The sequence below is a fragment of the Wolbachia endosymbiont (group A) of Brachyopa scutellaris genome, from assembly GCF_964026995.1.
Taxonomy (GTDB): Bacteria; Pseudomonadota; Alphaproteobacteria; order Rickettsiales; family Anaplasmataceae; genus Wolbachia; species Wolbachia pipientis.
In genome coordinates, this window is record NZ_OZ034720.1 from 1,093,791 (window position 1) to 1,151,461 (window position 57,671).

Genomic DNA, 57,671 nt, shown 5'->3' on the forward strand with positions numbered 1-57,671 from the left:
TCGGTGTCAAAAATTGCTCAAACCATCCATTAAAAACATCCATATTACAGTGGCCTTCAAAGGTTAACGGAACAACTATCTTTCTTCCACTTAAGGCTGCAACCATACTGATTCGTTGAGTTTTCTTTCCAGATTTTAAGGCATAAAACCGCTGTCCTTTCTGGCAATATCCGTAGGGGTAGTCTTCGGTGTTATCAATGCCAGACTCATCTATATACACTAAGTTTTTAGGTTCTTTTGTCGCTATAATTTTCAAAAATTCAGCACGTTTTTCTTCGTTTCTTTCCTTGTATCCATATGTCTTTTTTTGCGCGTAAATCCAATTTTTTTAAGGGCTCGATAGATCGTTTGGATACTAACGTTGTTCCAAAGTTTAGCCATTTCCGATAGAGTCTTTCCTCCGTGTTCTCTGGCAAATTTGGCAAAGGTATCCCAGTCGGTAATTTTGTGATTGTAACCCCCATTTCCAAGTTTTTTTGATTGAAAGTCTCCTGTTTCTTTTCTTCTTTGCTGCCACTCCCATAAAGTAGTTCGTCCAATCTTAAATCTTGCTGCCACTGTTTCTCTGCTTTCTCCTTCGTCTAGCACTTCCATTGCTTTTTTTCTTAAATCATAACTATATGCTGCTGGCATTCAACCTCCTTATCATCATCTATCCTTATCCTATCACATCCGGACTTTTATGAAAAGAGCTATAATTGAATAAATAACCTCCTTATTTTCAGAAATCATTGGCAAACAAATGTGATGCCATATGTTTTTTGGCTTAGATAAGAGGTGCCCAGTTAAGTCTTCCAGGTGAAGCCTATGCATCACAAGCACAATTACTCCTTTTTTTCTATCGTTGAGTCTCGTTACTAAAGTCTGATCGAACCAGTTTGTGGCACGTTTTCTAAATGTTTCACTCAAAGCTTGAGCAGGGTTAAGCGGATCATCCACAATAATAAAGTCACCACCTTCACCGGTTAATGTTCCTCCAACTGATGTTGCGATTCTGTATCCTCTCTGCACTGTTTGGAATTTATATTTAGTGTTCTGGTCTTTGGATAGTTCTACCTCTGGAAATAGCTTTTTATACCAATCAGATTGCATTATGCACCTCGTATCGAGCGAATGTTTTTCGCTAAGCAACTTAGAATAACTTGCAACTACTATTCTTGCAGTTGGCTGATTTCCCAGTATCCATGCGGGCCACGCAACACTCATACATATGGACTTCATTGAACGCGGAGGCATATTGAATATTATGCGCCTTACTTCGCCAGCATTCGCTGCTTCCAGCCTGTCTGCTATGACTTTTATGTACTGATAATCATTATACTCACATCCCGGCACCACTGTTTGAAAGCACAGTTCAATGAATTTTAGAAAGTTCATGTTAGACCTCCTATAGTATCACCCAAGTAACCCCTATGGTGTCATCCAAGTAGCCGACACTGGTTCCTTTATGACGGCGTCATGCAAGTAGCTGACACTGGAATCCAGTTTTTATTATACAGCTGCTCAATGTGCTCATTACAGTGAAGTTTCCAGTGTCTGGGCACTGGGATGACATCCTTTGGTTTTTTATATGGTTATGCAAGAAATCTAGTGTAGATTTTTATTTATTTTATAAGATTGAAGTGTTACAGTAGCGAGCTTACAACACTACTGTTTTGTAAATTTAGTGAATAAAATTACTTCTTCAACTTTATCGAAGTAAAGAATTGATTTCCATTGCGGTAAATGAGCAACATTATTGAATCTTTACCGTTTTTCTTTACTGCTGAATCAACTTGTTTTTGAAAATCATTAGTATTTTCTATATCGGTTCCATCTAATTGGATAATAATGTCTCCTTTTTTAATACCACGCAACGTGGCATTACTGTTACTATCTATATTGGTAACTATCACACCTTTTGTAGGATTACTTTCTTTTGATTCTTTTGGCAGGTTTGAAACAGTTAAACCAGTTATGTAATCGGATGTTGATTTATTTTCTTCTTGATTATTACCTTGACCATCATTTGCAGATTCTTCAATCACAACCTTAATATTGACCTCTTTGCTCTTTCTAAGTAACTTAATTTGTACTTTTTTTCCAGGTTCAGTTCTTGAAACCATTTGAGGCAGTTGTGTCATTCTATCAATTTTTTTATCATCAAATTCTAATAATATGTCACCCACCTTAATTCCACCTTTTTCTGCAGGACTATCCTTTACTATACTTGCAACCAGTGCACCTTTTGTATCTTTTAAACCCAAGGACTTAGCGAATTCTTTCGTTATAGGCTGAACTTGCACACCAAGCCAACCATGTTTTATTTTTTTGCCACTTTTTAATGTGTCAATAATTGACATAGCTAAATTAGATGGTATAGCAAAGCCTATACCCACATTGCCGCCAGACTCAGATGGGGAATAGATAGCGGTGTTAATGCCTATAACTTTTCCATTTAGATGAAATAATGGCCCTCCAGAGTTGCCTCTATTAATTGCAGCGTCGGTTTGAATAAATTCATTCATAGTGCCGATACTAATGTCTCTGGACCTTGCAGATATAATTCCTGTACTTACAGAGCCACCCAAACCAAATGGGTTACCTATTGCAATAACTGTATCGCCAACCCTTGTTGTATCAGAATTACCGAATGCAACAAAAGGAAGATCTTTATCAGAATGAATCTTAAGCACAGCAAGATCAGTTCTTGCGTCATAGCCTAAAACTTCTGCTTTAAAATGAGTATTATCATTCATAGTAACTGTGATATCTTGGGCGTTTTTAATAACGTGATAATTGGTTACTATGGTTCCATCTTTATCTATAATAAACCCAGAACCAAGCAACACCACCTCTCTGTTAACACTAGGGCCCCTATCCATAAAAAACTGATCAAAGTGCTCAAAAAACTCTCTAAAATCATCAAAGAAATTATTTCTTGGCATAAAGGGGGTTTTAGTTCTATTATTACTTTCTTGTTTGATTATTTGTTCGCTTGAAATATTTACAACTGCAGGAATGAGTTCTTCCACTAAATCGGCAAGTCCTTGACCACAGCTGCATGCAGGAGTGTTAGCATCAACAACTTTTTTTGCGTTCCAGTCGAACACATTAGCGTATGAAGAAAACGCAATTAAAAAACATGCAAATATAGATAAAATAATTTTCATAAACTATTTCCATCCTTTATTTAAAATATCTAAAAAGTTATTGTTTGGTGAAAGTACAAATTTAGTATTATTTTCGGCAAATGATTTACTGTAAGCGCTCATAGAGCGATAAAAGTTAAAGAACTCTTCATCGACCTTAAATGCCTCATTATAAATTCTAGTTGCTTCAGCATAACCACGGCCCCTTATTTCGTACGATTCTTTTACTGCACTAGAGATAATTTCCCTTTTTAATTTATCAGCTTTTGATCTAACTTCCTGCCCAGCTTGCTCTCCTTCTGCTCTAATTTCTTTTGCTTCTTTTTCCCTTTCAGTTTGCATACGGCGAAATATTGCAGAACTATTTTCTTCTGGTAAATCTGCTCTCTTAATTCTTACATCTATTATTTCTATGCCAAATTTTTCAGCTTCAGAATAAACTCCACGCTGAATCAATTGCATAACCTCTGATCTTTTTTCATTCAACAAGCTAATCAACGAAAATCTGCCTATATTTTCTCTTATGTGTGCTTCTATAACCGGATATAATCTTCTAACCAGCCCTGATTCATTCCTCACAGCCTGGTAAAAAATAACAGGATTTGTTATTTTATATTTTGCATATGCATCTACTATAATACGTTTTTGATCCGCTGTTATCACTTCCCTTGGGATCTTATCAGGACTTAAATCTAAAACTCTTTTATCAAGAAACTCTACACTATTTATGAATGGTAACTTAAAATATAAGCCACTTTCCCTAACATCTCTTACAACTTTACCGAGTTGTATAACTATCGCTTGCTTTGTTTCTTGCACAACAAATATTGAATTAAATAAAACAATCAATAAAACAACAAATACAGAAACAAAAACAATTTTAATATTACTACTCATGGTTATTTCCCTAAATTTGTAAGAGGTAAATAAGAAAACATACCTTTCAGATCATCAGTTACAACAACTTTGTCTACCTTACTGAAAATATTTTCCATAGTTTCAAGATAAATACGATTCTTAACGAGAGAAGGATTCTGTCTATATTCCTCATAAAGAGATAAAAAGCGATTTGCATTACCTTTTGCTTCATTTATTACTTCATTTTCATATGCTTGTGCATCTAATTTTATCTTTATCGCTTCACCCTTTGCTCGAGGTATAATATCATTATTATAAGCATATGCTTCGTTTATAGTACGCTCTTTGTCTGCACGAGCACTTTGTACATCTCTAAACGAACTGATTACTTTTTCTGGTGGATCAATTTTTTTCATTTGAACAGATAAAATCTCTATGCCCATTTGGTATCCATCAAGAATCTGCTGCAATAGAATTCTAGTATCTCTAGAAATTTCTGGTCTGCCTTGACCAAGTGCAAAAGAGATCGTATTTTTACCTATTATTTCTCTCATGGCAGTTTCAGCAGCATTTTTAACACTGAAACCGGGTTTGTAATCCCGCACTTTGAATAAATAGTCCTTAGCATCTCTAACGCGCCATTGAACCTCGAAGTTAACGTTGACTATATTTTCATCTCCAGTTAGCATCACGCCTTCACCGCGATCTGTATCTCGCCCATAAGAACTACTTACCCCAATTTCTTCACGATTTACTTCCTTAACGTTCACTTTAAAAACCTTGCCAATAGGGTAGGGGAAGTGATAACGCAAACCAGGTGTTTCTGTATTAGAATATTTACCAAAGGTAAGTTCTATACTTTCTTCACTAGGATGGACAATATAAAAGCCAGTGCAAGCATAGAACAGCAAAATAATGAAAATGATGAAATAAGGTTTTTTGCCCCTGTTTCTGGTTAATCCATTAAGAAAGAACCTTATATCAGATACAGCTTTACTTAAAATATCTTCATTATTAGGAGTTTTGTTCCCTACCGGTTTCTTTCCCAGATTCCAAGGATTATTATCATCAAACATAATGATTGATTCTATAATTAATACGCTAATATTACTTCTTTAATAAGAAAATGCAAACATAAATTGCTATTTTATTTACAAATTAATCATCAGGATGGAAAACATGATCGTACACTTCCTTTTCTCTATGTAATATGGTCGACTCTATGGAATTTTCTGGCTTTTTTTTGAATTCTTTGTTGTCACTCTTTAAGTGCACTACGTCTTTGTGAAAATGGGAATTATACCTAAATAGTAAAGCTATTATTATTAAAGTTATAACAGCCAAAAAGATGAGTGTTCTTTTTCTATACTTCATAAATGCTGCAGCTTCTTGACCTAATTTTCTACGTTACCACAAAACACGTCAAGCGAAATTATTTGAAGACAAATAAATACTGGCAATCAATTTAACACTAACTTAAGAATCAAGGAATACAATTATAATATATTTAATTAATAGTGAGGTTTAAAATGTCACATAATGAAAAAAATTCAAATTCTGTTGGAACTCAACAAAACCAACCAGAAGATAGTTTTGATTTGAATAAAACGATGCAAAATCTACCAAATTCAGATATTGCTAATGATCACAAGAAGCTAAAAGAAAGAATGACTGACCTGTTAAAAGGAGATACAGAATTCTCTAAGATGAAACAAGGAGATAAGATTCTTGTAGTAAGTACAGCAAGTGGGTTATTTACGGCAGTACTACCACTTTTGGCAGTTGGTGCAACACTTGCTATACCGGGTGCTATAGTTGGTCTTGCTTTATATTTCGCTGTAAAAGTCGCTGTAAAAACAGTTCAATCTGGATATAAAGGGCTCAAATGGTCAGCAGAAAAAACAGTTGATGGGGCGAAATATACTGCCGGAAAAGTTAGAGATGGTGCTGTACATGTTAAAGATAAGGTGAAAGAAGGTTATGAACATTCAGTAGATTCACTGAAAAAAGGCGCTAGTTTTGTAGGCGAAGGAGTGGCAAATAAGTTCCATAAGGCATCTGGTGAGACGGACTATTTAGATAAGGTAAAAAGGTTTACTCCAGATGCAATTAAGAAATCTGACGAAATAAGAAATGATATGAAAGCAATTTTTGCTGATAAAGGAAATAATTCTGGGTTAGTGAAAAATATACTTTCTGGAATATCGTCAGAAATTGATTTAAAAATGGCAGAGAAGGCAAAATCAGGGGAGATTGAACATACTTCTGGATGGCAAGTACAGAAAGAATTCATTAATAATTTAAATGAAAAAAGCTTGCATAACTTGTTAACACAAAGGTCATTACCTAAAGGTAGTTATTTCATCGACAGTGTTTTCTCTGAACATCACGATGAAATTAAGAAGGTTATTAAAGAATGTAGAGAAAATCATTTGTACTCAAGCGTAAGCAATATGTTTGACAGAGCAGAGAAAAAAGCTAACAGGCCTTCTGTCAAAAGTTTAACTAGGTCTGTGTCATCATCATTCTCTTCACTGGGAAGAAAAGGCTCTGAACAATCTAACAGCTTGTCAAAAAGCAGTTCACTAGATTCTGTAAGGACTGATAGTACAGAGCCACCTATAAAAGTAGGAAATAGCACTTTTTACGTTGCTCCACTGAAGCTACCAAGAAGCAATTCACTAAATTCTATAGGAACTGAAAGTACTGCTACTGTCTCTGATTCAGATTCTCAGAACTTTGCAACAGTCCGTAGAAGCAATTCATCTAGTAGCTTAACTCCTAAGCTTACTCCAGTTGCTCCACCAGAACTACCTAGAAGCGCCTCATTGACTAACTTAAATGGACAAAGTTCTTTCAGTGAAGATGTTCTCAGTGATCCTATTGTGAAGCAAAACCTGGATAGTTTGAGTAACAGAACTCTCACTCGCAGTAATTCTTTTGATAGTGGAAGAGGTTCATCTGGTTCTTCTACACCGAAAAGAAAAAGTCCTTTTATTAATTTGGACTTCTTTGGCAGGGTTGATAGTGGAGATTTACCTGATCCTCTTATACCAAAGAAGCTAAATCTTTCTCAAAATAACTTATCCGAAGCTCGTGCAAATTTGAAAGAGACAGGTTATCTGAATGAACTGGTGGAACAGCCTTCTACGAAAGTAGCTGTTGACACTGACGTTCAACAGCAAGCTGCACAAACAGCTGTGAAAACGAACTAAACAAAGCTATCCACCTTCTCCAAAAGGATGTTACTAATTGAGTAACATCCTTTTTTGTTTTTAAACTATAGAAAAATCCTAGATCCCAGCGGTATGAGTACAACCGTATGAACATTGTGATTTCTCTGCTAGGAAAGGTGTCATCCCAGTGCTTGACACTGGGATCCAGGAAAGTTTGCTTGTTTACAAGCAAACTAGCATAGAAAGTGGTTACAACGTTTTCGATGAGATTATATGGAAAACTGGATTCCAGTGTCAAGCACTGGAATGACATCACAGGGGCACTGGGATGACACCTTTACGTTTGAGGCAAACTAGCTATAACACTTAACATACTACCTTTGCAAACAAATGTTCATACAGTACGCGCTGGCGTTATTTTCTCTTGATGAATAAATCTCGGTAGAGTATAGTAGCAATGCATTTATGTAGATTCTAATGAATAATTTAGTTTTGATTTATACAACTTTTTCAAGTTTGAAGGAGGCTAAAACTGTTTCTGAAGAATTGTTAAACGAGAAATTAATTGTATGTGTAAATATATTTCCCGAAGTGAATTCTCTGTATTTATGGGAAGGTAAAATTAGTAATAGTTGTGAAGTAGTGGCAATTATGAAGAGCAGGAATGATCAAGTTGATAAAATTGTAGAAAAAATCGAAGCAATGCATTCTTATGATCAGCCAGCTATTGCTGTGATGCCCATAGAAAAAGCAAATAAATCTTTTACTAATTGGGCTAATAGTGTTATTGATGTAAGTAGTATTGGGGTGTAGCCAAGTGGTAAGGCAGCGGTTTTTGATACCGCCACGCGAAGGTTCGAATCCTTCCACCCCAGCCATATTGAAGTGGGTGTGAAATGATATCACTTTTCTATAAATTAAGATTATTGAATTATATATTAGGTAGTCTAAAAGATATAATTGTGAAACTGTTTCTCTTCACAATGTATCTTTACACATTCAGCATTGTGCTCATGTTTCTCAGCAATGGTTTTTGGTATGCTGTAGAATTTTGCTCTTTCAAAAATGCGTTTTACCGTTTGTTTCAATATTGCAAGTGGTATTATGAAAATAGGGAAGATCTCGGTTACGGAATTTCTATTCGAATATTAGTGGCGTTTCTTACTCCGCATTTTCTCTATAAATTATTACTTGGCACAGGCTGGAAGTCCTTTTTAAAGGAAAAGATAATACAGATACTCAACACAAGAAGAAAAAAGGGTAGTGAGTTCAGTAACAGTAGCAAACCAAGTGGCAGTAGTTATAGTGATAAAAATAATTACAGCAATAACAGTGGTAACAATGAGTGTCAAGCTCAAGATGCAAAGCGAAAAGTAAACATGATAAAGCAGCTATTAATCAAAGATATAGAGGCAACTATAGATAGGAGATTGAATTATATTTTTTTCGGTAAAAGGAGTAAACCTCATTAAGTATATAAAAAGGCTTTATCTAGTAAGGCTTTTTAAGGTTGGCTGTATTTTATTTTTTACGTATACCGGATCACAATCAGCCAATATACATGTGTGTACAAAATCTTGACTAAAGTCTGACAACCAAGAAATTGCCTTACGTTTTTCTACCAAGCTTTCTGTTTTTTTACAGTTATAGCTCTTCCATAAAAGTCCGGATGTGATAGGATAAGGATAGATGATGATAAGGAGGTTGAATGCCAGCAGCATATAGTTATGATTTAAGAAAAAAAGGAATGGAAGCGCTAGACGAAGGAGAAAGCAGAGAAACAGTGGCAGCAAGATTTAAGATTGGACGAACTACTTTATGGGAGTGGCAGCAAAGAAGAAAAGAAACAGGAGACTTTCAATCAAAAAAACTTGGAAATGGGGGTTACAATCACAAAATTACCGACTGGGATACCTTTGCCAAATTTGCCAGAGAACACGGAGGAAAGACTCTATCGGAAATGGCTAAACTTTGGAACAACGTTAGTATCCAAACGATCTATCGAGCCCTTAAAAAAATTGGATTTACGCGCAAAAAAAGACATATGGATACAAGGAAAGAAACGAAGAAAAACGTGCTGAATTTTTGAAAATTATAGCGACAAAAGAACCTAAAAACTTAGTGTATATAGATGAGTCTGGCATTGATAACACCGAAGACTACCCCTACGGATATTGCCAGAAAGGACAGCGGTTTTATGCCTTAAAATCTGGAAAGAAAACTCAACGAATCAGTATGGTTGCAGCCTTAAGTGGAAGAAAGATAATTGTTCCGTTAACCTTTGAAGGCCACTGTAATATGGATGTTTTTAATGGATGGTTTGAGCAATTTTTGACACCGATCTTGGAACCTGGACAGACTGTCATTCTTGACAATGCTACTTTTCATAAGTCTGATAAGATTATCGAGCTTGCTAAAGGGGTTGGTGCAGAAATTTTGTATCTGCCGCCTTATTCTCCAGATTTCAACAAAATTGAGCATCATTGGTTTGCTATAAAAAACAGAGCCAGGAAAAACATTCCTCTATTCGAATCCTTTCGTCGTGCTGTTGATTCTGCCTTCCTATGACCTGTTCGGACTATTATGAGAAATGCTATAATTGTGCCTTTTCCATAACGCTCACTACCTTAGCTCTTTACCAAAGCAGCTTATGGCTGTTTGAAGCCTGCTCTTGCAAACCGGCTCCGAGGGGCCCTCCCTCATCTACTGCACAGCTTCAACACTTCCCGTGTTTCTACGACGCACTGTCATCCCAGTGCTTGACACTGGGATCCAGGAAAAAGAATGGTGTCATCCCAGTGTCCTGACTACTTGGATCCAGAAAACTTAACTTTAAATAAGTGGCTGCATAATAAAGACTAGATTCCAGCGTCACACGCTGGAATGACACCATTTTCGGTCTCTTAAATTGCTTTAGCTACAAACATTAAGAAATTTACCAAACGAAAAAAAAGGCAAAAGAAGCCCTAGTCATTGTCTATTTTCAGTATTGGCGTTTTTTAAGTCTAAAACACTGCAATTTAGCTGCTTTTAAATGCAACTCACCTTAGTTTAAATGTTTAAGAAATTTACTAAGCAGAAAAAAAGGCAAAAGAAATCCCGTGTTAGCTAGTTGTCACTCTCTAATCCTGCAAATTGGCGTACTATACTGTCTTAAACGACTCATAAGCGCGTTTCAGCTTATATAGGTAAAAACCCAGAAATGTTGTGAAGACATAAGGTGCACATAGTGCAAAAAATTAAAAACAAGACGCCAACTACGTTGTTTTCTTGCTGTTTAATCTGCACAGATCAAGATAACTGAATACCTTCAGCATCATGATAAGGGGGCTGGCGGAGTTTGTCAAGTAAGTTTTTTCGTTTCTATTCCCAATAAAAGTTTGTTATATGGTTATGCAAGAAGTTTAATACTCATAGTTTCAAGCATATACTGAAATATTTCATTAGCTATAGCAACATCTTGGCGTGGGGCTTTGCCGTGTTCTATAAACACAGAGATTGCATAGCGCGGGTTATGGTAAGGGCCATAGGCGATAAATAACTTATGACTTTCGCCCTTAGAGTTTATTTCTGGTGTACCGGTTTTGCCGGCAATTTGTATACCGCTTAGCCCTTTCTTATAGGTTCCAGTTTTAGAATTCACCACATCAAACATAGCTTTTCGAACTATGCTAAGATGCTCATAATCCACATCAATATCGGGAAAATCTTGTATTGTTTCATTCATCTTAATGCGGGGAATTACCTCTTTTCCTGTTGCAATCCTCGCTGCAAGAACTGCAAGCTGTAGTGGTGTTGTAAGCATATACCCTTGTCCTATAACTAAGTTGATAGTGTCACCTAAATACCACTGCGAATATAGCTTTCGTGTACGCCAATCTCTATCTGGCAACAATCCCGGAGCTTCTTCTTTAAACGTTCCAATCAGTGGCCCACTTCCAATACCAAATTTTCTGGCCATTTCTACTAGAGAGTCTACACTTATTTTTTTCCCTATATTATAAAAGTAAGTGTTGCATGATAATGCCATTGCTTCATTTAAAGATACATATCCATGGACTTTGCTTTTCAGGCAACGAAATTTCCGCTCGCCTATTTTCATATAGCCCTTACACGAGAATTTTTCTTCTGGTGTTATTATTCCATCTTTTAAAGCTGCAAGCGCAACTATTATTTTAAATATTGAACCAGGTGGAATCTGATATGATAACGCACGATTCACGAGCGGCAATGAAGGAGCATTCAAGCTCTCCCAAGTCTCATTTGATATCCTGCTAGCAAAAAGATTATTATCGTAAGAAGGTGAATTATATAATGCTAAAATTTCTCCATTATTTACATCAATTACCACTGCGGAGCCTTGGTGATCTTTAAATACCTCTGCGATTTTCTCTTGCAGATTAATATCAATTGTCAGCTGTACATCTTGTCCGTCTTGTTGTGGTATGCTTGATAATTCTTTTATGACGCGTTTTTTAGAATTTATTTCCTGCTCAGATTTTCCTGACTTGCCTTTCAATATATGATCATATGTATATTCAATACCGCTGATTCCTACTTCGCTTATGCCTTGCTGTCTTTTTGTATATCCGATTACATGAGAACACATTGAACCAAACGGGTAATAACGTTTATAAAGAGCAGTTATTTTTTCTGACGATTTTGCTATTTTAGACTCGACTTCTGATAATGTCTGCAAATCAACTTCCTTACCAGAACCATCAAACAAAACAACATACGAAATTTTGTTCATCGCAAGTTCAATGCTATTCCTATCTAAAATTTTGCCCCGCTTAGGCATAATAGTAGCAACTCTTATTCTATTACTATTAGATAGTGCTTCGTACTTTTGTCTGTTTCGTATTTGTAAATTATATAACCTGCAACTAAAAACCGCGGAAATGGTAAGCTGAATACCACCTAATATGAATGCTCTGCGGTTAAAGACTTTATTTTTTGTCCACATAACATTCCTTCAAAACGCACTTTTTTCCCCTCTTTTATTGTTACACTTCTGGCTTTTACCGTATTACAAACCCTTTTTTCCCACTCACTTAAGGTCACAAACTTATAACCTGATTTTTTTAGTATTTTAATAATATGAGGTAAAGCTTCAATTGTGTTTGACCTGTTATTGTGATCATGAAACAGTATAACTGCTCCATTATGTACATTACTTAAAACTCTTTCAACTAAAGTTTCTGGCTTATCACCTTGCCAATCTAGCGAATCAACTGTCCATAATATCGAATACATGTCCAATTTATTAGTATTTTCAATCAGATTATCGTCATGACATCCATATGGCGGGCGAAACCATTTTACATCTTGTTTTATTGCATTTTTAATTGCTGTATTTGTCTTTTCCAATTCTTGCAATTGTTCCTCACTTGAAAGTGATGTCAACTTCTTATGCGACCAAGAGTGATTGCCTAACTCATGACCTGCTTCATGAATTTTCTTTACTATTTCAGACGTTTTTTCATTTATACGTTCACCAAGCACAAAAAATGTCGCTTTTGCTTCATAGCTTTCCAGAACATTAATAATATCGTCTACTCTATTGTTAGACGGTCCATCATCAAACGTAAGCGCAACAAACTTATCGTCATTATTCAACAATTTTTTTATATTACTTAAATTTCTATATGATAGATCCAGATTACAACTGAGCCCACAGTATGGTAAATTAAAATTACAATCACCACAGAAAACCGCGCTTGAGTATAGCAAAAGAAAAGTTATTATCCTTATAAACATTTTATAATCAGCAAAGTGATAGGATACTATGCACTTTTTTGCTAAATTAAGCCATCTTTAATTGCTGTAGCCTTTACCTCATCACTTCTTTAATACATTGTATTAACAATTTTATATAATATATCATGATTGCAAATATAAATACCGTTGCGCTTCAGGGAATTAGCACAGTAAATGTCAATGCACAAATTCATATGGCAAATGGTATTCCAGCTTTTAATATTGTTGGATTGCCGGATAAAACTGTTGCGGAATCCAAAGAGCGCATCAGAGCAGCATTAAATTCAATCAATCTACTACTACCTCCAAAAAGAATTACAGTTAATCTCTCCCCTGCGGATTTACTGAAAGAAGGTAGTCATTATGACTTGGCTATTGCTATTGGACTACTTGTTGTAATGAATGTGATACCAGTTGAAAAAGTTCAGTCTTATATAATCATGGGTGAACTGGCTCTTGATAGCAGAGTTATTCCAGTTTCAGGTGTGCTGCCAACAGCAATTAATGCAAAAAAGGACAATAAAGGAGTAATTTGCCCGAGAGGAAATGGTGTAGAAGCTGTATGGGTGAAGAATGTTTCAATTCTGGCTATAGAGAAATTAACTGATATTATCAGACACTTTAAGGGTGAGCAATTAATTCAGCCAGTAATTTTTAATTATAGTGATGCACCCAAAGAAAAAAGATTGGTTCCCGATATGAAGGATATCAAAGGCCAAGTTGTTGCAAAAAGAGCAGCTGAAATTGCAGCAGCAGGTGGGCATAATATGCTTCTTGTTGGCCCTCCTGGTACTGGAAAGTCAATGCTTGCTAAACGCTTTATAGGGTTGCTGCCTGATTTGACCGAACAGGAGATGATTGATGTTAATATTATTTCCAGCATAACAAAAACTGGTAATGAAATATTCAAAGTAACTCGCCCCTTTCGTGAACCTCATCACTCATGTTCCATGCCAGCAATGATAGGAGGAGGAAAGAATGCAAAACCCGGAGAAATTACCATGGCTCACAATGGCGTGTTATTTCTTGATGAGCTACCTGAATTTCCAAGACTTGTGCTTGATTCTCTGCGCCAACCACTTGAAGATAGAAAAGTTACTGTTGCAAGGGCAAACGCGCATATAACCTATCCTGCCAATTTCCAACTGATTGCTGCAATGAACCCCTGCAGGTGCGGTTATTTAGGTGATGCAAGCAGATCGTGCAACAAAGCTCCAAAGTGTGGCACAGATTACAAAAACAAAATATCAGGACCATTCCTTGATAGAATAGACATATGTATTGAAATGCCAAACGTTAGCATACTCTCTCCTGAAATCTCTGTGGAGGGAGAAAGTACTAAGATCATAAGAGAAAGAGTGATAGCAGCGAGAAAAATTCAAACTGAGCGTTATAGTGAATTGAATATTCGTTGCAATTCAGAAGTAAGCGGTAAAGCATTTAATAAATTTACTGAACCAGATCAGGCAGGGTTAGAATTGCTAAAATACGTACTGAAAGAAAATTACATTTCCAATCGAGGCTACACACGCGTATTAAAAGTTGCAAGAACTATTGCAGATCTTGCAAAAAGTGAAGAAGTAAAAAGAGCACACATTGCTGAAGCGCTGAATTACAGAATAAGGGTATATTAAAAAATTAGTTTACTTGACAGATAATTTTTTTCATTATATACTGCCCTTAATGAAATTTTAACATTCTATTTAAGGAGTAGAGTTATGGCATTAACAAAATATAATTACGAACAAGAACATAGTGTTTTTCGCGCTATTTCAGAGGGATACAACCAAGCTGGTAATGAACACTGGGGAGTTACAGGTGCTGCTGGTGGGTTTGGTCAGTATATTAAGGATAATAAGTTAAGAACAGCATTATTTCCGCTTGCAGTTGCAAGTATTGTCTTTACAGCAATGCATATGAAAGCAGGCTTTGTTAGTGCAGCAAAAGCTTCTGGGTTTCTTGCTAAGACTGCCAGTTACTTTGTTGGAACAAATCAAGCAATAGCTGCTTCATTACCTGGATTTATCGGTACAGGTGTTGCTGGCCAGATAGTTGCGGGTGCCATAATGGCAATTGCTGCAGCTGCTGTTCTTTATGGAACATATCAAGTTGCCTCAAAATTAAAAGATGTTGCGTCTGAAGCATGTAAAGGAAAAGAACAAACTATACAATAACTTCAACAAAACAAAAAGGGATAGTTTTCTGTCCCTTTTTATAAACATTTTCTATTTTTTGCATCGGTTAAGTGATGTCATTTAAGAATCTAGTTATTATAATTAACGGCACTTATTAGTATAAATGTTAAGAATAAGTAAATCCCGTTTACTGTTTACGCCTATAGAAGTGAAAAGTATTTGCATATTATTAAAAAAGCGGTAATTTACTATCAAGTGAATTCGCTAAATTTGAGTAATTTAAATGTCCATTGATCTTAGTCTGCCGGAGTTATCTATATTACACCCAAGGATTACCGTTGTGGGAGTGGGTGGTGCTGGTGGAAATGCTGTGAATAACATGATCCAATCTAATTTGCAAGGAGTGAATTTTGTTGTCGCAAATACCGATGCTCAAGCACTAGAAAAGTCGTTATGTGATAAAAAAATTCAGCTTGGCATTAATTTAACTAAGGGGCTTGGTGCTGGTGCTTTGCCTGATGTTGGCAAAGGTGCAGCAGAAGAGTCAATTGATGAGATTATGGAGCATATAAAAGATAGTCATATGCTTTTCATCACAGCAGGAATGGGCGGTGGTACTGGAACCGGTGCAGCACCGGTAATTGCAAAAGCAGCCAGAGAAGCAAGAGCCGCAGTTAAGGATAGAGCGCCAAAAGAAAAAAAGATATTGACTGTTGGAGTTGTAACTAAACCGTTCGGTTTTGAAGGTGTGCGCCGTATGCGCATTGCAGAGCTTGGACTTGAAGAACTGCAAAAATACGTGGATACACTTATTGTCATTCCAAATCAGAATTTATTTAGAATTGCAAATGAAAAAACTACATTTTCTGATGCATTTAAACTTGCTGATAATGTTCTGCACATTGGCATCAGAGGAGTAACTGACTTGATGGTCATGCCAGGGCTTATCAATCTTGACTTCGCTGATATAGAAACAGTAATGAGCGAGATGGGCAAAGCGATGATCGGCACCGGAGAGGCAGAAGGAGAAGATAGAGCAATTAGCGCTGCAGAGGCTGCAATATCTAATCCATTGCTTGATAATGTATCAATGAAAGGTGCGCAAGGAATATTAATTAACATTACTGGTGGCGGAGATATGACTCTGTTTGAAGTTGATGCTGCAGCCAATAGAGTGCGTGAAGAAATAGATGAAAATGCAAATATAATATTTGGTGCTACTTTTGATCAAGCGATGGAGGGAAGAGTTAGAGTTTCTGTTCTTGCAACTGGCATTGATGGTCGCAATAATAAATCAGAAACTTCACCTATAAGTCAGAGCGAAGACTCAGAGAAAGAGAAATTTAAGTGGCCATATAGTCAAAGTGAAAGTACGCAAGACAAAACACTGGAAACAAAACCAGCTGAACAGGTAAGCGAAGGAGCTAAGTGGGGCAGCAATATCTATGATATACCAGCTTACTTAAGAAGAAAAAAATAATGCAATTTTGGCTACTCAAGTCAGAGCCAAGTGAATACTCATGGCAAAAAATGGAAAAGGATCAGGTAGTTGAGTGGGATGGTGTGCGCAATTATCAAGCTCAAAATTACATGAAAATTATGAAAGCAAGCGATCTTGCGTTTTTTTATCATACAGGTAAAGAGAAAGCAATACTTGGAATCGTTGAAGTATTTAAAGAGTATTATCATGTTAATGATCCCAAGTTCGGATTAGTGAATGTAAAGTTTTTGAAACCTTTAAATAACCAAGTAACGTTAAATAATATAAAACAAAACCCACTTTTGAAAAATATGACTATATTAAAACAACCACGTTTATCAATTGCCCCAGTTTCGGAAATTGAATGGAATGAAATAATAAGGATGAGTGATGTGTAATACCTGTCATTTCAGTTCCTAAATGATGTCATCTCAGCACACAACGCACAGCTGTATGAATATTTGTCTCGAAGGCAGTGCATTAAACGTTATAGCCGATTTTGCATCAAACACAAAGGTGTCATTCCAGTGCTTGACACTGGAATCCAGCCTTAATGCAACCACATTAAAGCCGTTGTGTTTTAATATAAGATTAGCTACTTTTATATTCACTAACTTGATGTCTAATCAAAATTCCTGGATCCCAGTGTCTAGGCACTGGGATGACATCCTTCTAGTGTACAATATTCGTACAGTTGTATACATGACACAAGGGTCTATAACTCTTCTTTTTTGGATTCCAGTGTCAGCTATTTGCATGACACCCTTACTGATGTGTCACTCATGTTAGAAGTAAATATTCTTGACAAGAAATGGTGCAGCATTATAGAAAATCCTAAAAATTTTGTATTAGGTGTCATCAATGCTTCTCTAAAAGAATTAAAAATAGACCACTATAAACCAAATATATCAATAGCTCTGGCTGATGATGACTTGCTACATCAACTTAATTTAAAATTTAGAGAAATGGATAAGCCAACTAACGTACTATCATTTCCGTATGAACAATTGTCTAATGAGTGCGATTTAGGAGACATAGCAATTTCAATAGACACAATAAAAAGAGAATCGCATGAGTATTGTATACCCATTCTTGCTCACATTGCACACATGTTAGTGCATGGATTACTGCATTTACTTGGTTATGATCACCAAAAAAAAGATGAAGAAATTATAATGAAAAATCTAGAAAGAGAGATTTTAGCTTCGCTTGGCTACAATATGTGCACGATTTAAAAGGAATTTAATAAAAATATAGTAGATGATAATAAAATATGTTATCTACAAAGGGTTTTAGCTATAAACAATAAAAGGTAAGTGATATGGTTCAGTTTTCTTTGCCAAAGAATTCTAAAATTAATCAAAAGGGCAAAATTTATCCTATTCCTGCTAGAGCAAAAAACATCAGAAGATTTCAAATTTACCGTTGGTCTGCTGATGACGAGAAAAACCCTAGAATAGACACATTTTTTATTGATATGGATAATTGTGGCCCTATGGTACTTGATGCATTAATAAAAATAAAGGATGAAATAGATTCGACTTTAACTTTCAGACGTTCTTGTAGAGAAGGCATATGTGGATCTTGTGCCATGAATATTGACGGAACCAATACTCTTGCATGTACTAGATCTATACATGATATAAAAGGTGACGTAAAAATATATCCATTACCTCACATGTATGTAATAAAGGACCTAGTCTCGGATTTGAGCCAATTTTATGAGCAATACAAATCAATTAAACCTTGGTTACAAGCAGATAAGCCTGCCCTACCAAATAAAGAATACTCTCAATCTTCTGAAGATAGAAAAAAATTAGATGGCTTGTCCGACTGTATATTATGTGCTTGCTGTTCGACTGGTTGCCCAAGCTACTGGTGGAATAGTGATAAATTTTTAGGACCAGCAATACTATTACAAGCTTACAGATGGATTGCTGACAGCCGTGATAATAAGACAGGTGAAAGACTTGATGTTTTAAACGACCCATTCAAGTTGTATCGTTGTCATACAATAATGAATTGCACAAAAACTTGTCCTAAAGGACTTAATCCAGCAAGAGCAATAGCGAAAGTAAAACAGCTCATGGTAGAGAGAGAAGGAGTTTAAGTATTATCTTTTGCATTCTTCGTAAGAGAAAAGCAAACCTTCCGAAGCGTAGGGTATTGTTAATACCCTGAACGCTTTTCCATTCGTGAAATGCATCGTATCATCATACGATTCAAATAATTTTTTGAACAACTCATGTCTTTGGTTACTAATAGTTTGAAAATCCTCTTTTTCTAAAAGCTTTTTAGATTCGAAGAGGTAAAGCATAACTTCGTGATAAGTTGGGTAAGATGCCAAAAATTTTGGGTCAAATTGAAAGGTTTTTATAAAAGCATTATTATAAAATTTTAGCTTTTGATTCTTACTATATATTACTATAGCAACCGGTAACCTCTCAAGCAAATTTTTCTGTGTAGCTAAATAACTGTTTAATTCAGTATATAATTTCTCTGCATCACTAACATCTTTCCCATACATTACTATGCTACCAGAACCTTGTATTGGAATTTTAACAAAATCGAAAACCTTAGGTTCGTTCTTATAAGTTATGACATGTCTTCCTGGTTTTGTGCTATGAGCGCTACCGGTAATAGCAAATTTCTTAGAACCATCTACATATTTATCATAAAACAAGTTATAAAATTCCACCTTTCTACTCTTGTTATATCTTAGTATTGGAAATGGTAAAGAGTTGAAAACGTTTTTATAGCTCTCCACTTCCTGTGTAAGCTTACTATTTTCTAACTCAAGTCCGTTAGCCTTTATCTTACAGTCTGAGACATTCCTTATCCATAACAGCACACCTATCACATTGTTAGAATCATCTATTATGCTTCTACCGTAACATATGCAATAAACCTCACTGTCTTTTGACTTTAAATCTAGAGTAAAAGATTTATTTATTTCCTTTGCCTCAACAAAATTTTTGATTAAGCTTTCTGATTGCTCAAAAAAATTCACAAACTCATTAAATGAGTAAAAAACAGTATTAAGCAAAATTAGTAAATTGGGAGAGAACTTTTCTATACGTTTTTTTGCATCCCAAATATAAAACCCATCATTCACAGTATCAATTAAATTATTTATGATAACATTTTGATGCTGTAAGTTCTTAATCTTATTACTAATTTTTAATTTAGAATAAGAGAGAAAGAATAATATTAGAATCAATATTAAAACCACTTCATACAAAAAAAACATAGCACTTTTAAAACAAATGTAAAAATTTGTAACCGCTCAGAATTATGCTGAAGAGGTATATAAGTAAAGATTGCCTAACATTTGAAAGCCCAATCTCTTATAAAGGTTCACAGAAGATTTCATACAATGTGCTACTATATATTTGCATTCAAGCTGTTTAGCTATCTTTATTCTTTCTAAAACCATTTGGGTACCTATTCCACGATTCCTGTAAATTGGTAAAACTCCATCACTATAAAAACCAGCTACGCTGTCTTGAACATAAAGACCGCATGTCCCAATAATTTCATTATTTAGTGTTACAAGAAAAAATCTTAATCTTGAGTTCTTATCATCATAATTTGATAATCCGCGAAAAAATGTGCTGACAATTCCAACGCCATGATAAAAAATTTTAGAAGTGTGTAGATCTAACTGTTCTAAGAGGTTGCTACCATTCACAGCATTTAACCTCAAGTTTGGAATAACATCAGCAGGTAAAAAGTAATTTTTCATATTAAGTAAAGCTTTTTTTGGTGTGCTAACGTGTTTTATTTCACACTTTTCTAAAATATCTCTTATTTTCATATGTGAATTTATTACCCATGTTGCTTCTATATCTCTTGTTCTGAGATAATCTAGAGTTTTTTGTATAGAAAGCTCGGTACATTGATCTCCACAGAACACAAAATTAAATAATGACTCCCTGGTACCATTTATTGTAAATATGATGTTATCAAATTCATCGTGTACTTCCCACTCAGATAAATTCGCTGTGTACAGTATATAATCCTTTAGATTTTGAACAATTAAGCTTGAATAATAAATTTTTTTATCCTGCATACACCAACAATAAACAATAAAAGGCTCCTATAAGAACACAGGCTAAAATTGCAGCTATAACGTCATCTAGCATAATACCTAAAGGACCTTTGGTATTTTTATCGATTAAATTTATAGGCCACGTTTTTATTATATCAAAAAACCTAAAAGAAAAAAAGCACAACAACAATGAAGAACAATTCATCTCTTGGCTTAACAATATCGAAACTAAAAGTATCGTCAGCAATTGACCAACCACTTCGTCAATTACTACCTCTTTTGGATCACATGAAGTCTTGTAATGTTTTATATAATTACCTGTAGACCATAATCCAATTAAGAATAAAAAAGAAATAATTGCTGCACCTAAAATTTTGTTGCTCAGGATTACAGGAACAAGCGGAAAAGAAGCCAAACTACCCACAGTACCTGGCATTTTTTTTACTGTTCCAGACAGCCACCACGTTGATATTAATTTATATAAAAATTTCACAATATATCCAAATACAAAATTAACTTATAAGAACAGAAATAGTATCCTCTATAGAGGCGCTTTCATACAATAATCTATAGACCGCTTCACATATAGGCATTTTTATCTTTAGCTTTCCTGCTAAATTAAATATGGACTCAGCAGTGCTAAAACCTTCAATCACTGACTTGCCTTCTGACAAAATCTGCTGAACATTAAAGCCATTGTCACTATTACCTATTTTAAACCCAAAAGATAAGTTTCTTGAATTCAAGGATGTGCATGTCATAATTAGGTCACCCAGACATGCTGGCCCAAGTAGTGTATTTATATCCACACTACCGTCACCAATTTTTGCTGAGTATAAAGCCTTAATTTCGCTCATACTTTTCGTAATCAATGCTGCATGAGCATTAAACCCAAGTTTACTACCTAGAACAATCCCACACGCTATAGCAAAAACGTTCTTTAACGCTGCACAAATCTGTACTCCTATAATGTCGTTACTAAACTCCAATTTAACATTTTCTTGTTGCAGCTCTGATACTAGCTTTGAACCTAATGTGTTATTTTGGCATGCAAGAACCATTGAATAGGGTAATTTTCTTGCAACTTCTACAGCAAAGCTAGGACCTGAAAAAATAGCAATAGGATTGTTAGGTAAAATTTCATTTACTATTTCACTAGGTAATTTTAATGTAGACTTTTCTATTCCCTTACAAGCTAAAATTATTGCTACATCTTTTTTCAGATTACAATTATGCAATTGCTGACATACCTTCCTCAGAGACTGAGTGGGAACAGCGAGGATTGTTACTGAAGCATTAATTGTGTCTTCAATAGCCAATTTTACTGACACATTATCAGAAATTCGACAACCGGGTAGCTTGTCACTTTCTCTTTTCCCGTTGATTGATTCAAATGTAGTTTCATTGCGAGTCCACAAAATCACATCTTTCTTACTACCTAATGAAATTGCGATTGCTGTACCCCATGCACCAGCACCTAAAATTGATATTGCCACACAATATTCCTGAAAATATTACTTATACTTTAAAATAGTAGGATAAGTAAATTAAAAATATAACACAGACATATAGAATAGTTAAATATTTATTAACCGAAGTATTCTTTTAATAATAGTAACTTTAATTCAATATTTACTAAAAATATTATTACTATCATGGTATGTCTATTATATTTTAGATCTATTTATATAACTTTGGAACAATATATTTACTATTAATTAATAAGTGTAATTTTGATCATTTGTTAATAAAAATTTGATTTATTACTTTCCTTAGTTATATATATTACTAAAATTATAAATTATTTATGGGGTGTAAAATATGCGTATATTATTAATTGAAGATGATCAAGTAAGTGCAAAGACTGTGGTTAACGCCTTAACTTCTGATGGACATTTCTGTGACGTTGTTACTTCTGCACAAGATTATAACAATAATATGGTTTCCTCAAACGGAGATTACTATGACCTAGTTATTTTAGATATACACTTGCCTGGTGATATTGACGGATATGATATATTGCTAAGACTAAGAAGTGCAAAAATCAAAGTTCCTGTCTTAATACTTTCATGTATATCCGCTGTCAATCACAAAGCTAAAGGACTCGGGTATGGTGCCGATGATTACTTAACCAAACCATTTCATAAAAGTGAGTTATTAGCTCGAATTAAGGCCATAGTGCGTCGTACTAAAGGCCATCCTGAATCGGTGATAAAGATTGGTAATATAAATATCAATTTTGATCACAGGATTGTTGAGGTGAAAGGTAAAACGGTTCACCTTACTAATAAAGAGTATTCTATGATAGAATTGCTAGCACTGCGTAAAGGAACAGTATTAACAAAAGAAATGTTCTTAAATCATCTTTACAATGGCTTAGATGAACCTTCAGATAACAAGATAGTTGATGTTTTTATGTGCAAATTACGTAAGAAACTTGAAAGTGCAAATGATGGAAAAAGCCACATAGAAACCGTTTGGGGCAGAGGGTATGTTCTGAAAGAGTATATTGATGATGATGAATATTCTAATGTTAATGTAGGCGAAAGTAGTGATGGCTATCAAGCAGAACAAGTGAAGGACAACGCATGAAATGCCTACACATTTAAATATAGCATGGCTTATATCGCACGTATCATGTGAACGCCTAGGTGAAATATAAGCCGAGTTCTGTTTATGTAGCTATTTATCTGGAGTAAATGTTACCATTTACCGCATGCGATTTACCCGAGTAGATATGAGGAAAACATAAAATCTACTTCTATTTAATCTTGCTCCTAGTGTTGGTTACTCGACTACCAATATTGCCATTGCCATGGTGTGCTCTTACCACACCTTTTCACCCTTACCTAAAAATATTTTAGGCGGTAATTTTCTGTAGCCCTATAACTGGAGTTACCTCCGGCGGGCATTACCCGTCACTATTTTTCCTTGGAGCCCGGACTTTCCTCTGCTATGTTTATCACACAACAGCAGCTACTTATTTCACCTAGGAATTATACTTTAACATGAAAATCACAAAAGCAAAAGACAATTTCCTAACAGTCTACATATTAAAAACATTTAGACAAATAGCTAAAGGTGATATTCCGGCACATCATCACTATCCCAAGATAAGCTTTTTTCACTTTTAGACTCCGCTTCAGTTAGTCAAGAGCCTGGTCCACCGCTTGAAGACGATGAGCTACTTCTTGATCGACTACTACTTTCTACTGATATACTATTTAGCACTGTTTCAGATTGATATATAGTTCGCATTCTGTTACCAGTGGTAAAAATTTCTTCATCGCTACTTGAAGATGATCGCCTTCTATAACCCAAATCAGTTAGTTCTAATACAGGAGCAGCATTACGACCCTTAACATATCTATATGCTATGAATCCTATAATTCCAACAATACCTATTGCTCCAACCAAAGATCCCCCTATCATTCCTGCCTTATTAGACCCTATAGCAAGTTGAGTAGGTTGTGGTGAAGAAGTAGACTGAGGAAGTAAAGTCGTGGTGAATATAGGAGTTGTTGACTCTTTTGTTCTAGTACTTGGTATACTAAATACTGTTTGTGTAGTTTTCTCTGAGCTTGTTGTTGGCGCAGTTGGTTCCACTGTTACTGTGCTTGTTTGAGTCGTTGACTCTGTTGAAGGTTTATTCGTTGTAGAAGTAGGTGCAACGGCTTCTGTTGTTGGCTTCACTGTTACTGTACTTGTTTGAGTCGTTGACTCTGTTGAAGGTTTACTCATCGTAGAAGTCGACGCACCAGTCGCTGCTGTAGGTTTTACAGTACTTGTCTCAGTCCCTGAAGTTACTATCGGCACACTAGTTGACGTTGTAGCAACCGTGGTCGCTTGTGAAGTAGTAGTTGTTTTTGCTACTGTCGTTGACTCCGTTGAAGGTTTACTTATTGTAGAAGTAGGTGCAACGGCTTCCGTTGTCAATTTAGTAGTCTTCACAGCGTCGGTTTCTGCTGTGCTAGTAATTGCAGCAGTCGGCGTTTTCTTAGAAGTCACAACCGTTTCTGCAACAGTTATAGGAGCCACGGTACTACTAGAAATAATATCTGGCGTTAATCGACCGTTAATGATATTAACAAAATCACTGAGAGTTTTGATGCTATTTGCCGGTATTATTGTTGCTTCAGAAGATTTTCCAGAGCCGTTTTGATTAAAAGTTACAATATTTTCTCCACTTACCGCAGTTACGATAAAACCACCCTGACCGTTGCCTTTAATATATAATTGCTCTATAGGATCTGTAAATTGATAGATAGGAAAATCTGACACTGATCCATTTTTAAGTAGAGTTGCTATATGTAACCTCTGCTCATTAGCTGATTGGTCATTTTCAAGAAAAGCAACTAGATCATTTCCTTCCGTTTGTTCAACATACTGCAAAAAGCTTATTTCATGTTCTCTAGAAAGAGATAGTGCTTTATTATCTATTTGACCTTTTCGATTACCAAGTAAAAAGCCATTAACTCCATCCTTCAGACCCTGAATCACTTTAGCCATATCAAATTTAAAAATACGTGTTTTTCTCACCTCTTGATTTTCCTTAGTAATCCTTTTGCTCACTTGCGAATAAAGCATCGTGTTTCCATTTAATGCCAATTGCCCCTGATTATCAAAATTGAACAATTTTCTTTCTGTAACACCTTTTTCTCCAGTCAATACCTTAAATTTTCCGCTCTCGCTTGACTTTAAGTACCAAGAAACTAAAGTTTGATCCTTTAAGTTATGGGCGATTACAATTACGTCACCATTACCAACTTTCACTGCTCTTGGTTGAAAGTAACTATTGCCCACATTTGCAAGACTATTATTATCAATATTCTTTTGTAATTTTCTTTTATCTAAATGTTCAACTGAAGGAGTATTAACTGATTGTTTAATTCCGTAAGTATTAAAAGATAAGCCTTTAACGCATTTTTCTCCTTCTTCGCTAATTCCTTCTTCAGGAAAGATAACTCCAACTTTATCTATTTCAGATGAATCTTCTATTAATGTGAGAGATAATTGATCTTTGAATTCATTTGCTACGCTGATATTTGTACCACATTCGTATGTTTTTGATTGATATAATGGACTAATAAGTAATTTTACTTTACTGCTCCCATTACCATTATCTTGATAGCTGAGTCCGTAAGCAACTCCATTCCCCTCAATTAATTCTACGTTTGTTGGATTAAAACCTATCGCTTCTTTAATTTCCGGTGTATTTGAGTTGATCCGAGCAATCTTCTTAATATAGACATAATTTTATTTAAAATATTAATAAAATGCTATTATGATTACTCCTGTGTGTTAATGTCAATGAAAATTTTAACTAAAATTAAAAAATTAATATAATATTTTATACTAAAAGGTAAATATAAGCTTGAAGAGGGCTAAGAAGCTTTATGCTATTTCTCAAAAAACCAACAATTGCAATCATTGGTTCTACAGGTATAATCTGTTAAAGTTTACACGAGTCTCATGAATGATAGAAAAAGAAGAGCAGTTTAGTTTTACATCAGAAAACCTCAAGAAAGCGGGAAAGTTTATAGAGATGTATCCCAAAGGTAGAGAAGGTAGTGCTGTTATGCCTTTACTATATCTGGTTCAAGAGCAATGCGGATGGGTTTCTGAATCTGCTATGCGTTATGTTGCTGATATGCTGCATATTCCACATATTCGTGTATATGAAGTGGCAAATTTTTACACCATGTATAATTTAAAACCAGTAGGCAAATATCTAATACAAATTTGTAGAACAACTCCTTGCTGGTTGTGCAATAGTGAAGAAGTTTTAAATACCTTTAAAAAAAAACTTGGAATCAATATCGGTGAGACTACTAAAGATAATTTGTTCACTTTAAAAGAAGTTGAATGCCTAGGTGCATGCGTTAATGCTCCCGTTGTGCAGATCAATAATGACTTCTATGAAAATCTTACTCCTGAGAAAGTAGAAAACATCATAACAGAACTTTCAGGCAAATAGATGAAAGAAGAATTTTCATTCAAGAGAATCAAGCAATCAGGTTCTGCAAGAGTTGGAACAATTAAAACTCCAAATGGAAGCGTAGAAACACCAGCTTTTATATTCTGTGCAACAAAAGCTGCAATTAAAGCTGCAGATATTGAAAGAATAAGTGAAGCTGGTACCCAAATCATACTTTCCAACACCTATCACCTAATGCTTCAACCAGGAGAGAATACTGTTGCAAAACTTGGTGGTTTGCGCAAGATGATAGGATGGAATGGGCCAATGCTAACTGACTCAGGTGGATATCAGATATTTAGCTTAGGCCACGGATCAGTTTCGGAAGAGATAAAAGGAATAAGAAAAAAACAAAAAACTTTGATCAAAATTAATGAGGATGGGGCAATTTTCCGTTCTTACATTAATGGTAAAATTTATTGCTTAACTCCTGAAAAATCTGTACAAATTCAACAGAAATTAGGTGCAGATTTAATCCTAGTTTTAGATGAATGCACTCCATTTCACGTAAGCAAAGAATACACAGCAAAATCAATGCTCATGAGCCACAGATGGGCTGAACGTTCTTTAAATGAATTTGAAAAAAACAATAATGGCAAGCAGGCACTGTATGGAATTAGTCAAGGCGGAGTGTATCAAGATTTACGTAGAGAAAGTTGTGATTTTATCAACGATTTGCCATTTTTTGGTCAAGCAATAGGTGGATCACTTGGTCAAAGTAAAGAGCAGATGCATGATGTAGTTTCTTTCACTATGGACCACCTGAAAAAAGACAGGCCTACTCATTTGCTTGGTATTGGTGGAATTGTGGACATATTTCGCGGAGTAAAGCTTGGAATTGACACGTTTGATTGCGTGCATCCAACCCGCTTAGCAAGGCATGGTGGCGCACTTGTTAAAGTAAAAAACAGAAATTCTATTTCTTCAAAGTGCAAAGAGCATATTAATTTGCGGAATCAACGATTTGAGCTGGACAACAACCCAATTGAAAGTGACTGTTTATGTTTTACCTGCAGAAAACATTCAAGAGCTTATATACACCATTTACTGAAAGCTAAAGAGCTCCTGGCTTACACGCTCGTTACCATTCATAATATTTTCTTTATGAATAAGTTAATGGCATCAATAAGGCAGGCTATATTAGATGATAGGCTAGATCGGGAGAAAAATAATTGGATTAGTGAGATACCATTACACTGTGAATTATACACCTAGTTCATATTTTTCTACGCTTATTTTATATTCCCTAAAACAGAAAAAGCCTTCCTCTTCCTACTCTTTCTTCCTTGGCTAATCCATAGTTAGCGTCTTTTGCACATGTGCGTTGCATTTTTTAATCTTCTTTAAAAACTTGACAATACATGACAACACTGGTATGTTAGAAATATAGTTTTTGTGAGGTATTTATGGTTAACAATAAAGAAAAACATCAAATAGCGTTTTGCGTTTCAGCCGTTACATTCTTAGCTGGGTTATCATTAATCGCAACTGCAATTGCAGTGGGTACCGTACCTGCTATAGCTGCTTGTCTAGTGATAGGAGGAATTTTGACTGTCTTGTCTGGTGTGCAAGCAGTAGAAAGCTATTTATTTTTACGAAACAGCGAGAAAACTTTGAATAAACTGATAAGTAATATACGCGATGAACCAGAAAGCAAACTTTTTATAGAAAGGATTTTGCAACCGTTCATTGAACTTTTTAGTGAGCTTAAGCAACATAATTAAAGTACACTAAGCTTTAAGCATAGAAACCACTTTATCGTAACTTGGCAATGATTCAATTTCTCCAATTGCAGCTAGAGTGGTTTTTTCATGCTGAGATAACAATTCTTCTGCTGCTTTTTTTACGTTAGCAGTGGTAACTGCACTAATTTTTTCTATTAATTCATTTTTACTGATGTACCTATTATAGTTACCGTAGTAGTGTCCCAATGTTTCAGCACGTGAGCTAACACTTTCGCGTGACATTAAAATTTGGGATTTTACTCGCTCTTTCACTCTATTTACTTCTTCTTCCTTCAGATCATCTGTAGACAACTTCTTCAACTCTGTCGTTATAGATTTTAAAAGCTTATCTAAGTTACTACTGTCTGTACCAGCAAAAATGGAAAACATTCCTGTATTAGTATAGCTGGAATTAAATGAATAAACAGAGTAAGCTAATCCCTGCTTTTCCCTTACTTCCTGGAATAAACGTGATGACATTCCGCTCCCTAATATAGAATCAAGCACTTGAAACGTGTGATATTTATCGTCATGGCGAGAAACACTAGGTAGACCAATTAGCAAGTGTACCTGATCTAATTTACGATGTTCTAAATACTCACCACCAGTACAGCTCGCATTTTGGCTTTTTTTCAGCTTTTTAGAATGAATCTTTGAGAGAAAATCTTTGGTTAATGCAACAACTTCTTCATGTTCAACATTTCCTGCAACGGCAAATAGCATATTCTCACCAAAGTAATGCTCATTTATGTAATTATCTAGATCTCCTCGAGTAAAAGATTTTACAGTATTTTGCGTGCCTAAGATTGACCTACCAAATGGTTGGTCTTTATAAGCTGCCTCAAAATATTTGTCGAAAATAATGTCACTTGGTGAATCATTAGTTTGAAAAATCTCTTGTATTACAACACCCTTCTCACGTTCCAATTCATCTTCTGGAAACGTGGAATTCATCAATATATCTATTAATATATCAATACCAGTTTTTATGTCTTTCTTGAGGACTTTTGCATAATAGGTGGTGCTTTCCCTACCGGTGCTAGCGTTGAAAACTCCACCTATGTCATCAAAAGCTTTTGCAATTTCAAAGGCAGTTCTTGTCTTCGTCCCTTTGAAAGCCATGTGTTCTAAAAAATGGGATATTCCATTTTGCTTTGCACTTTCTGCTCTACTGCCAACACCAACTCGTATGCTTAAAGCTACGGAATCAATATCACGCACCTGCTCAGTTATTATGCGCAGACCATTATCTAATTTTGTTACCCGGGGTATATTCATCTCATATATTCTTCTAAGTTCTCTTCTGCAAAATCCCAATTAATCAAATGATCAAGGAAAACTTTTATGTAGTCAATTCTACGGTTTTGACAATCTAAATAATAGGCGTGCTCCCACACATCCATAGTGAGTAGTGGCACTTGGCCATAAATTATTGGCAAATCTGCATTTGGAGTCTTGGTGATTTTGAGCTTTCCTAACCTACCTTTTTCGAGCACTAACCATACCCATCCACTGCCAAACTGGCTTACTCCATGACTCGAAAATTCTTCATAAAATTTATCAAAGCCACCGATATCGTCTTGAATTTTTTTTGCTAGAAGACTACCATCTTTAGGCTTACCACCACCATTTTTTTTCATTGAATTCCAATAAAAAGTATGGTTCCAAACTTGTGCTGCATTATTAAATATAGGCAAGTTGCCGCTATTACCATGCACTTTTGTTATTAATTCCTCAATTTTTACATGTTGATAATCCGTATTTTCAACTAGCTCGTTGAGTTTATTTAAATATCCTTTATGGTGCTTATCATAATGAAAATCTAAGGTTTTTGCAGATATATAAGGCTCCAAAGCTGTTTTATCGTATGGTAATTCAGGTAAAGTAAAACTCATAAAAACCTCTTTATTTCTAACCTACTTGGATGGTAGGGCAATATATGCTTTTGTGCAACATATAATTAATAGCTAAAACATTTAGGTATCTATTGCATTATTCTAAATTATACTACAATAACGATTATTATATAAGCCATAGAAATGGATTAAATGCAAAAGTTACTTGACACCCTTCGCCAACCCCCTTATCATGAAACTGAAGCTATTTATTTATCTTCTCTGTACAGGTTAAATGACAAAAAAACTCAACGTATTTGGCGTCTCATGTTTAATTTTTTGCACTATGTGCACCTTATGTCTTCACAACATTTCTGGGTTTTTACCTATATAAGCTGAAACGCGCTTATAAGTCGTTTAAGACAGTATAGTACGCCGATTTGCAGGATTAGAGAGTGACAACTAGCTAACACGGGGTTTCTTTTGCCTTTTTTTCTGCTTAGTAAATTTCTTAAACATTCAAACTAAGGTGAGTTGCATTTAAAAGCAGCTAAATTGCAGCGTTTAAGACTTAAAAAACGCCAATACTGAAAATAGACAATGACTAGGGCTTCTTTTGCCTTTTTTTTCGTTTGGTAAATTTCTTAATGTTTGTAGCTAACATGAACAAACATTTGAGAGTAACTTCTGCTAGTAGGGTGTCATCCCAGTGCTTGACACTGGGATCCAGCTTTCTTTATAAATTCACCAAAAGTGCTTCATTCTATAACGCAAAACCCATACTCACCAAACCCAATGCATTACTTGCAACTAAGTTTCCTGGATCCCAGTGTCTGGGCACTGGGATGACAAAAAAAGGAGCACTGGGATGACATCATAGGGGCGCTGGCCTGACAATCGTCATTCCGCTACGTGTTAGCGGGATCTAGAGATACCGTGACGGTATGACAAGGGAGAACAGTTGTATTCCTGCACAATTTATTCTCATGACAAAAACGTCTTAACTTTCTCTCTACTTTTTCTGGGTAAGGTCAATTTTGTGAAAAAATGGATTGAATTATAGGCAGATTTGGCTATTATTTGTAATACATGGGTATTAGGTAAAATGTTTAAATTTGATCCTTTATTATTAGCTCGAATTCAGTTTGCCTTCACAATAGGCTTTCACATTATATTTCCTGCTTTCACGATCGGGCTTGCAAGTTTTCTAGCCTTTTTGGAATGGTGTTGGCTTAAGACTGGTGATACACGTTTCCGTGATGTTTATAAATTCTGGATCAAGATTTTTGCCGTTGCTTTTGGCATGGGAGTGGTATCTGGAGTTGTAATGTCATATCAACTTGGTACCAATTGGTCGATTTTTTCTGACCGCATAGCCAATGTTCTCGGCCCTCTATTTTCCTTTGAGGTTTTAACAGCCTTTTTTCTGGAGGCATCTTTTTTGAGTATTATGCTATTTGGATGGAATAGAGTAAGTTCTCGTATGCACTTTGCTTCTACTTGTATTGTTGCAGTGGGAACGCTTATTTCAGCTTTTTGGATTATTGCAGCCAACAGCTGGATGCAAACACCCACTGGATTCACGATTGGTGAGAATGGTCTCCTATATCCAACCAATTGGTTAGAGATTATTTTTAATCCTTCTTTCCCTTATCGCTTTATTCATATGGTAACAGCAGCCTATCTTACAACAGCGTTCGTGGTGGGCGGTGTAGGGGCGTTTTATCTTTGGAAAACGCGACATGCTCCTCAAGCAAGAATTATGTTTGGTATGGCAACCATTATGGTAGCTTTAGCTGCACCATTTCAGTTGTTTGTGGGGGATAAGCATGGATTAAATACTCTAAAGCATCAACCTGCTAAGATTGCTGCAATGGAAGGTATATGGGAAACCGAAAAAGGGGCTAGCTTACTTTTGTTTGCTTATCCAGATCAGCAAAACGAAATTAATCACTATGAAATAAAAATTCCTAATCTTGCCAGCTTGATCTTAACACATGATTTTTTAGGAGAAGTAAAAGGATTAAAGGAATGGAAAAAAGAAGATAGACCGCCTGTAGTATGGGTATTTTGGTCCTTCCGTGTAATGGTTGGAATCGGAATTTTAATGATTATGATTGGATTAATTAGTGTTATACAATACTTTCGTGGCAAGTTATTCCAAAGTTGTTTCTTGCATGGACGGTGGATGTTAATGATGCCGTCTGGGTTCATAGCATTACTTGCAGGTTGGTTTACTACTGAAATTGGCCGTCAACCTTACACTGTATATGGAATTATGCGCACAATTGAATCATTTTCACCTGCGATTACCGGTCCTCAGGTTGCATGGTCTTTGATTGCATTTATCGTTATGTATACCCTTATATTTGGAGCAGGTAGTTACTATATTCTGAAACTTATATACAAAGGAATTCCTGTCATTAAAGAAGAGCAATTTTATAAACACGGTATTGGAGCTTCAGTGATTGATGCTGGTACATCTGGAAAGGACAACAATCATGTTTGATTTTTCTTCCTTAATTAATTTACCCCTAATCTGGGGATTACTAATTGCCATAGCTGTTTTACTGTATATTTTAATGGATGGGTTTGATTTAGGTATTGGTATTTTACTTCCTTTTGCACCGTCAGATAAATGCCGTGATCACATGATAAGCTCAATTGCACCATTTTGGGATGGAAACGAAACATGGTTGGTATTGGGTGGTGGAGGGTTGTTTGCTGCTTTTCCTCTTGCATATTCAATATTAATGCCTGCTTTTTATATTCCAATCATTATTATGCTGCTTGGCCTTATAGTGCGCGGAGTATCCTTTGAGTTTCGTTTTAAGGCAGAAGGAAAATACAGGCGATTATGGGATTATGCCTTTCATTTTGGGTCACTTGGTGCTGCATTTTGCCAAGGCATGATTTTAGGTGCATTTATACATGGTGTAGAAGTAAACGGACGCAACTTTTCTGGTGGCCAATTTGATTGGGCAAGTGCTTTTAGTGTAATGACAGGCATTGCTGTGATATTTGGATATGCACTTTTAGGTTCTACATGGCTCATAATGAAGACAGAAAATATAACACAAGAATGGGCACGCAAGGTTGCTTCTTATACGCTTGGTTTTGTAGGTATTTTCATGGGACTAGTGAGTGTAGTGACACCATTTTTAAATGAACGTATTAAAAACTTTTGGTTTAGCATGCCAAATTTTTATTATTTATTTTCTATTCCATTACTCACATCTTGGCTATTTTTCATGCTGTGGTTTGATCTTCAGAATACTAAACGGGAGTACCGTCCATTCTTTCTCAGTATTGCTATTTTTTTTATGGGATATTTAGGTTTAGGAATTAGTATCTACCCATGGATTATACCTTTTCAATATACCATTCTGGATGCAGCTGCTTCTGGGCCAAGTTTATCTTTAATGCTCATTGTTATAATACCGCTTTTACCAATCATTTTAACTTACACTGGTTATTGCTATTATGTCTTTCGTGGAAAATCAAATTATGAACACACATATTAAGGAGTTAGTGACCTTATGGTTAAAACGTTACCCTTAAATCAAGCAGTCGTTCAGGCAATGGCGTCAACTTAAGAGCCTTCATTAGCAAACCCTCCTATGGATTTTCTGAAAAGTTTTTGAGTATATTGTATTTTTAATTTGTAGAATAAGTTTTTTTCCTTTTTGCATGCTAACCAAAAAGGTTTCTGTCATCCTTCTTGTCATATAAGTAGCTTGACGCGGGCATTCAGTTTTCTTTATAATTTTCTTTGTGAAAGAACAAAAATGCTTATTTGTAACCATAGCTGGCTTACCAAATGCTGGGAAGTCTACATTAATTAACAGCATCATAGGCAAGAAAATTGCAATTGTCACCCCTAAAGTGCAAACAACAAGGACGCAAATAAGGGGTGTTGCAACATGCAACAACACACAAATTGTCTTTACTGACTCCCCAGGAATTTTCTCAGCAGAAACAAAACTTGAAAAAGCTTTAGTCAAATCTGCATGGTCGGCAGTTAAGGATAGTGACATCACTTTGTTGCTTGTTGATGTAAGCAATTATTTGAAAAATATAGAAAGAATTAAGACTATATTTATGCGGCTGCAGCGCACAAAAGGCAGATGCATTTTGGTTATCAATAAAACTGATTTGGTAAAAAGGCCTGAATTAAAGATGGCGCATGAGCATCTGAATTTGCTTTATAAATTTGAAAAGGTTTTTATGATATCAGCATTAAAGAATGATGGACTTTCTGATTTGATGAATTACTTGTCTGAAGTTGCATCGTTGAGCCCCTGGTTTTATGAAGAAGATCAAATAACCGATTCCTCGACAAATTTTTTATCAGCAGAAATTACGAGAGAAAAATTATTCTTGAACTTGCATGAAGAATTGCCATACTCTACAGCTGTTATAACTGAACAATTTGAGGAAAAAAAAGATAAGAGTTTAGTCATCAAACAGATCATATTTGTGTTGAAAGATAGTTATAAAAAAATAGTGCTAGGAAAAGATGGCAGTAATATTAAAAAAATTAATATCGAAGCGCGTGCTGAACTAGAAAAATTATTTGAGTGCAAGGTACACCTCTTTTTATTTGTGAAAGTGCGACCTTGGATCGACCGTCCGGAGGAGTATATAGGCAATGCTTAATTCTTTATTGGTATTTGATATTGAAACTATACCAGATGTAAATTCCTGCAAAAATTTACTCAATATTAGTGATGATAGTAGTGTAGAAGAGAAGAGGGATGCATTAACAAAATATCATCTTGAAATAACAAACGGGCAAAACTCTTTTCTGCGTCAGCCTTTTCACCTTGTTGTAGTTATTAGTTTTTTACTTTGCAATATAAGCTACCAGAGTGGTTATGAGGTGTTCACACTGCAAGAAATAAGATCTGGAGGCACACTAAATTCCAGTGAAAAGGAGCTAGTGAAAGGATTTTTTAACTACATATCAGAGAAAAAGCCAAGATTAGTTTCGTTCAACGGACGCACTTTTGATATACCAGTGCTGAAGTATCGTGCTATGGTCCATGGCATTCAAGCGGAATATTTTCATAAAGCTGGCGATAAGTGGAATAGTTACAATCAGAGATATAGCAGTGATTGGCATTGTGATTTGCTTGAATCCCTCTCTGATTTTGGAGCTTCTGCGAGAGTAAAAATGAACGAAGTTTGTGCAGCATTTAATCTTCCTGGTAAGATTGGAGTTGATGGGTCACAAGTTATGGGCTTATATGATAGCGGCAAGATACAAGAGATTCGAGATTATTGTGAAACAGATGTAATTAACACTTATTTGATTTACTTAAGGTTCATGCATCATCAGGGAAGGATTACTACTGAAAGCTACAACAAAAGTGTGGAAGAGCTGCTTTTAGAGTGCGAAAAAAAAGAATACCTAAAGAAATTTAAAGAAGAATGGCAAATAACTTGTGGTGGAAAAATTTTACTTCCATAGAATAAATAGTCGAGTTATAATGCACTAACAAGCGAACCTCTGTACTAAATTTTGGTTAATATACACGTTGAGCATATTAAGAAAGTTGCTTTTAAGGTATTGCATTTTACTTTTATTTTCGTTATAAGGTTGCTTTAAGTTGAATTTTCAACATTTTTATACTATTTACATTTAAGATATGATTTCGAAATTTTTTGGGGGCACTTCATGAAAAAGTCTATGTATACTAGAACTGCTCTAGTTTCTTTATTAACTTTATGTTCTTTCAGCAATTTTGCAGCTGACTTTCCTGATGAGAGTATGAAGGAAATAAAAAAGCAAGAGAGCACAAAAACTTCTGGAAAAACAGAAGTTATGAAAACATCAAATAAAAAACTGAAAGAAAAGATGGACAGAATATGTAATGCTGATCCAAGAAAAAAAGCTGAAGAGCTTAAGAAAAAGGAGGAGATGAGATTAGCAGCCGAGCAGAAGAAAAAAGAGGAGATCAGGCTAGCAAATGAGAAAAAAGCAAAGCTTATAGAGGATTCAAAAGCGAAAGCTCTAAACGCTAAGAATTCTAATATAGAAAAAGGTAAAGTTTCAAAAACTAAGCGTTCTAAAACTAAGAATGCTAAAGTTGAAGCTAAAGATGTAAAGAAGGATGTAAAAGTTGTTAACAAAAATACAGAGGAAAAAGGTAAGGCAAGTCCTGTTGTTTCAGTTGGTGGAGTTGATATTATCGATACCAATCAAGGGCAAAGTAATTTAAGAATAACTTTTGGTGGTGTTGTTGATGCTCAAGGTTATGGCAAAGCTGGACCAAGTGGCGCAGATTATAAACGTTATAACGTTATGCCAAACAGATCTACAGAGTATTATAATGCCACTCCAGATATAACAAGAGGAGCAAATCCAATATTCTATGAAGGAATAGGAAATATTGGTGATTACAGCAACGATATGGGTATGATTGCTGATGCAATATTGCACCTCAGAGCAGAAAATAAGAATGAAGATTTAGGTCTTCTTTATGGTGCTGACGTGCAGTTTCATGTCCCAGTGACCGAGGGTAAGGGAGCTTCACAGGGTGTTTATGCTGCAAAAGGCAGAAGTGCGCATGTGTTTGTTAACTCAAAATATGGTGACGTGAAGCTTGGTTACCAATTTGGTCCTGAGGCTCTGATGAGGCTTGATGCAACAAGAATTGCGACTGTTGACGGAGCTGCAGATAGTGACTGGTTCAGAAAAGTGAACTTAGAAGGAAGCGCTGCTAGCTTTCCATTTTATGTAACACCACGTCTTTACACTGAAAGTTTTTCGAGTGAAAGTGAAAAATTCTCTTTCCGCATGGCAGGGAAATATAACAAAGGCGTTATGACTACACTGCCATTTAGAGTTGCCTACTACTCACCAAATTATATGGGCGCAAGATTTGGTATCAGCTACTCACCTCGTTATGATAGTAGTTTGTTTACTGTAAAAGAAACAGTTCCAGAAGATAAAGGCGGTAAGACAGAACATAAGGAAACGATAAAGCATGTCGGTCCAGACTATGAGCACATAGTAAGTGCTGGTGCATCATATGAATATGACTTTGATAAACATAACATAAAAGTTAAAACTTCTGCAGTTGGTGAATATGGCTTTCCAAAGCAACCAAGTAAAGATAAGCATCTTTATAAGGAATTTGTAGAGTATAATGATCTGATGGGTGTTAATTTGGGTGTAAGCGCTGATTATAAGATTAATGAAGATCAAGGCATAAAATTTGCTGCCTCTTTTGCATACTTGGGCAAATCTGGTCAACCGAAGGGTATTAAAATAAAAGGTAATGATGACTATAAACAAATTCCTGAAAAGGATCCTCAAGATCAAAGTAAGGACAATAAAGAGTATGAAAGAATTAAAGGCTTAGCTCAATTCGATAACAATACCATGTATTGGACTGTAGGAGCTGGGTATCAACATGAGAATATCTACACAAGTTTGACGTACTTTGGCAGCAGAATGAATGACAAAGATATGCTTCATGATGGTGCACTTGGCGTTCAATATGATCTGTCTCCTGTATGCAGTAAGAGCAAATTTGTTCCTTACGCAGCTCTCCATTATTTTATGACTAACGAAACAGGTAAGCTGAAAGATGAGTCTGATGCTGATGTACCTTCTAACCAAGGAATTCTCCTTCTTACTGGTGTGAAGTTTTCTTTCTAACCAGCCAGTACACACCACAGTTAACTGTGGTGTGTATTTCCAGATGAAAATTTTATATTGAAAAAATTTCCAATATATGGTATAATAGCTTAAAGTAGAACTAACAATATCATGGATATAACAGTAAATCTTAATGGAGAATTTGAGGAAATAGTACAGTCCCATTCCATGTTACAAAATCGTTCCGTACCACAACAAATCGAGCATTGGGCTAAAATTGGTCAAGTTGTTGAAGATAACCCGGAGCTAAGCTATAACATCATTAAAGAAATCCTTTCAGGTATTGAGGATGCTAAATTAGGCAATATTGAAGAGTATAAGCCTTTGTAGCCATATTCCATAAGTGCTCCTTTTCTATCGTCTCAGTGCCAATTTTTGTCATACCAGTATTTCTCTCCTTGTTATCCCAGCACCCCTTTCCTGTCATTCCAGTGCTTGACACTGGAATCCAGCTTTTGATCGAAAATGTTGTATAATGCACAATCAATTTTTCTGGATCCAAGTAGTCAAGGCACTGCCTTTGTCTTTGAGGCAAAACCGGCTATAACACTTAACATACTGCCTTTACAAACAAATGTTTGTACAGCTGTATGTCAAGCACTGGAATGACACCCTATGGTCACCGGAATGACGCTTTATGGCTACTTAGATGATGAGAAAAGAACACACTGCCCTTATTCTACTGGCCGTATAGCTACTTTCAAATTTAATCAATTAAGCAGGAGGCCCCTATGCAAACCACACTAAAAAATCATTTAGCTGGAGAATTACTTACCACCGCTACGTGCTGGAAATTAAAGCTCGCAGGTGGAGAAGTAATGGGATTCACTGACTATGATGAAGATTTAAATATTGATAATATACTCTATAAATCTTCAAGTGGATTTACAGCCAGTAGTATAATATTAAACAGCGATTTAAAAACTGATAATCTAGAAATTGAAGGGATATTAAATAGTGCTGATATTAAAGAAGAAGATGTTTTATCAGGAAAGTACGACTTTGCAAATATTGAAATATTTCTTGTGAATTATAAAGACTTGACCCAGGGAACAATGAATCTACATTCAGGAATTTTTGGTAAAGTGACATTAAGTAGTGGAAGATTTATTGTTGAAATTAGAGGGCTTTCAGCAAAGCTTGAGAGAAGCATAGCAGAATTATACTCTCCTGCATGCAGAGCACAATTTTGCGATGATAAATGTAAAGCCGATACTAAAAAATTTAGTAAAATAAGTACAATCACTAAAGTAATAGACGAAAGAAGATTTGAAGACACGAATTTAACTGAGAGTGATGAATATTATAAGCACGGAGTAGTAAAATTCTTTGGCTCAACAGCATTTGAAGGTGTAGTAAAAGAATATAAAAATAAAGTAGTTACATTGTTTACTGCGCCTCCATACCAAATTTTTGCTGGAGATAAATATTCAATACTTGCAGGTTGCGATAAAACATTTCCAACTTGCAGAAGCAAGTTTAACAATACTGTGAATTTTCGTGGTGAACCCTATATACCAGGTTTTTATATTGTTTAGCAGCACAATTTTCAATATCATGAATACATGGAAAGGTGGCTGAGTGGTCTAAAGCACACGCTTGGAAAGCGTGCACATATGAAAATATGTCGGGGGTTCAAATCCCCCCTTTTCCGTATGTTACTTCTAGAATAGTATAAAACCCTCGGTCGCGCACACAACTGTACAAACATTGTAATATGGTACAATGTTACAACTATGCGGTGGTAATTTACGATAAATTCATGTAGCCATTTCAAATTTAGCCATACCAATGTCAGTAAATTGATTAAGCAAATAACACTTGAGTAGCAGTTCCTTCCCACGATTAATTTCAGATTTGTTCCGAAAATTAAACCCGAATGTTTGTTTCAGTCGCGAGAAAAAACTTTCTACATAAGATCTTTTTCCGTAGTTTGTTTGCCTTTTCCACCTCTTCATTCCATCTTCGCTGTATGACTTTATTAGTCTAATTGCAGCATTTCTCTCTGCCATACTTTGGATGCTCTGCTGCATTGTTTTTTTGGAGGAATTTTTGTCTTTATGCCGCATTCATCACACAATTTATAGAGTTTATGTCTGTCATATGCTCTGTCTGCATATAGTGCTTTTATGGCATGCTGAAAATTAACTCCTTTAAGTAAATCGCAAGCTCCATAGTGATCAGACCGTTACTGTATTTTGCAGCTATGGCTTTTTTGCTGTTTATATTCAACATTACATGCAATTTTCTTGTCTGTTCATAGCCACGATATTTTCTGTCAGCGCTATTTTCCTTGCTGTGTGTTGTTATAAATGCTGATGCTTGTGCTATCTATGGCAATTTCGATATCTTCCATATTATTTTTATCAATTCTGCAATCATTGATCTTAATATTAAGTTTTTTTTGAAGCTTGCGAATAGCTGATAACTGCCAAATCTCTTCCTATTTGTTGCAAATATCCTTTTATAAACCCGACTGTTTGTCTTAAGCCAATTCTAAAAAGATTAACGATTATATGCACTAAAATCACAACTTTATCACTATAAATATAGTTGCCGCCCTGCATTTTTGGACTATTTTCATACCAATTTTCGATAGCTTTATCGATGTAACGAAAAATATTTCCTCTTTTTTCTAGAAATTTGTTATATTCATGGCAGTTACTAACTCTCATTTTTTGTGGCATATTTTTTCTTCAACAGTTAAATAGCTATTTATAATGAATTTTGTCAGTAGCCACCAGATTTTTTCAGTTGCTATGCAACAAAGCCATCCCAGTGTCAAGCACTGGGATGACAGGAAAAGAGGCTATTTGGATGACATCTTTCTTCTTGGTATAAATTATTTTATATCTCAATGTTCATACAGCTATGCACGTTGCTGCATAGTGGATGAGGTGTACTACCTCTAAGAATATACATTATCTCACATAATAATATAATATTTCGTTCATAAATCAACGTTTTTAACATGCAGCAAGAACATTTCCGTTGTAATTAAGGTTCTTAAGATGTATATTAATGAATCTTGTTTTCAATAAATAATGAAAGTAATAATTGTCATGATAATGTTATTGTGTAGCAGTTACACAATGGCAAGCGAGAGAATAAGTCTAGTGGATAAAAAACTATCTCAAGGATATGTAGCTCCAGTGCTTACAGAAAATAGCGTTATTTTATCAGACAAGCACGGCGCTTTATATTCCTTTGATATTGATAACTCAAAGGCTATGAATTGGAAATTACACCTCTCACATAGGAAAAAAATTGGTAACATGAGCCTATCACATTATGAAAAAAATGTTTTCTTTATAGTGGATAACGTTCTACACACAATAGATGCAAAAACCGGCAAGATTGAGTGGGAAAAAGAATTGAGAGCTCCAGTAAGAGGGAAAGCAGCAGTAATAAACAATAAATTGGTAGTATTGACTATTGATAATTATCTGTACGTGTTTGATATAAAAGATGGCAGCTTCGTTTGGACTTATCAAAACGGTATCAATGAGGTTCGAGGTTTGTATTCCATATCGCCAGCAATTTCTAATGATAAAATAATAGCACCATTTTCAAATGGTGAGTTAATAGCTTTTAATGAAGACGGTAAAAAATTGTGGAGCCAAAAATTGGCTACAAACCTTTTGGATACACAGCTCACAGATGTAACTACTACACCAAGAGTGCTTGGCGATACTTTAATAGCTACAAATAATTCTTATATTTATGGTATTGACGTAAAATCAGGAAATATTTTATGGTCAAAGTCACTGCAAGTAAAAAGTGTATCAGACATTGAGTCATATTATAGTCCTCTTATTCCTACAGAGAAACAAAAAGAAGGCGGAAGAATTTTTATAGTTACTAAAGACGATAAAATAATTGGCCTGGATATAAAAAATGGAGAAACAGTCTGGGCATCTGATTTAATAGAAAATACGCAATTGTTTGCTCCAATTATGCATGCCCATACACTGTGGGTGACAAGCAATAAAAGTTCAATGTTTGCTTTTCCTGGATCTGAAAGTGCAGGAAAGGTAGTCAAAGTACCTGGTAATGTGTTTCACACTCCAGTGTTTACTCATGATAAAATATATGTAACAACTGAGGGAAAAGGTGTTTATTCTTTAGAAAATAGGTTTGTTCTTTATGATTGATTATGACCTGATTGTTATAGGTGGTGGTCCAGGCGGTTATAAGTGTGCTATCGCTGCTGCAAAACTTGGATTGAAAGTTGCCTGTATAGATAAAAATAGCATTTTTGGTGGTACGTGCTTGCGAGTGGGGTGCATACCCTCCAAAGCACTACTCCATTCTTCCTATCAGTATGCTCACACGAAAAATGATCTGTCAAAGCTTGGCATAAAAATTAAGGACGCAAGTTTCGACTTAAAAGAAATGCTAGGCTATAAGGATGCCAGAGTTCAGGAACTTGGAAAAGGTATAGAATATCTGTTTAACCTTCACAAAATCACTAAAGTCAATGGGCTTGGGGAAATTACTTCTTTTGACCAAGGTAATCTTGAAGTTTCAGTTAAAGGTAAGGTGCTGAAGACAAAAAATATAGTAATTGCAACCGGTTCTGACGTTATTTCTTTGCCAGGAATTAATATCGATGAGAAAAGTATTATTTCATCAACTGGTGCATTATCTTTAACTGAAGTACCAAAAAAACTTGTCGTAATCGGAGCCGGGGCAATAGGGCTTGAAATGTCTTCTGTATGGAGGAGGCTAGGGTCTGAAGTCACTGTAGTAGAATTTTTTGATAGAATCGCTGCAGCAATGGATGGAGAATTAAGTAAGTCTCTACTTTCTAGTCTACAAAAACAAGGAATAAAATTTTTACTTAGCACTAAAGTTGAGGAGATAAAACAAAGTAGTAATTCTTTGAGTGTGAAAGTTTGCTCTGTAAAAGATAATCAAACAAACACTATAGAGGCGGATAAGGTATTGGTGGCAGCAGGGCGCAAACCATGCACTGAGGGTCTTGGTATTGATGAAAAAATAGAAAAAGATAATCGCGGTTTCGTTCAAGTTAACAACAGATATGAAACCAATGTAAAAGGAATATTTGCTATTGGTGATGTGATTGGTGGAGCAATGCTTGCTCATAAAGCAGAGGAAGAAGGAGTGGCAGTTGCAGAGATAATAGCAGGACAGTCACCTCACGTTGATTATGAAATTATACCATCTGTCATTTACACTCACCCTGCGGTTTCTTCGATCGGTAAAGCCGAAGAGGAACTCAAAAATGCTGGCTATAAGTACAAAGTTGGTAAATGTCAATTTGCTGCAAACGGCAGAGCAAAAATCACTGATGATGCTGAAGGATTCGTGAAAGTGCTGACTTGTAGCAGAGCAGATACAATACTAGGTGTGCATATCATAGGAGCATACGCTGATACGCTAATCAACGAAGCAGCGGTTGCAATGGCATATGGCGCAGCAGCAGAGGATATATACAGAATTTGTCACTCTCATCCTGATATAAATGAAGCCTTTCGAGATGCGTGCATCGATGCTTTCTTTAAAAAATAATTGTGGACCTCGGTTCAATCATTGAAAAATGGTATGAGTGGCTGAGGTGCAACAGATCTTATTCACCAAACACTTTAGAGTCATACATGAGGGACTTGAAGGATCTTATAAGTTTCCTAAATACTCACATTGGTGGAGAAGTAAATGTCGGCACTTTGGAAAAATTGAGCGTACCTGAGTTAAGAAGTTGGCTTACCTCTCGTTATGCAAGAGGTGTGAATGCAAGATCTAACGCTCGTGCATTGTCAGTAATCAGAAATTTTTTCAAGTACATAAAAAACAACTACAATATAGACAATGAAGCTGTATTTTCCTTATCAAGGCCAATTCAGAGAAGAACTCTGCCCAAAGCATTATCAATACCTGATATAAAAACTTTGGTGAAAGAAATGAAATTATCTGACTTGAGCGAACCCTGGGTGGTAAAAAGAGAAATCACAATTATCGTCCTGCTATATGGTACAGGCTTAAGAATCAGTGAAGCGTTGAACCTTAGGGTTAGTGATATTAACAATGAAAGTTTAATAGTAACAGGTAAGGGAGATAAACAAAGGCAGGTATTCATTCTTCCGGTAGTAAAAAAGTGTATACAAGAATATGTAAAAGCCTGTCCTTATCTTGGCACTAATAATGAAACACAATATCTTTTTTTGGGAGTAAGAGGAAAAAAATTGGGAAGAACTTATGTGGCTAATCGTTTGCAAAAAATAAGGAGAATATTAAATCTGCCAGAAATCTTATCTCCACATGCATTTCGTCATAGTTTTGCTACTCATTTGCTTCAGGAAGATATTGACATAAGATCAATACAACAACTGCTTGGCCATTCAAGCCTGGAAACTACTCAAGTTTACACTCACCTCAATTATCAAGATGTTTTTAATATGTATAAAAATTTTCAGCAGAGTTTGGAGAAGAAATCAAAACCTTAACTTCGTTCTAAATCACCAAGCTGAGTGCTTTTAACGTTGCTAAGTGTTGTGTTTGCTTTGTATGAAAAGTAGCATCCAATTGTAAAAAAGGCAAATGCAGTTACAGCAAGTGGAATACATATTTCCAAATTAGGTATTGTTAAACATGCACCAACAGCAAACGCTCCAGACAACACAAAAGAAGCATAAGCGTAGTTGCTTTGTTCTCTACCAGAAGAAATTGCTTGCGAGGGTTTTTCGTTTTTATTACTCAGACTTTTAGTACGGAGCAGTCTATTTTCTGATGAAAGCCTATCTCTTTCTTCCCTTACTTGTTTCAAATCTCTTTTTAATTGTGAAATTTCAACAGTGTCACTTGCTCTTCCATACACAATTCTATTAAGTCGAGTTACTTCACTATTTAGATCATTGATTTTTGTTTTTTGAGCCGATTTTTCCTGCCTTAAATCTTTTTCTAATTGTGAAATTTTGCTAGTTTTATTCGCTAGCTCTTGCTCTGTTTCTGTGAGTTGAGCTTTTGTTCTTTCAAGTTCATTTCTAAGGTTTTCGAGCTGCTGCAACTCTCGAGCAATGAATTCATCGTTTATTTCTGGTTGAACATTATGTGTATTTGCTACAGGTTGCTCTGCACTTGCAGGAAATTTCTCATTTAAATAATTTGTAATAGATTCGATTGGATTATTAACATTTCTCCATGCAGCAATAATAATTGCATAATTCATGAAGTCATTATCTTCTACTAATTTTTTCACATCATCTAAATTCTTGCTATTAATAGCATCAATCAATCGCTCTTTAATAGCTTGTTCGATTATTTGCTTTAATTGTTTCTCTTCAATAATTTTCCTTAATTGTTTCCGTTCTATCATCGCAGGTGTTGACTTTATTTGATTAAGATCAAGCTCTTTATGTTTTAAAAGCTTTATCAATACTTCTTTTCCATTTTCTGTTATTTTTTCTGGGCATAATATGATAATCGAGCTCAAGGGGGTTGCTATTTCTCCATGTCTCATTCTTCTCCAGCAATTAGGGTTAAGCTCTTCATTCAATAGCATGTTCGCTTGGTAAAAGTCTCTACTAGCAAGAGCACCTAACAACTCGTTTGCTTTTTGTGCTTTTTTAAATTCTAATTTTATTACGTCCTCAAATCCTCTTGCAATACAATTCACAGAGCTTTTACATTCATAATTTCTAATATCAGTTTCCACACCTGGGTGCGTGAGCAATATTTTTACCATATCTCTAGCTCCAACTTGGCAAGCAATATGTAAGGCAGTATTTTTTTGTATCTTGGATGTTCTTATCTTCTCCTTTACACCGTCATAGTAGGAATTGAAATATCTACGTTCACCTGAATCACCCACGTTATCTACAGATCGACCATCATTACAATATATATAATAACCTGGTTGCACTTCTGCAACTTCTTGACCACAAAATAAATATACTAGACGCCCATGTCGATCTCTCTTTTGCCTTTCCTCATAAACATATTCCCTACTTTGAGCGTTAATATCGATACTGCTATTTTGTATAAGCAATTTAGCCATTTTTTCTAACGTGGCCTGTCCATCACCGCTGACAGCGCAGACGTTGACAATAGACATCAAAGGTGTCATGCCCTCCTCATCAAACGCATTAACATTCGCACCCTCTGCCAGAGCTTGTTTAAAAGCTTCTAGGTTTTCATCATCAATAGCTTTAAATAACTTTTGTGTCGGTGCATCTAGAGTTCTCTGATATCTATAACCATTAGTATTTATCCCATCCCCTCCATAAAGCATATTAAACCTACCTAATAATTTACTAATATAATTATGAAAAAGAAAAGGAAAATTGCAAGCGATTTATTCAAAATCCTAGAATTAACTACGACTCTAAAAACTTCTCTGCATCAAGTCCAGCCATGCACCCTGTTCCTGCTGCAACTACTGCCTGACGATATACCTTATCTTGAACATCACCTGCAGCAAATACTCCTGCTTTACTAGTTAAAGTTGTTCCAGGTTTTGTAATTATATAACCCTGCTGATCCATTTCAACAAAGCCTTTAAAAATACCTGTATTTGGTGCATGCCCAATTGCAATGAACACTCCATCCACTTCTAACTCTTGAGCTTCCGTTGATTTAACTATAATACCAGTAACTTTTTTTGGATTTTCTTCTCCAAGAATCTGCTCTACGGTATGGTTCCACATTACTTTTATTTTATCATTTTTAAAGAGCCTATCTTGCATTACTTTTTCCGCTCTCAATTTATCACGCCTGCGTATTAATATCACTTCTTTGGCAAATCGAGTTAAAAATATTGCTTCTTCAACAGCAGTGTTTCCACCACCAACCACAGCTACAACTTTATTCCTAAAAAATGCACCATCGCAAGTCGCACAAGCTGAAACTCCGTAACCTTGAAATTCCTTTTCACTCTCCAAACCAAGCCATTTTGCTTGCGCACCAGATGCAATTATAATTGCATCTGAATAGTAGTCATTAGTATTACCAGAAGATCTAAACCTATACTCATTAGAATCCTCAAGTTGTTCAACGCTTTTTATCTCATCATCTATTATTTTTGCTCCAACCTTTTCTGCATGCAACCTCATTTGCTCCATTAGTTCTGGCCCTTGTATTGAAACAAAACCAGGATAGTTTTCAACATCTGTAGTAATTGTAAGCTGACCACCAGGCTGCATTCCCGTTACTACAATTGGCTCTAAGTTTGCACGTGCTGCATATATAGCGGCAGCATAACCCGCTGCCCCAGATCCAATAATAAGAACTTTTGTACTAAATTTATAATTCTTCACTGTATGAGTTTAGATAATCAGCTACTCCTTCATCGCTTGCCTGCATTGCTGGCTTACCTTTTTTCCACCCTGCTGGACACACCTCACCATGCTCTTCATTATGTTTAATTGCATCAACGATTCTAACGAATTCATCGATATTACGCCCTAAAGGCAAATCATTTATCGATTGATGACGTACAATAAATTTATCATCAATAACGAAAGTTGCTCTCAGCGCAATTGAGTCATCATATAAGACCCCATAGTCTCTTGATATAGACTTTTTGATATCAGACACTAAAGTGTAGCTAATCTCTCCAATACCACCATCATTAACTGGAGTGTTTCGCCATTTATAATGTGAAAATTTTGAATCTACACTTATTCCTATCACTTCAACACCACGCTTTGCAAACTCATTTATTCTATTATTGAGCGATATCAATTCAGTTGGGCAAACAAAAGTAAAATCAAGTGGATAGAAAAAAAGGACAGCATACTTATTTTTTATGCGCTTACTCAGACAGAAATCATCAACAATTTCTCCGTCAGAGAGAACAGATGAAGAAGTAAAATCGATAGCAGATTTTGTTACAAGATTCATAATTAACCTATTCTTTTAAAATAACTTCAATTTTACATCTTGATAAACTTATATGCAAGTTTTCTTTGGTTTTAGTCCTATAAAAACTTCCTAAAATAGCTCTTCTTTTTTACCGATAAGATACAATCCAGGTTGGAATACTGAGTTGGTGAGTATAAAATTCTACGTCATGCCACCGCGAACCGTCATACCGCCACGGTATCTCAGCCGCTCACAAGTAGCGGGATGACGAGCTTATCGTCATGCCACCGCGAACCGTCATACCGCGATTCATTCGCGGTATCTCTAGATCCCGCTAACAAGTAGCGGGATGACGGTTGTCGTTTAGCTATAAATGTTAAAAAATTTACCAAACAAAAAAAAGGCAAAAGAAGCCCTAGTCATTGTCTATTTTCAGTATTGGCGTTTTTTAAGTCTTAAACGCTGCAATTTAGCTGCTTTTAAATGCAACTCACCTTAGTTTAAATGTTTAAGAAATTTACTAAGCAGAAAAAAAGGCAAAAGAAATCCCGTGTTAGCTAGTTGTCACTCTCTAATCCTGCAAATCGGCGTACTATACTGTCTTAAACGACTTATAAGCGCGTTTCAGCTTATATAGGTAAAAACCCAGAAATGTTGTGAAGACATAAGGTGCACATAGTGCAAAAAATTAAAAATAAGACGCCAAATACAAGTTTTCTTGTCGTTTTAATCTGCACAGATTGCGAAGTTAAATGAAATAGCTTCAGTTTCATGATAAGGGGGCTGGCGGAGTTTGTCAAGGAAGTTTTTCGTTTCTATAGCTACTTGAATAACGGCTACAATGTTCATACAGCTATGTACATAGCTGGAACCCAAAAAAAGAACCAAGTAGCCTTGGCTACTTGGATGACAAAAGGTAATACAAGAAATCTATTGGCTCTCGTATATCTTAGTGAAACTTAACAAGTTTATCTATAGTTTTAGTGATGATTCTTGGAGTATCCGGAGAAACTGCTGAGCTCAGCCTATTTAACCGCTCTATAGCGAACTCGCTATTCTCATTTGCTATGAAATCACATAAAATATTTTCTATATCCTTAGTAACACTTTCATGCTTTCTCAGAGGATGATTATGTGGATACCTACTGATGGTTTTGATACTGGAATACTCAACAAAAGCTTGATCCTTAAAAGCAAGTTGTCTCAATTTCTCTTTGAATTTTCCTTCTTCCTCTTTTGCTAAAAGGCGAGACTTTATCAGTGATTTTATAATCAAATTTATAGCTTGATGTATTTCAGAATGCACTATAACTTTAATGGTATTTTCTTCTACTATACAATCATAAATATTTTTTTCGCTCTGTAACGACTCTATTAATTTCTTGCTACTTTGTGAATTCAATTCCAAATTCTCCTCACTCATAGGAGTTATTATGAAGGTGTTCTTACTCACTCTGATGTTAAATTGTGGAGAGCCTTCAGAAAAGGAAAATGCTACATCCTTAAATTCAAGTGCATGATTGTATGCAGCAAAAAGGGTGTGTGCTATAACACTGCTGGGCACCTTCATTCCATGTTTACTCAGGTGGTTCAATACATTTTCAACCTCATGATATGTAAAGTCTGTATCTTTTAGCAATTCAACAACTTCTATGCCGTTGTGTTGTTTATACTCTATTCTCACTTCTTCTGTAAAAAGTGTTTTAGCTGCTATATGTTTATCAAGCACTGTGAAAATCTTGATGAAATTCTCTAAATCTTGTTTGTTAACTAATTCGATACTAATTAAGTTTCTGCTAATAATTGAAATATTTTTTGTCATTTTTTCCCACTAAAAAAACTCACTGAATGAATTGTATTTTTAATTCATTAAGAATTGTTTAAAGTGAGCATACTAGTTTTCATTTACGTATTACACGACAAAACAAGATAAAAAGTTACATAAAATCATCATGTGGTATAACACACTCTCCACATTCATCATTGCTGTTTGTGTAGGTTGTGACATCAGTGTGATTGTCATTATTATTTAGCATATCATCCAACTTTCCTTCTTTTTCAAGATCCATCAATTTGTCACACCCCCCAATGTGCTTATCGTTGATAAAAATCTGTGGAACTGTTCTAACGTTATACTTTGATTTTATGTCGTTAAATAGATCTGAGTTTTTGAGCACATCAATTTCTTCATACTTCACACCTTTTTTATCTAGTAAATCCTTTGCCCTTATGCAGTATGGACAGCCCTTCTTTACATATATCACAACATTTTTCACAATTTATCTCCGTAGCTTACTAAAATATAGTTATTATATATAAGAAACATGTAAAAACATCAAATTGTATGAAAATTATTTATAATTGTGAGCAAGGAATAGAAAATAATATAGCACTAACCTTCGGAAATTTCGATGGCATTCATTTAGGACACGAGTTTGCAATTTCTACTCTAAAGAAGGTAGCACAAGAAAGAGGATTACCCTCTGCAGTTTTAACTTTTGAGCCTCACCCATCAACTGTTTTATTTGGTAGAAACAATTTTAGGTTAATAGACCAAGAACAAAAAAAGGAACTAATCAGCAGCTATGGTATAGATTACTTATATATTATTAATTTTAATAGAGGTTTTTCTGAGGTTAGCTGCGATGACTTTATCAGTGAGATTTTAATAGATAAATATGGCGCTAAACACATAATTGTCGGAGAAAATTGCACTTTTGGTCATAAACGATTGGGTAATATATTAACTCTAGAGAAATATTCTGAAATATATGGATACTCTTTGACTAAATTAGAGCCATTAACAATTGACGGCAAAATTTGCTCTTCTTCTTCAATAAGGGAGTATGTACAAAGGGGCGAAACAGAAATTGCTAATAAATTGCTCGGCAGGCCTTATCAAGTTTCTGGTGTTGTGACAAAAGGTGCATGTAGAGGTAGAGAAATAGGATTTCCAACCATAAATATTCCTATAGAAGATTGCATGATAAAACCTAAGTTTGGCACATATTACGCTAGAGTGACTTTTCCTGATAGTAATCCAAATTGGTTATATGGAGTAGTCAATATTGGTATGAGACCTACATTTAAGGATCTGAAAAAGCCTATAATAGAAATGCACATATTCGATTTTGATGAAGACGTATATAGTCATAAAGTCAATATACAACTTTTAAAATTCATAAGGTCAGAAAAAAAATTCCATAGTATTGAGGAGTTAACAAAACAGATAAATTATGATATACTTAAAGTTTATAGGTTAAAGGCAAATTTATGAAAAAGTTATGCTTAGTTGTTATATTAATTATAGTATTGATTGACCAAACGAGCAAATTGTACATAAACTCATTGATTGATGAAGGAGAATCAATTGAGATCGCTAGTTTTATAAAACTAGTTGAAGTTTGGAATTCAGGTATTAGTTTTGGAATGTGTAGCGCTTTACCACATGGCGGTTTCTTTTTTTCAGCATTTTCAATACTAATAATTGGTATACTTGCATATTTGATATACAAGTCTGACGATCAGTCAACTTACCTTGGTTTTTCTCTGATGATTGGTGGAGCAATCGGAAACGTAGTTGATAGGATCTATTGGGGAGCTGTATATGATTTCATATATTTTCATATTGATGATTGGTATTGGCCAGCCTTTAATTTAGCAGATTTATCTATAGTTTGTGGAATGTTTACATTGTTATATAAGTGGTATATATACGATATGCTTATTTCTAAACAAAATGAGGAATAAAATAATTGTTTTTATATTAGGTCGAAATAATGCTTCATAAGTTTTTTAGTTTTCTTATACTACCTGTACTTTTTTTTACTTACCCAATTTCTTCGAATGCTTTAAACATAGAGCACAACATAAAATATACTAAACTCAATAACGGACTAGATGTTTATGTTGTTTCTAATCATCGGATTCCAGCCGTTTTACATGCAGTAATATACAAAGTTGGGGGAATGGATGATCCAATCGGCAAAGCAGGATTGGCTCACTACTTTGAACATTTAATGTTTGAAACTACAGGGAAGTTCACAGATATAGAAGCCACTATGAGTAGCATTGGGGCTCAATTTAACGCATTTACCACTAAAGAATATACCTGTTATTTTGAGTTGATCCCCAAAAAAGATTTACCACTTGCAATGGAAGTTGAAGCAGATAGAATGGGCAGCTTTAATGTTACTCAAGACAAAATAGATAGAGAAAAAAACATCGTATTAGAAGAAAGAAAGATGAGATTTGATAACCAACCTCATAACTTGTTATGGGAAGAAATGGATAGTGCATTTTACCGTACTGGCTATGGCAGGTCTGTTATCGGCTGGGAGAGCGATATCAAAACTTACAATCAGGATGAAATAACGAGGTTTCATGATAATTATTATCACCCCGGCAATGCAATATTACTGATTGTGGGTGATGTGGAACTTGATGAAGTAGTGAAATTAGCAGAAGAAAAATATGGCGAAATTAAAGCTAAGCCTGTAATGAGAAATTACCCAAATCAGGATCCAGTGCATAATGCAGGCCTATCGGTGACCTTAGAGAGCACTGAAGTAAAAGAACCAGTTTTATATTTTCGTTATCGTGTACCCTTATTTGAGCATATAAATGAAGCTTCCGCTGCTCATTTAGCGGTTGAAATTTTAGGTGGCGGCAAATCCAGCAAACTGTATAATGATCTGGTTTTAGATGAAGATGTGGCAGTATCAGTGTTTGCTTATTATAATAGCCTAGCTTTTAGTGATGGCTACATTGATATTCAGGTCATTCCAAAAAGCGGAGTTAATTTAGATATTGTTGAAAGAGAGTTAGATAATGCTATTAATAACTTCATGTCTAAAGGAATAACGGATGAGGAGTTGCAAAGCTCGAAATATAGATACAAAGCAGCACAGTTTGATAATCTATCTGACTTAACTCATATAGCGATGTTCTATGTGCCACACCTTGCACTTGGTATTCCACTTGATGAAATAGATATTTCATATAGCAAAATAGATGATGTTAATTTAGAGGATGTAAATAACAAAATTCGTACTATCTTTTCTTCCAATAAGTTAATTGGTCGTTTATTACCAAAAGGAGATAACAATGAGAATAAGTAAATTTGTACTTCTGTTTTTTTTCTGCCTAAGCTTTAATTTACAAGCAAGTGGTAGCTTAAATATAGAGGAGGTCACTACCCGTAAAGGATTTAAGTTTTTATTTGTCGAAAACTGTGCTTTACCAAAAGTTTCACTGAATATATCATTTAAAGATGCAGGTTATGTGTATGAGAGTGCAGAAAAACAGGGGCTTGCTTGGTTTACTTCTCTTGTAATCCAAGAAGGGGCAGGAGAAAATGACGCTAAGGATTTTGCAAAAAAACTGAAGATCAAAGGAATAAATTTACTTTTTTACCCCGATTTAGAAAGTTTCGGAGTGTCATTAGAAACTTTGTCTGAAAATTTAGAAGAAAGTATTTCACTACTTAGCGATGCTATAATACGTCCTAAAGTTGACTCTGAAGGGTTGAATAGAGTTTTCGAGAAAGCCAAAGTTGATTTTAATAATCTTGAAAAAAATCCTTATTTTGTCGCTGGAAAAGAATTGGGTACGTTGTTGTTTAAAAAACACTCTTACTCAAAAAGTGTGTACAGTACTCTTGACACTATAATGAACATTACTAGAGATGATGTTTTAACATACATAAAACGTAATTTTGCTAAAGATAACATAGTTATCAGTGTTGCTGGTTGTGCAAAAAAAGAAGAAATTATTACATTATTAGATAAATATTTATCTAAATTGCCGTCAAAAAGATCAAAAGTGAGAAAAATACCTGTGAAAAATGATTTTGGTTCTGCAGAAAGTAAGAACATTTTTATGGATATACCACAAAGTGTGATACTTTTTGCTCAAAAAGGTATAGCTTATGAAGATCCAGACTACTATAATGCTCAAGTTTTGGTTAATGCGCTTGGTGGTATGGGGCTGAATTCAGTGCTGATGAAAGAGCTAAGGCAAAATCTTGGAATTACTTATGGTATTAGTGCCTCTATGGCTAGTTATACGCATGCAAATATTATAGCCGGAGGTTTAAGTACTGATAGCTCTACTGCCAGTCAATCCATATCTGCAATAAGAGATACATTGAGCAGGATAAAAAAGGAAGGAATTGATGAACAATTATTTAAAGATACAAAAATTAGTATGGTAAATAATTTTATCTTTTCCCTATCTAATAACGCAAACACAGCAGTGTTCTTGGCTAGTATGCAGGTACGTAATCGCGATATTAATCGTCTAAATAATTTTGTAAGTCTCATTAATGACGTAAAGCTAGAAAAAGTAAACGAGCTGGCAAGTTCTTTACTGGAACCCGAAAATTTATTTTTCGTTGAAGTTGGAAAAAACGCTCAGGGTCAATAATTAATACTTTCTGCTATTGATCTTACTGCTTCTACATAGCACTTATGCTCCTCAGCTAGAATGCGTTCTGAGAGGCTTTGAATATCATCAGCTGGTAACACTGGTACAACAACTTGAGCAATTATGGCTCCAGCATCAACTTCAGGAGTGACATAATGTACAGTACAACCTGTAATTTTTACACCTGCTTTTAGAGCTTGCTCTTGAGCGTTTAGGCCTTTAAAAGACGGAAGTAAAGAGGGATGAATATTTATCACCTTGTTATGCCATTTACTCAGAAAATCAGCTTTGAGAATTCTCATAAACCCTGCAAGGCAAATTAAATCAACCTTATGTTGAACAAGTATTTCGTGAATTTTACCAGCATCAAGCGGTTTATCTTTAACAATAAACGCTGAGATTCCTGCTTGCTCTGCTATTTTCAGACCAGCAGCTTCGCTATTATTTGTGATAACACATGCAACTTCTGCGGAAAAATTCTGATCTTGACATGCTTCTATTAAGGCCTGCATATTCGACCCCCTACCTGAAATTAGTATTCCGAGTTTTATCTTTTTCATTATAGCACAGTTAGTTTAGAATTTAGTTAATACTAACAAAACAGCTAAAAAGGAAAACTTATTTTATAGCAAAGAAGGCAGACTAAACTCTTTATATAAGTGGACCTCTAATTTTGAACCTCACTGGACAACACAAAATAACGAATAGCCCCATGTACCCAGCTTAAACTAGCTTTAATGCTTAGATATTGTGCTATTTTTGTATAATATACTACTATAAGTATATATTTTTGTAATCGCGTTATTATTTATTTAACAAAGTATTAGTATAATTTATTACACTGGATTAAATGGAGAAAGTTCAATGAGTAAATTACCGAACAATGCAAAAATAGGTAAATCTCAGGTTACTCAGTGGGAGGTAATAAAAAATTGTGAATATGCTGATAATTGCTTGTCAAAAATAGTAACTTTGTACGTTATTAGAATAACTCAGCTATCAGATTTTTATACGAGTGACGAACCTGAAATTAACACTGTTTTAGCAAGAATAAGCGTGACAAGTGAAAATGTATTTTTAAACAAGGCTACTACTATTGAAGTTATGGAAGGTATTTTTCCGTATAAATTCAACAGCAAGAAGAGAAATAACGTATTAAGGTTAGAAGATTTGTATAATTATTTATGTTCTATTGTTAACAATAGCCTTCCAAAAGAAATGCTTGAAAGTCTTGTAAGGGAATATAAGGATGCTGTTAACTTATTTAAAGCAATTACTTAACTGAACGTAGTATTTTTAAGATTTTATTTTCTATTTCAGAAATGCCGCTTTCAAGATCTTTATCTATCAAATACATGGTAGAGAAATATGTTTTCTGCTTACTTTCAACATTGATAGTTAAAGTTCCGGGAGTGATTGTGACTGAATTGGCAAATAACGCAATGCTTTCATCATTATGCCCTTTGCATTTTCTTAGGATAATGATTGGCTCAAGCTTAGATTTGAGTTGTAGCACCTTTTTTGTTACATAAACACTTGATAAAATGATTTGGTACATTAACCATGGTATATAACTTACTAACTTATAAAACGACAGTCTACTCGTACTATTTAAAATCTGGCTAAGAGCTCTTTCAGCGTTTATCAACCTTCTAAAGATAAACGATGTGAATATAGAGGAAAACACTCCACAAAAAATAAAAAACGGCTCAAAATAACCAGACAATACAGTCCATAGAACAAATAAAATTATAAATGACAAAGAAAAAAACTTGATTTCCTTCCTAAAGTTGAGGTTTTTCATAGTCTGTAATATAACTTAAATGACTCTTTAAGGAAAGATAATAACGAATATTTAGGTTCTTGACTTCTATGTTGAAAGATATAACAACTAAGTTATGTTTTTTAAGTGAGGAAGTTATGGAATATGACAAATTTATGGAAATATTAAAAAAAATAAATGACCTTTCAGATTTGAGCAAGGACAATATAGTTGAAAAAATAAAAGCTAAGTTACAAGAAGAAGATCCAGATTTATGTCAAGAGTGGGAAAAGAGTAAACCTGACAATGATAGTGGATCTGGCATAAATTACATATTTACTATATCTCGTGGTCAAAATTCTAAGGAAGTCAAATTGTTACATCTTGCTTCTTATTGGAACTGTGCAAATGTAGCAAAAGCTCTGATTGAAAACGGGGCAGATATTAATGCAGAACATGATAATAAAATTACTCCTTTACATATTGCTGCTCACTATGGCCACGAAGATGTAGTAACCATTCTAACTGGAAAAGGAGCAATTGTTGATGCAAAAAATGGTGATGGATAGACTTCTTTACATTTTGCTGTTGAAAAGAACCACGAAAATGTAGTAAACACTCTAATTGGAAAAGGAGCAAATGTTAATGCAGAAGATAATAAAAGATATGCTCCTTTACATTTTGCTGCTGCAAATAACCGCGAAGAGATAGTACAAGCTCTATCAGAAGCAGAAGGAATCAACGTTGATGCAAAAAATAGTGATGGGTGGACTTCTTTACATCTTGCTGCTGAAAAGAACCACAAAGATGTAGTAAACACTCTAATTGGAAAAGGAGCAAATGTTAATGCAGAAGATAATAAAAGATATGCTCCTTTACATTTTGCTGCTGCAAATAACCGCGAAGAGATAGTACAAGCTCTATCAGAAGCAGAAGGAATCAACGTTGATGCAAAAAATAGTGATGGGTATACTCCTTTATATATTGCTGTTGTAAATGGCCACGAAGATGTAGTAAATTTTCTAATTAGAAAGGGAGCAAATGTTAATGCAGAAGATGGTAAAGGATGGGCTCCTTTACATGTTGCTGCTGTAAAGGGCCACGAAGGTATAGTAAAAGCTCTATCAGAAGCAGAAGGAATCAACGTTGATGCAAAAAATAGTGATGGGTATACTCCTTTACATCTTGCTGCTCAAGAGAACAAAACAGAGGTAGTAACAGTTCTAATTGAAAACAAAGCAAATATTAATGCAAAAGATAATTATGGATGTACTCCTTTAATACTTGCTTTGCGAAAAGGCCATGAAGCGGTAAAAGGAGCTCTATTAAAGGCACAAGAGAACATCAAAGCTTTGCATTCAGCTGTTAAACATAATAATGAGGAGGAGGTGAAAAACCTATTAAATAAAGGAGTAAACGTTAATGCAAAAGATGATGATGGATGTACTCCTTTATATCTTGCTGCCAGAGAGGGCTGCGAAGATGTAGTAAAAACTCTCATTGCAAAAGGAGCAAATGTTAATGCAGAAGGTATTGTGGACGAGACTCCTTTACATCTTGCAGCCAGAGAGGGCCATAAAGATGTAGTAGACATTCTAATCGCAAAAGGAGCAAAGGTTAATGCAGAAAATGATGATAGATGTACTGCTTTACATCTTACTGCTGAAAATAACCACATAGAGGTAGTAAAAATTCTAGTTGAGAAAGCAGATGTTAATGCAGAAGGTATTGTGGACGAGACTCCTTTACATCTTGCAGCCAGAGAGGGCCATAAAGATGTAGTAGACATTCTAATCAAAAAAGGAGCAAAGGTTAATGCAGAAAATGATGATAGATGTACTGCTTTACATCTTGCTGCTGAAAAT

General features: G+C 35.2%; 59 protein-coding genes, 2 tRNA genes, 1 other RNA gene and 4 pseudogenes (2 of these 66 cut by a window edge). 37 read left to right on the top strand and 29 right to left on the bottom strand.

Translation table 11 applies throughout. The features are described from left to right. From AAGD93_RS05585 to hflK, 6 genes and pseudogenes are all read right to left on the bottom strand, one after another. A protein-coding gene (locus tag AAGD93_RS05585) for an IS630 family transposase (RefSeq protein WP_341819116.1) occupies window positions 1–633 on the bottom strand; the annotation gives its coding sequence in 2 pieces (ribosomal slippage) (window positions 1–309 and window positions 309–633; 861 coding nt in all) (it extends 227 nt beyond the left edge of the window). Between the two features lie 63 nt (window positions 634–696). Next, window positions 697–1,377 (bottom strand): annotated as a pseudogene (locus tag AAGD93_RS05590) (hypothetical protein); the annotation flags it as partial. A gap of 77 nt (window positions 1,378–1,454) precedes the next feature. Then, window positions 1,455–1,559, bottom strand: a pseudogene (locus AAGD93_RS05595) (WPE palindromic element domain-containing protein); the annotation flags it as partial. A 117-nt stretch (window positions 1,560–1,676) separates the two neighbouring features. Beyond that, on the bottom strand, window positions 1,677–3,152 hold the full coding sequence (locus AAGD93_RS05600) for a DegQ family serine endoprotease (RefSeq protein WP_341819264.1): 1,476 nt from the start codon (window positions 3,150–3,152) through the stop codon (window positions 1,677–1,679). A gap of 3 nt (window positions 3,153–3,155) precedes the next feature. After that, on the bottom strand, window positions 3,156–4,028 hold the full coding sequence (gene hflC, locus AAGD93_RS05605) for a protease modulator HflC (protein WP_182319521.1): 873 nt from the start codon (window positions 4,026–4,028) through the stop codon (window positions 3,156–3,158). Between the two features lie 2 nt (window positions 4,029–4,030). Then, window positions 4,031–5,065 carry an FtsH protease activity modulator HflK gene (gene hflK, locus AAGD93_RS05610; protein ID WP_341819266.1) on the bottom strand — a complete coding sequence of 345 codons (1,035 nt, stop codon included), beginning with the start codon at window positions 5,063–5,065 and terminating at the stop codon, window positions 4,031–4,033. A 453-nt stretch (window positions 5,066–5,518) separates the two neighbouring features. Between hflK and AAGD93_RS05615 the strand changes: the two are divergent. The 7 genes and pseudogenes from AAGD93_RS05615 to AAGD93_RS05645 form a co-directional block, all read left to right on the top strand. Continuing rightward, a pseudogene (locus AAGD93_RS05615) lies at window positions 5,519–6,977 on the top strand (hypothetical protein); the annotation flags it as partial. A gap of 375 nt (window positions 6,978–7,352) precedes the next feature. Continuing rightward, window positions 7,353–7,475 (top strand): hypothetical protein, encoded by a 123-nt coding sequence (locus tag AAGD93_RS05620; protein WP_259349193.1) that lies wholly within the window; start codon window positions 7,353–7,355, stop codon window positions 7,473–7,475. A gap of 167 nt (window positions 7,476–7,642) precedes the next feature. Beyond that, complete coding sequence (gene cutA / locus AAGD93_RS05625; protein ID WP_264338120.1) at window positions 7,643–7,978, top strand: divalent-cation tolerance protein CutA; 336 nt, start codon at window positions 7,643–7,645, stop codon at window positions 7,976–7,978. Beyond that, window positions 7,969–8,043, top strand: a tRNA-Gln gene (locus AAGD93_RS05630). Before cutA ends, AAGD93_RS05630 begins: the two co-directional genes overlap by 10 nt. 135 nt (window positions 8,044–8,178) lie before the next feature. After that, complete coding sequence (locus AAGD93_RS05635; protein ID WP_341819267.1) at window positions 8,179–8,637, top strand: hypothetical protein; 459 nt, start codon at window positions 8,179–8,181, stop codon at window positions 8,635–8,637. A 236-nt stretch (window positions 8,638–8,873) separates the two neighbouring features. Continuing rightward, window positions 8,874–9,733, top strand: a protein-coding gene (locus AAGD93_RS05640) for an IS630 family transposase (protein ID WP_341819153.1) whose coding sequence is annotated in 2 segments (ribosomal slippage) — window positions 8,874–9,198 and window positions 9,198–9,733 — 861 coding nt in all. Because the reading frame shifts where the segments join, the coding sequence is not laid out codon by codon here. Continuing rightward, window positions 9,730–9,972 carry a hypothetical protein gene (locus AAGD93_RS05645; protein ID WP_341819268.1) on the top strand — a complete coding sequence of 81 codons (243 nt, stop codon included), beginning with the start codon at window positions 9,730–9,732 and terminating at the stop codon, window positions 9,970–9,972. The genes AAGD93_RS05640 and AAGD93_RS05645 overlap by 4 nt, the downstream gene beginning before the upstream one ends. A gap of 584 nt (window positions 9,973–10,556) precedes the next feature. Here AAGD93_RS05645 and AAGD93_RS05650 read toward each other — a convergent pair. After that, window positions 10,557–12,131 carry a penicillin-binding transpeptidase domain-containing protein gene (locus tag AAGD93_RS05650; RefSeq protein WP_341819269.1) on the bottom strand — a complete coding sequence of 525 codons (1,575 nt, stop codon included), beginning with the start codon at window positions 12,129–12,131 and terminating at the stop codon, window positions 10,557–10,559. After that, window positions 12,086–12,925 carry a polysaccharide deacetylase family protein gene (locus AAGD93_RS05655; protein WP_341819270.1) on the bottom strand — a complete coding sequence of 280 codons (840 nt, stop codon included), beginning with the start codon at window positions 12,923–12,925 and terminating at the stop codon, window positions 12,086–12,088. Before AAGD93_RS05655 ends, AAGD93_RS05650 begins: the two co-directional genes overlap by 46 nt. A gap of 125 nt (window positions 12,926–13,050) precedes the next feature. On the opposite strand from AAGD93_RS05655, the gene AAGD93_RS05660 reads away from it, so the two are divergent. From AAGD93_RS05660 to AAGD93_RS05675, 4 genes are all read left to right on the top strand, one after another. After that, the gene (locus tag AAGD93_RS05660) at window positions 13,051–14,559 is read left to right on the top strand and encodes a YifB family Mg chelatase-like AAA ATPase (RefSeq protein WP_341819271.1); all 1,509 of its coding nucleotides are present in this window, start codon (window positions 13,051–13,053) and stop codon (window positions 14,557–14,559) included. 84 nt (window positions 14,560–14,643) lie between these two features. Then, window positions 14,644–15,099, top strand: a complete 456-nt coding sequence (locus AAGD93_RS05665; RefSeq protein ID WP_341819272.1) for a hypothetical protein — start codon at window positions 14,644–14,646, stop codon at window positions 15,097–15,099. Window positions 15,100–15,343: 244 nt separating this feature from the next. Beyond that, a complete protein-coding gene (gene ftsZ, locus AAGD93_RS05670) occupies window positions 15,344–16,540 on the top strand; it encodes a cell division protein FtsZ (protein WP_341819274.1) in 1,197 nt (398 codons plus the stop codon). Continuing rightward, window positions 16,540–16,938: an EVE domain-containing protein gene (locus tag AAGD93_RS05675; protein WP_077188253.1), complete on the top strand. Its 399-nt coding sequence runs from the start codon at window positions 16,540–16,542 to the stop codon at window positions 16,936–16,938. Before ftsZ ends, AAGD93_RS05675 begins: the two co-directional genes overlap by 1 nt. A 33-nt stretch (window positions 16,939–16,971) precedes the next feature. Here AAGD93_RS05675 and AAGD93_RS05680 read toward each other — a convergent pair whose 3' ends face one another. Both AAGD93_RS05680 and AAGD93_RS05685 read right to left on the bottom strand, forming a co-directional pair. Further along, window positions 16,972–17,151 (bottom strand): hypothetical protein, encoded by a 180-nt coding sequence (locus tag AAGD93_RS05680; protein ID WP_022626337.1) that lies wholly within the window; start codon window positions 17,149–17,151, stop codon window positions 16,972–16,974. A gap of 15 nt (window positions 17,152–17,166) precedes the next feature. Continuing rightward, complete coding sequence (locus tag AAGD93_RS05685; protein WP_259348783.1) at window positions 17,167–17,298, bottom strand: hypothetical protein; 132 nt, start codon at window positions 17,296–17,298, stop codon at window positions 17,167–17,169. Window positions 17,299–17,322: 24 nt separating this feature from the next. On the opposite strand from AAGD93_RS05685, the gene ybeY reads away from it, so the two are divergent. Both ybeY and AAGD93_RS05695 read left to right on the top strand, forming a co-directional pair. Further along, on the top strand, window positions 17,323–17,775 hold the full coding sequence (gene ybeY, locus AAGD93_RS05690) for an rRNA maturation RNase YbeY (RefSeq protein WP_253303271.1): 453 nt from the start codon (window positions 17,323–17,325) through the stop codon (window positions 17,773–17,775). An 86-nt stretch (window positions 17,776–17,861) separates the two neighbouring features. Next, complete coding sequence (locus tag AAGD93_RS05695) at window positions 17,862–18,650, top strand: succinate dehydrogenase iron-sulfur subunit (protein WP_264378091.1); 789 nt, start codon at window positions 17,862–17,864, stop codon at window positions 18,648–18,650. A gap of 3 nt (window positions 18,651–18,653) precedes the next feature. Here the strand turns inward: AAGD93_RS05695 and AAGD93_RS05700 are convergent, their stop codons facing one another. From AAGD93_RS05700 to AAGD93_RS05715, 4 genes are read right to left on the bottom strand one after another with little or no spacing between them, the layout of a single operon-like run. Then, the gene (locus AAGD93_RS05700) at window positions 18,654–19,790 is read right to left on the bottom strand and encodes a hypothetical protein (protein WP_010962793.1); all 1,137 of its coding nucleotides are present in this window, start codon (window positions 19,788–19,790) and stop codon (window positions 18,654–18,656) included. A gap of 42 nt (window positions 19,791–19,832) precedes the next feature. Further along, on the bottom strand, window positions 19,833–20,612 hold the full coding sequence (locus tag AAGD93_RS05705; protein ID WP_006280097.1) for a GNAT family N-acetyltransferase: 780 nt from the start codon (window positions 20,610–20,612) through the stop codon (window positions 19,833–19,835). Continuing rightward, window positions 20,602–21,084 (bottom strand): phosphatidylglycerophosphatase A, encoded by a 483-nt coding sequence (locus AAGD93_RS05710; protein WP_006279290.1) that lies wholly within the window; start codon window positions 21,082–21,084, stop codon window positions 20,602–20,604. The genes AAGD93_RS05705 and AAGD93_RS05710 overlap by 11 nt, the downstream gene beginning before the upstream one ends. A 19-nt stretch (window positions 21,085–21,103) precedes the next feature. Continuing rightward, complete coding sequence (locus AAGD93_RS05715; protein ID WP_006280098.1) at window positions 21,104–22,087, bottom strand: NAD(P)H-dependent glycerol-3-phosphate dehydrogenase; 984 nt, start codon at window positions 22,085–22,087, stop codon at window positions 21,104–21,106. A gap of 325 nt (window positions 22,088–22,412) precedes the next feature. Here AAGD93_RS05715 and AAGD93_RS05720 point away from each other — a divergent pair, with 325 nt between their 5' ends. Next, window positions 22,413–23,183 (top strand): response regulator transcription factor, encoded by a 771-nt coding sequence (locus AAGD93_RS05720; protein WP_006280099.1) that lies wholly within the window; start codon window positions 22,413–22,415, stop codon window positions 23,181–23,183. A 51-nt stretch (window positions 23,184–23,234) separates the two neighbouring features. On the opposite strand, the gene rnpB is transcribed toward AAGD93_RS05720, so the two are convergent. Then, window positions 23,235–23,584: RNase P RNA component class A (gene rnpB, locus AAGD93_RS05725), an RNA gene on the bottom strand. Between the two features lie 157 nt (window positions 23,585–23,741). Beyond that, window positions 23,742–25,394, bottom strand: coding sequence for a hypothetical protein (locus AAGD93_RS05730; protein WP_246165608.1), 1,653 nt, complete (start codon window positions 25,392–25,394; stop codon window positions 23,742–23,744). 673 nt (window positions 25,395–26,067) lie between these two features. Here AAGD93_RS05730 and nuoE point away from each other — a divergent pair. The 3 genes from nuoE to AAGD93_RS05745 all read left to right on the top strand — a co-directional run bounded on the left by nuoE (window position 26,068) and on the right by AAGD93_RS05745 (window position 28,292). After that, window positions 26,068–26,568, top strand: coding sequence for an NADH-quinone oxidoreductase subunit NuoE (gene nuoE / locus AAGD93_RS05735; protein ID WP_010962799.1), 501 nt, complete (start codon window positions 26,068–26,070; stop codon window positions 26,566–26,568). Continuing rightward, complete coding sequence (tgt, locus tag AAGD93_RS05740; protein WP_341819275.1) at window positions 26,569–27,783, top strand: tRNA guanosine(34) transglycosylase Tgt; 1,215 nt, start codon at window positions 26,569–26,571, stop codon at window positions 27,781–27,783. It abuts the gene before it with no gap. Between the two features lie 191 nt (window positions 27,784–27,974). Continuing rightward, a complete protein-coding gene (locus tag AAGD93_RS05745; protein ID WP_010082444.1) occupies window positions 27,975–28,292 on the top strand; it encodes a hypothetical protein in 318 nt (105 codons plus the stop codon). 6 nt (window positions 28,293–28,298) lie between these two features. Here the strand turns inward: AAGD93_RS05745 and AAGD93_RS05750 are convergent, their stop codons facing one another. Beyond that, on the bottom strand, window positions 28,299–29,570 hold the full coding sequence (locus AAGD93_RS05750) for a M16 family metallopeptidase (protein ID WP_010962800.1): 1,272 nt from the start codon (window positions 29,568–29,570) through the stop codon (window positions 28,299–28,301). After that, window positions 29,567–30,187: a superoxide dismutase gene (locus AAGD93_RS05755; RefSeq protein WP_010082437.1), complete on the bottom strand. Its 621-nt coding sequence runs from the start codon at window positions 30,185–30,187 to the stop codon at window positions 29,567–29,569. The genes AAGD93_RS05750 and AAGD93_RS05755 overlap by 4 nt, the downstream gene beginning before the upstream one ends. Before the next feature lie 587 nt (window positions 30,188–30,774). On the opposite strand from AAGD93_RS05755, the gene AAGD93_RS05760 reads away from it, so the two are divergent. The 7 genes from AAGD93_RS05760 (at window position 30,775) to AAGD93_RS05790 (ending at window position 38,126) form a co-directional block, all read left to right on the top strand. Next, window positions 30,775–30,999: a hypothetical protein gene (locus tag AAGD93_RS05760; RefSeq protein WP_065094887.1), complete on the top strand. Its 225-nt coding sequence runs from the start codon at window positions 30,775–30,777 to the stop codon at window positions 30,997–30,999. Between the two features lie 233 nt (window positions 31,000–31,232). Then, window positions 31,233–32,636, top strand: a complete 1,404-nt coding sequence (locus AAGD93_RS05765; RefSeq protein ID WP_341819919.1) for a cytochrome ubiquinol oxidase subunit I — start codon at window positions 31,233–31,235, stop codon at window positions 32,634–32,636. Beyond that, complete coding sequence (gene cydB / locus AAGD93_RS05770) at window positions 32,629–33,651, top strand: cytochrome d ubiquinol oxidase subunit II (protein ID WP_010962802.1); 1,023 nt, start codon at window positions 32,629–32,631, stop codon at window positions 33,649–33,651. Before AAGD93_RS05765 ends, cydB begins: the two co-directional genes overlap by 8 nt. Before the next feature lie 250 nt (window positions 33,652–33,901). Beyond that, window positions 33,902–34,786 (top strand): GTPase Era, encoded by an 885-nt coding sequence (gene era, locus AAGD93_RS05775; RefSeq protein WP_341819276.1) that lies wholly within the window; start codon window positions 33,902–33,904, stop codon window positions 34,784–34,786. Continuing rightward, entirely contained in the window at window positions 34,779–35,600 is an 822-nt protein-coding gene (locus AAGD93_RS05780) for a 3'-5' exonuclease (protein WP_012673253.1), read from the top strand. Before era ends, AAGD93_RS05780 begins: the two co-directional genes overlap by 8 nt. Before the next feature lie 207 nt (window positions 35,601–35,807). Beyond that, window positions 35,808–37,796 (top strand): porin, encoded by a 1,989-nt coding sequence (locus AAGD93_RS05785; RefSeq protein ID WP_341819278.1) that lies wholly within the window; start codon window positions 35,808–35,810, stop codon window positions 37,794–37,796. A gap of 111 nt (window positions 37,797–37,907) precedes the next feature. Continuing rightward, on the top strand, window positions 37,908–38,126 hold the full coding sequence (locus AAGD93_RS05790; RefSeq protein ID WP_341819279.1) for a TA system antitoxin ParD family protein: 219 nt from the start codon (window positions 37,908–37,910) through the stop codon (window positions 38,124–38,126). Here AAGD93_RS05790 and AAGD93_RS05795 read toward each other — a convergent pair. After that, window positions 38,089–38,331, bottom strand: coding sequence for a WPE palindromic element domain-containing protein (locus tag AAGD93_RS05795; RefSeq protein WP_341819281.1), 243 nt, complete (start codon window positions 38,329–38,331; stop codon window positions 38,089–38,091). The two genes, AAGD93_RS05790 and AAGD93_RS05795, sit on opposite strands and share 38 nt — an antisense overlap. A gap of 196 nt (window positions 38,332–38,527) precedes the next feature. On the opposite strand from AAGD93_RS05795, the gene AAGD93_RS05800 reads away from it, so the two are divergent. Both AAGD93_RS05800 and AAGD93_RS05805 read left to right on the top strand, forming a co-directional pair. Further along, complete coding sequence (locus tag AAGD93_RS05800; protein WP_182319462.1) at window positions 38,528–39,334, top strand: DUF2163 domain-containing protein; 807 nt, start codon at window positions 38,528–38,530, stop codon at window positions 39,332–39,334. A gap of 29 nt (window positions 39,335–39,363) precedes the next feature. Continuing rightward, window positions 39,364–39,450, top strand: a tRNA-Ser gene (locus AAGD93_RS05805). 106 nt (window positions 39,451–39,556) lie between these two features. Here the strand turns inward: AAGD93_RS05805 and AAGD93_RS05810 are convergent. The 3 genes from AAGD93_RS05810 to AAGD93_RS05820 all read right to left on the bottom strand — a co-directional run bounded on the left by AAGD93_RS05810 (window position 39,557) and on the right by AAGD93_RS05820 (window position 40,483). Then, window positions 39,557–39,808, bottom strand: a complete 252-nt coding sequence (locus AAGD93_RS05810; protein WP_022626339.1) for a hypothetical protein — start codon at window positions 39,806–39,808, stop codon at window positions 39,557–39,559. After that, window positions 39,778–39,927, bottom strand: coding sequence for a hypothetical protein (locus tag AAGD93_RS05815; RefSeq protein ID WP_285520262.1), 150 nt, complete (start codon window positions 39,925–39,927; stop codon window positions 39,778–39,780). Before AAGD93_RS05815 ends, AAGD93_RS05810 begins: the two co-directional genes overlap by 31 nt. Window positions 39,928–40,189: 262 nt before the next feature. Beyond that, on the bottom strand, window positions 40,190–40,483 hold the full coding sequence (locus AAGD93_RS05820) for a transposase (protein WP_080717625.1): 294 nt from the start codon (window positions 40,481–40,483) through the stop codon (window positions 40,190–40,192). 357 nt (window positions 40,484–40,840) lie between these two features. Between AAGD93_RS05820 and AAGD93_RS05825 the strand changes: the two genes are divergently transcribed. The 3 genes from AAGD93_RS05825 to AAGD93_RS05835 are packed head-to-tail and all read left to right on the top strand — an operon-like array spanning window position 40,841 to window position 44,263. After that, the gene (locus AAGD93_RS05825) at window positions 40,841–41,950 is read left to right on the top strand and encodes a PQQ-binding-like beta-propeller repeat protein (protein ID WP_341819282.1); all 1,110 of its coding nucleotides are present in this window, start codon (window positions 40,841–40,843) and stop codon (window positions 41,948–41,950) included. Continuing rightward, window positions 41,943–43,331 (top strand): dihydrolipoyl dehydrogenase, encoded by a 1,389-nt coding sequence (gene lpdA, locus AAGD93_RS05830; RefSeq protein WP_341819283.1) that lies wholly within the window; start codon window positions 41,943–41,945, stop codon window positions 43,329–43,331. Before AAGD93_RS05825 ends, lpdA begins: the two co-directional genes overlap by 8 nt. A 2-nt stretch (window positions 43,332–43,333) precedes the next feature. Next, window positions 43,334–44,263, top strand: coding sequence for a tyrosine recombinase XerC (locus tag AAGD93_RS05835; RefSeq protein WP_341819284.1), 930 nt, complete (start codon window positions 43,334–43,336; stop codon window positions 44,261–44,263). Here AAGD93_RS05835 and AAGD93_RS05840 read toward each other — a convergent pair. The 5 genes from AAGD93_RS05840 to grxC form a co-directional block, all read right to left on the bottom strand. Then, window positions 44,260–46,047: an ankyrin repeat domain-containing protein gene (locus AAGD93_RS05840; protein ID WP_341819285.1), complete on the bottom strand. Its 1,788-nt coding sequence runs from the start codon at window positions 46,045–46,047 to the stop codon at window positions 44,260–44,262. The genes AAGD93_RS05835 and AAGD93_RS05840 overlap by 4 nt on opposite strands. A gap of 85 nt (window positions 46,048–46,132) precedes the next feature. Beyond that, on the bottom strand, window positions 46,133–47,071 hold the full coding sequence (trxB, locus tag AAGD93_RS05845) for a thioredoxin-disulfide reductase (RefSeq protein ID WP_341819286.1): 939 nt from the start codon (window positions 47,069–47,071) through the stop codon (window positions 46,133–46,135). Continuing rightward, window positions 47,058–47,657, bottom strand: coding sequence for a peroxiredoxin (locus tag AAGD93_RS05850; RefSeq protein WP_341819287.1), 600 nt, complete (start codon window positions 47,655–47,657; stop codon window positions 47,058–47,060). Before AAGD93_RS05850 ends, trxB begins: the two co-directional genes overlap by 14 nt. Window positions 47,658–48,567: 910 nt before the next feature. Next, on the bottom strand, window positions 48,568–49,440 hold the full coding sequence (locus AAGD93_RS05855) for a hypothetical protein (RefSeq protein WP_007550039.1): 873 nt from the start codon (window positions 49,438–49,440) through the stop codon (window positions 48,568–48,570). 115 nt (window positions 49,441–49,555) lie between these two features. Then, window positions 49,556–49,894: a glutaredoxin 3 gene (gene grxC / locus AAGD93_RS05860; RefSeq protein ID WP_007550037.1), complete on the bottom strand. Its 339-nt coding sequence runs from the start codon at window positions 49,892–49,894 to the stop codon at window positions 49,556–49,558. A 68-nt stretch (window positions 49,895–49,962) separates the two neighbouring features. Here grxC and ribF point away from each other — a divergent pair, with 68 nt between their 5' ends. The 4 genes from ribF to AAGD93_RS05880 are packed head-to-tail and all read left to right on the top strand — an operon-like array spanning window position 49,963 to window position 54,044. Then, complete coding sequence (gene ribF, locus AAGD93_RS05865) at window positions 49,963–50,895, top strand: riboflavin biosynthesis protein RibF (RefSeq protein WP_341819288.1); 933 nt, start codon at window positions 49,963–49,965, stop codon at window positions 50,893–50,895. Further along, on the top strand, window positions 50,892–51,368 hold the full coding sequence (lspA, locus tag AAGD93_RS05870; protein ID WP_006279329.1) for a signal peptidase II: 477 nt from the start codon (window positions 50,892–50,894) through the stop codon (window positions 51,366–51,368). The genes ribF and lspA overlap by 4 nt, the downstream gene beginning before the upstream one ends. 29 nt (window positions 51,369–51,397) lie before the next feature. Beyond that, a complete protein-coding gene (locus AAGD93_RS05875) occupies window positions 51,398–52,738 on the top strand; it encodes a pitrilysin family protein (protein WP_341819289.1) in 1,341 nt (446 codons plus the stop codon). Next, window positions 52,725–54,044: a pitrilysin family protein gene (locus AAGD93_RS05880; RefSeq protein WP_341819290.1), complete on the top strand. Its 1,320-nt coding sequence runs from the start codon at window positions 52,725–52,727 to the stop codon at window positions 54,042–54,044. The genes AAGD93_RS05875 and AAGD93_RS05880 overlap by 14 nt, the downstream gene beginning before the upstream one ends. Here AAGD93_RS05880 and purN read toward each other — a convergent pair. Then, a complete protein-coding gene (purN, locus tag AAGD93_RS05885) occupies window positions 54,038–54,604 on the bottom strand; it encodes a phosphoribosylglycinamide formyltransferase (protein ID WP_012673208.1) in 567 nt (188 codons plus the stop codon). The genes AAGD93_RS05880 and purN overlap by 7 nt on opposite strands. Before the next feature lie 304 nt (window positions 54,605–54,908). Between purN and AAGD93_RS05890 the strand changes: the two genes are divergently transcribed. After that, window positions 54,909–55,325 (top strand): hypothetical protein, encoded by a 417-nt coding sequence (locus AAGD93_RS05890; RefSeq protein WP_010082489.1) that lies wholly within the window; start codon window positions 54,909–54,911, stop codon window positions 55,323–55,325. On the opposite strand, the gene AAGD93_RS05895 is transcribed toward AAGD93_RS05890, so the two are convergent. Next, a complete protein-coding gene (locus AAGD93_RS05895) occupies window positions 55,318–55,848 on the bottom strand; it encodes a Na+/H+ antiporter subunit E (protein WP_010962821.1) in 531 nt (176 codons plus the stop codon). The genes AAGD93_RS05890 and AAGD93_RS05895 overlap by 8 nt on opposite strands. A 68-nt stretch (window positions 55,849–55,916) precedes the next feature. Here AAGD93_RS05895 and AAGD93_RS05900 point away from each other — a divergent pair, with 68 nt between their 5' ends. From AAGD93_RS05900 to AAGD93_RS05910, 3 genes and pseudogenes are all read left to right on the top strand, one after another. After that, on the top strand, window positions 55,917–56,375 hold the full coding sequence (locus AAGD93_RS05900; protein ID WP_341819291.1) for an ankyrin repeat domain-containing protein: 459 nt from the start codon (window positions 55,917–55,919) through the stop codon (window positions 56,373–56,375). Between the two features lie 42 nt (window positions 56,376–56,417). Then, window positions 56,418–57,080 (top strand): annotated as a pseudogene (locus AAGD93_RS05905) (ankyrin repeat domain-containing protein); the annotation flags it as partial. Between the two features lie 15 nt (window positions 57,081–57,095). Beyond that, window positions 57,096–57,671, top strand: partial view of an ankyrin repeat domain-containing protein gene (locus AAGD93_RS05910; RefSeq protein WP_341819292.1) — the beginning only. It continues 789 nt past the right edge of the window; only the first 576 of its 1,365 coding nucleotides appear in the window; its start codon is at window positions 57,096–57,098; the stop codon falls past the right edge of the window.

Bases quoted from the DNA above. Each gene is read 5' to 3' on its own strand.
- AAGD93_RS05600 (WP_341819264.1), bottom strand. From the start codon at position 3,152: ATGAAAATTATTTTATCTATATTTGCATGTTTTTTAATTGCGTTTTCT.
- hflC (WP_182319521.1), bottom strand. From the start codon at position 4,028: ATGAGTAGTAATATTAAAATTGTTTTTGTTTCTGTATTTGTTGTTTTA.
- hflK (WP_341819266.1), bottom strand. From the start codon at position 5,065: ATGTTTGATGATAATAATCCTTGGAATCTGGGAAAGAAACCGGTAGGG.
- cutA (WP_264338120.1), top strand. From the start codon at position 7,643: ATGAATAATTTAGTTTTGATTTATACAACTTTTTCAAGTTTGAAGGAG.
- AAGD93_RS05635 (WP_341819267.1), top strand. From the start codon at position 8,179: ATGTTTCTCAGCAATGGTTTTTGGTATGCTGTAGAATTTTGCTCTTTC.
- AAGD93_RS05645 (WP_341819268.1), top strand. From the start codon at position 9,730: ATGACCTGTTCGGACTATTATGAGAAATGCTATAATTGTGCCTTTTCC.
- AAGD93_RS05650 (WP_341819269.1), bottom strand. From the start codon at position 12,131: ATGTGGACAAAAAATAAAGTCTTTAACCGCAGAGCATTCATATTAGGT.
- AAGD93_RS05655 (WP_341819270.1), bottom strand. From the start codon at position 12,925: ATGTTTATAAGGATAATAACTTTTCTTTTGCTATACTCAAGCGCGGTT.
- AAGD93_RS05660 (WP_341819271.1), top strand. From the start codon at position 13,051: ATGATTGCAAATATAAATACCGTTGCGCTTCAGGGAATTAGCACAGTA.
- AAGD93_RS05665 (WP_341819272.1), top strand. From the start codon at position 14,644: ATGGCATTAACAAAATATAATTACGAACAAGAACATAGTGTTTTTCGC.
- ftsZ (WP_341819274.1), top strand. From the start codon at position 15,344: ATGTCCATTGATCTTAGTCTGCCGGAGTTATCTATATTACACCCAAGG.
- AAGD93_RS05675 (WP_077188253.1), top strand. From the start codon at position 16,540: ATGCAATTTTGGCTACTCAAGTCAGAGCCAAGTGAATACTCATGGCAA.
- AAGD93_RS05685 (WP_259348783.1), bottom strand. From the start codon at position 17,298: ATGCAAATAGCTGACACTGGAATCCAAAAAAGAAGAGTTATAGACCCT.
- ybeY (WP_253303271.1), top strand. From the start codon at position 17,323: ATGTTAGAAGTAAATATTCTTGACAAGAAATGGTGCAGCATTATAGAA.
- AAGD93_RS05695 (WP_264378091.1), top strand. From the start codon at position 17,862: ATGGTTCAGTTTTCTTTGCCAAAGAATTCTAAAATTAATCAAAAGGGC.
- AAGD93_RS05700 (WP_010962793.1), bottom strand. From the start codon at position 19,790: ATGTTTTTTTTGTATGAAGTGGTTTTAATATTGATTCTAATATTATTC.
- AAGD93_RS05705 (WP_006280097.1), bottom strand. From the start codon at position 20,612: ATGCAGGATAAAAAAATTTATTATTCAAGCTTAATTGTTCAAAATCTA.
- AAGD93_RS05720 (WP_006280099.1), top strand. From the start codon at position 22,413: ATGCGTATATTATTAATTGAAGATGATCAAGTAAGTGCAAAGACTGTG.
- nuoE (WP_010962799.1), top strand. From the start codon at position 26,068: ATGATAGAAAAAGAAGAGCAGTTTAGTTTTACATCAGAAAACCTCAAG.
- tgt (WP_341819275.1), top strand. From the start codon at position 26,569: ATGAAAGAAGAATTTTCATTCAAGAGAATCAAGCAATCAGGTTCTGCA.
- AAGD93_RS05745 (WP_010082444.1), top strand. From the start codon at position 27,975: ATGGTTAACAATAAAGAAAAACATCAAATAGCGTTTTGCGTTTCAGCC.
- AAGD93_RS05750 (WP_010962800.1), bottom strand. From the start codon at position 29,570: ATGAATATACCCCGGGTAACAAAATTAGATAATGGTCTGCGCATAATA.
- AAGD93_RS05755 (WP_010082437.1), bottom strand. From the start codon at position 30,187: ATGAGTTTTACTTTACCTGAATTACCATACGATAAAACAGCTTTGGAG.
- AAGD93_RS05760 (WP_065094887.1), top strand. From the start codon at position 30,775: ATGTTTGTAGCTAACATGAACAAACATTTGAGAGTAACTTCTGCTAGT.
- AAGD93_RS05765 (WP_341819919.1), top strand. From the start codon at position 31,233: ATGTTTAAATTTGATCCTTTATTATTAGCTCGAATTCAGTTTGCCTTC.
- cydB (WP_010962802.1), top strand. From the start codon at position 32,629: ATGTTTGATTTTTCTTCCTTAATTAATTTACCCCTAATCTGGGGATTA.
- AAGD93_RS05780 (WP_012673253.1), top strand. From the start codon at position 34,779: ATGCTTAATTCTTTATTGGTATTTGATATTGAAACTATACCAGATGTA.
- AAGD93_RS05785 (WP_341819278.1), top strand. From the start codon at position 35,808: ATGAAAAAGTCTATGTATACTAGAACTGCTCTAGTTTCTTTATTAACT.
- AAGD93_RS05790 (WP_341819279.1), top strand. From the start codon at position 37,908: ATGGATATAACAGTAAATCTTAATGGAGAATTTGAGGAAATAGTACAG.
- AAGD93_RS05800 (WP_182319462.1), top strand. From the start codon at position 38,528: ATGCAAACCACACTAAAAAATCATTTAGCTGGAGAATTACTTACCACC.
- AAGD93_RS05810 (WP_022626339.1), bottom strand. From the start codon at position 39,808: ATGGCAGAGAGAAATGCTGCAATTAGACTAATAAAGTCATACAGCGAA.
- AAGD93_RS05820 (WP_080717625.1), bottom strand. From the start codon at position 40,483: ATGCCACAAAAAATGAGAGTTAGTAACTGCCATGAATATAACAAATTT.
- AAGD93_RS05825 (WP_341819282.1), top strand. From the start codon at position 40,841: ATGAAAGTAATAATTGTCATGATAATGTTATTGTGTAGCAGTTACACA.
- lpdA (WP_341819283.1), top strand. From the start codon at position 41,943: ATGATTGATTATGACCTGATTGTTATAGGTGGTGGTCCAGGCGGTTAT.
- AAGD93_RS05840 (WP_341819285.1), bottom strand. From the start codon at position 46,047: ATGCTTTATGGAGGGGATGGGATAAATACTAATGGTTATAGATATCAG.
- AAGD93_RS05850 (WP_341819287.1), bottom strand. From the start codon at position 47,657: ATGAATCTTGTAACAAAATCTGCTATCGATTTTACTTCTTCATCTGTT.
- AAGD93_RS05855 (WP_007550039.1), bottom strand. From the start codon at position 49,440: ATGACAAAAAATATTTCAATTATTAGCAGAAACTTAATTAGTATCGAA.
- ribF (WP_341819288.1), top strand. From the start codon at position 49,963: ATGAAAATTATTTATAATTGTGAGCAAGGAATAGAAAATAATATAGCA.
- lspA (WP_006279329.1), top strand. From the start codon at position 50,892: ATGAAAAAGTTATGCTTAGTTGTTATATTAATTATAGTATTGATTGAC.
- AAGD93_RS05875 (WP_341819289.1), top strand. From the start codon at position 51,398: ATGCTTCATAAGTTTTTTAGTTTTCTTATACTACCTGTACTTTTTTTT.
- AAGD93_RS05880 (WP_341819290.1), top strand. From the start codon at position 52,725: ATGAGAATAAGTAAATTTGTACTTCTGTTTTTTTTCTGCCTAAGCTTT.
- purN (WP_012673208.1), bottom strand. From the start codon at position 54,604: ATGAAAAAGATAAAACTCGGAATACTAATTTCAGGTAGGGGGTCGAAT.
- AAGD93_RS05890 (WP_010082489.1), top strand. From the start codon at position 54,909: ATGAGTAAATTACCGAACAATGCAAAAATAGGTAAATCTCAGGTTACT.
- AAGD93_RS05895 (WP_010962821.1), bottom strand. From the start codon at position 55,848: ATGAAAAACCTCAACTTTAGGAAGGAAATCAAGTTTTTTTCTTTGTCA.
- AAGD93_RS05900 (WP_341819291.1), top strand. From the start codon at position 55,917: ATGTTGAAAGATATAACAACTAAGTTATGTTTTTTAAGTGAGGAAGTT.